Genomic DNA, 57,671 nt, shown 5'->3' with positions numbered 1-57,671 from the left:
TATACAAGTGATTTATCGTTAGGAAGTTTAGGTCTAATTAAAATTGAAGATAAAGAGTATTCAGTGAACCCGCATAAACTAAAAAGAGAAAATCTTTATGTTTATGCATTTGCGCTCCTTTCTAAATGGGAAGAGCTGTTACCAGATCAAACCGAGATTACAATTGATGACATTTTGAATACTTTAAATTTCGGTAAAGCGTTTATATGGGATGAAAAACAAATCCGAGACGTTCTGGATTTAATGCAAGATATAGGATTAGTGAAGTTAAATGCTCAATTATCACCAATCACAATTATTAAAAATCAAAGTGCAGAACATTGTATGAAAAATCTATATTCATTACTTATTTAAAATAATTTTTAATTAAGTGGAAGGAGCAACAATGTATAAATTCCAGGATGTGATTCGTTTTAAAAAAGAGCTGTATTTTAATGGTGCAGTTCAGGTAGATTGGTTTTACAATGTTCAAAAACAACTTGAAGTGGCTAGCAGTTTTGTATTCCATGGACCAGAATATTTTGGTGTATCAACAGATGAGATTACTGTGAAGAGCCATAGATTACTAGATACAGCATCATTTATGAATGTATTGGTAGATAAGGTTTACGGTGAAAGTCCTCTTTCAAATTTCTTTTTAACAATTGCACCATACGGAACAGGTAAATCGCATTTATCAGTAGCAATGGCAAGTTTTTTGAGTGGTAATGTTTATGCACAAAAAGTTGTATTAAAAAATTTACAGTCAGTAGATAGCGATATCGCCAAGCAAGTGGCAAAGCATGAGCTAAAGCCAAATTTAGTGTTGATGCTAAATGGTATGCGTGATTTTAACTTAAACTATGAAATTTTAAATGCCACGCAAAAGGCCTTAAATGTACAGAATATTGATACAGAGTTTTTAAAAGAATTAACAAAATCATATGATATAGCACGAGTATTTGTTGAAAATACATTTGATAATTATAAAGAGCAGTATGAAGTATTTGCAGGGTCACTAAGTAATTCGAGTGCAAAATTAAACTTAAAGGAATATTTAATCGGAAATATTTTAGCTGACTCTGAAGTGTTCGAAGTAATTAATAAAGTCTATAAAGAAATCAATGGTACATATATTCGTTGGGATGAAGGAATTTCCGCTGGTGATGTACTAGAAAAAATTTCAGATAGGCTTTGTGGTGATCGTGAGCCATTCAATAAAGTTATTGTATTTTTTGACGAGTTTGGTCGTTATATTGAATTTGCTTCAAATAACCCAACAAAAGCTTCAGATGCTGCATTACAACAAATTTATGAAGCAGTGCAAAATGCAGACGATAAAATCGTATTTTTAGGCTTTATTCAATCGGACTTGAAATCATATCTAACACGTGTCGACCGTACAGCGAATATTAATCGTTATGTAGGCCGTTATGAATCAAGTGAAAAAATGCACTTATCTTCAAACCTTGAGACGATTTTTGCGAATTTAATTGAACGTAAGGATACAAAAGCGTTTAGAGAATTAATTACAGCGAAACTCGAAAAAAATAATAGTGAATGGGAACTATTTCACAAAAAGCTTATCAAATGGTTGCCGGATGCAGGTAATTCAAGTGTTTGGAGCAACTACTCACATTTTAAAAAGGTTGTTCTTGAAGGGATTTATCCATTACATCCATTAACTTCTTGGATTTTATCGAATCTTTCATCTTGGTTACAGCAACGCTCAACTTTAACCTTCTTAGAAACAATGATTAATGATCTAACAGATCACCAAGTCAGTGAATTTGGAGATTTAATGTTAGTACCTGCAACACGAATTATTCGTTCAGAGTTTTTCAATGAATTGTTAGCAGCCGAGCAAGAAGGGCGTAAGCAAAGTGAATACTGTATTTTATACAACCAAATATTAACTAAACATGGTGATAAAATTGACGAACCTGCCAAAGAAATACTAGCAGCAGTTTTAATTAGTCGTATCGGTCGTTTTAAAACACAAAGTCGTACTGAAACAATAGAATTACTTTCATACATCACGAATAAAAATATGAAGGATATAGAAGCCACGATTCTATTATTAGAAGAACAGTATGGTGTTTTAAGTTATGATGAAGTGGCAAACGTATTCGACTTTATCGCTGATGCAATTGGTGTGAACGATTTCAAATTACTGCTTCGCAAGAAAAAGCGTAATTTTGAAATTGATATGTCAGCAGTATTTGATATGGGCTTAAATGATGAATTACCACTAGCTGAAGTTGAAACTGCATTCGGAATAAAGAATTTTGTCCGAACTCGGGAATGGAAATTTACACAAACAATTATGCACATCAATGATATTAACGTTAGAAGCTTAGCAAAAATTAAAATGACGCACTTAGAAGCTTTAGAACCTGATAAGCCAAAAGGACAAATTATTTGGTTATACATCCCTAGCAATAATGAATCGAAAAAGATTGCAGATATTCAAAAACTGTTGAGGAGTGAGAAGTTTGATGAGCTACCGGTTATTTTCTTTATTTTAGATGATAAAGAAAATAAGTTATATGATGCTGTAGCAGATTATCGATTATCTCAAAGTTTTCATAGGCAGGAAATTGAAAAGTATCAGCGTTTTATTAATGACTTCCAGGAGAAGGCCAAATTAGTACTTGAAGGTGCTTTCAGTCAATTGGCTGGTGAACATTTACGTGTTTCATCAACAGAAATCGTAAAGGTAACTAGTCGTTTATCAATTATTACGAATGAGTTATTTGAAAAATTGTATACGAGAGTCATTCCATTTTCATATACGGAATTTGCTAATACAACATTAAGTAAAGCTAAAAAAGGGTTATCACGTATTTGTCGAATTATTCTTTCTAACGTTATTTATCAAACGATACATGCGGAAAGCGCGGACATTAAAGGACGCATCGAATCTGTTCTGTATCAAAAATCAGTAGAATCTTGGGCTGTTTTGAATGAGGACTATAATTTAATTGCTCCTAGAAATCCTAAAATACAATCTATTTTTAGCGAGTGGGATCAATTACTTGAAACAGAGGGTTCTTTCGATGTTCAGTCAGTTTTTGACAAATATCAAAAGGTTCCGTATGGTATTAACGATTATGCGTTATCATTACTAGTTGCCGTTTATTTAGCTTCTCGTCGTGAAGAAACAAAAACTCAATTAGATGATGGACGTATTCGTTTAGATGAATGGGCACCGAAAGTATTTACAGATAAAGCTGTCAATTTAAAATTGATGTTAGACACTAGAGTAGTGCAAGTAAAACCTGATGAATCTGCAAATAAGTTTTTAAGTCTCTATAAAAAAGCTGTACAAAATGCAAATGTAAATGTTGCTAAAGATTTATATAATCAATTTGTTGAATTAAAAATTGAAGAAGACATTCCTGCAGATTTAGAAGATAAAGTTACCAATATGGAGATTATCTTAAAAGAAGGTAATCGTTTATGTGACGAAACAAATAATTTTTTTGGGAAATTAAGACAAAAATTATCGGATGCTCGCTCAAAGAATGATGATTTACTAGGTATCTTTAATGTGCTAAATGATTGTAGTCTTGTTCAAGATAATATTAGCAACTCTGATAAATACGTTTATAACAATGAACAAATTGAGGAAGCTCGGAAAATTGAAGCACTAGCACATCAATACTTTAAAAATACATTCTCTGAATTCTTGAAAAATCTAAAATGTCAGTCTCGCAGTCAAGCAACAGCATTTGAAAAATGGTGCAAAAGATTAGTAGAAGAGTTAAATAATTATAATTATCGTGATGAAGCAAAAGCACTAATTACTAAAATTGATAAAGTATTAGATAATCTAGATCCAATTCAAGATAAGGTGAATGATTTTGTTAGAAATACACCTAAGTCTTTTCAAGGGTATTCTAAATTAGTAGAAATTCATGATTTAGGCGAAAAACTCCTTCCATTAATAGGTTCAAGTAAGCTACAACCAAAAGACAAGCAGAAATGCGGAGATGAGGTTACTAAAGTAATCGAACTTGCAAAGATGGCTTTAAAAGCTTTGAATGACGAAGTTGCAGAAATTTACGATACAATTTATGATATTCAAAATTTAAGCCAATGCCAGAGCTTCTTCCAAAAGGTTAAAGCCATTTTAAATAAGGATATTAATGAGAACGATCGTGAAGGTATAGAAGAAGCTGCGAACCATGTACAAAATTTCTTAAATGACATACAAATCATTTCCGTAAAACAAGATAATCGTTTTGAGGTTGAACAAGAATTTGAAATTTTAAATCGTAAGTGGGAAGAAATTGAGTCAGAAGTTGATTTCCTTCTAATTTTAGCTAATTATAAATTAGAAATTCAAGATCGTTTAACGGTAAAAGAAACGGAATGGTTGAGGGAATATATAGTTGAGAGTAAAGCTGTAAATCAATGGTCTGCTCAAGAATGTACAGTTTGGCTAAATAGGGTAATGGACACACCGAACTATTTAACTGAAAAATCATTTGAAGTGTTAGATCATACCAAAAAAATTGTTCAAATAAGAATGCAAGAGTTAAATATTGATGCAGTTATTAGTCTGTTCAATAATCTTTCAGAGAGTGAAAAAGCTGAAGCATTAGTAAGAATGCGACAATTGGTTTAAACGAAAAAGGCAGGTATTCCCTGCCTTTTTGTTCTAATATTGTGAAAATGGTCTCTCGTTTATGATTTGAAATCGATCGCCGAATTACGCACTCTAACAAGATACTATTTGAATTCGAGAAAATATCAGCAATACATAATGTTTTTGAATTTCATTTGGGACGCTAATAATTCAAAGCATAACCTTATATCCCTAATATTTTAAAGACAAGGGCCAAATACATTAAAATTCATTACATATAAAAATATTAAAATTAAGTTGATTACCGTAAATTTACAAGTAATCTAAGAAGTTACTAGTAAAAATCCGAATGTATATTCGCTATTCAAGATATAAATTGCTATAATGTTTACTGGGGAGTCTCTCCAGTAAGAAAAGAGACATTGGAATCATTAAATATTTTATTGCTGGGTATAGTGACCAGAAAAAGAGAGGGAACAAAAGTGGCTTATGGAAGACATGAAAGTTTCTATTTAAGAAACAAATGGATTAGTAAAGGATTAAAACACGTTGATAATAACAGTACATTTTTTTATGAAAAAGATAATTTTGAAAAAATTGGGTTAGGTAAAAATATGGTCCGTTCTTTAAGGTTTTGGCTTACAGCTTTAAATCTAGTTCAAGAGGAAAATAAACATCACACTTTGACACCTCTTGGAAAAATTATTTTTGAAAAAGATCGACTGTTAGAAAAACCAGCAACAATTGCAATTTTACACTCAGAATTATTATTAAATAGGGGAGATACTGCGACGGTATTTAATTGGTTCTTTACAAAATATAAAGAAACAGTTACGACAAGAGCAGAACTGAAATCGGCTTTCAAAGTTTGGGTAGAAGCAAAAGAATCAAAGCCTGTTTCTGAAAAGTCTTTAGATCGCGATATTGATGTTCTGATTCAGTTATATACGAAAGAAGCAGATGAAAATGATCCTGAGGATTCGATCTTTAGTCCGTTTACATTGTTGCATTTAATTAAAGAGGAGCGTTCGGGGGATAAGAGTGAGTTAATACGAAAAAATGAAGTTAACTACGACACAACAAATTTAACAGCATTTTATTATCTATTACTTCGTTATTCTCAAAATGAAAAAGTAGAGTTAATTCAACTAGATGAAATCATGAGTAATGATACTTTGTGGGGAAAAGTATTTAATATTTCAAAATCAGAAGCAATCGATATTTTAAATAAATTGGCAACTGATGAAAAGTACCCATTAGAATATGTTCGTACGAGCAATTTAGATAATGTTAAAATACCTCAAATTACAGAGTTAGAATTTTTAGAATCAAGGCTATAATAAGATTAGGTGGATAATAATGACATTTAAAACTAGCGTAAATATTCGTTTTGATATCGGTAAGGAAGAATTTGTAAATCGGTATATACCAACACCATCGCATACAGAAGCATTGATCGGATTATTAGATGGGTTTTTAGGAACAGGTAATCGTTCTCATATTATTGTTGGTGCATACGGAACAGGTAAGTCTCTCTTAGCAACAGTTGTTAGCACGTTAATGTCAAATAGAACTAACAGTATTGAGAAATTAACGAATAAATTTAAATATTTCAATGATGAAATTGCTGAAAAAATTCAGCAAGCTAATAAGACAGAAATAAAATATATTCCTATTGCTTTAAGTGGTAATGAAGGTAGATTTAGAAAGTCCATTATTCAAGGTATTGTGCAAGCTGTTCATAATGAAGGGATTGAAGTCGTTTTACCAGGGATATCAGCAAAAATTATTGAATCTATTAACGTTTGGGAAAAAAACTTTCCATCGACGTTTGAACAGTTTGAAAAGCTTATGACAGAGGCAGATTATAAATTTGAAGAACTAATTAAGAAAATTGTAGGAGAAGATGAACCAACAATTCAATGGTTCTATGACGTCTATCCAAAATTAACTTCTGGTGCAACTTTTGAAGCTGATTATAGTGATGGTTTTCTTAAAAAGTTAGATTATCTTTTAAACATAGCTAATCAGAATAACTTAGGATTTATTGTTATTTATGATGAATTTGGTCGTTTCTTACAAGGGCTACCAAGTGAACTAATGAATGAAACTATGCAGGATATTCAAGATTTAGCTGAAATCGCTGATCGTGAAAAGGCGCTTCATGTAATGTTAATTACTCATAAAAACTTAAGACAGTATTTCACGAGCTTTAACGATGAAGTTGCTAAGGAATTCCAACGAGTTGAAAAGCGTTTACGACAATATAGTATTTCTAGCGACCAAGCTACATTTTTAAAAATTGCTGAGGTTATTTTGTCGGAAAACCTAGAGAACAAACCTGGTATCCATTCGGATTTAATTCCCCAAATGACGAAAGGAATTCAAACTTTTCCGCTGTTCCCGATTTTAAATGTTGAAGATCGTCAACGAGTTGTAATTGAATCATTATACCCGGTACATCCAGTAACTCTTTACTTATTACCGAAGCTTTCAGGGGTATTTGGTCAAAATGAGCGTACACTATTTACATTTTTAGAAAGTACAGAAACTGGTGGACTCCAAAATCATATCTCAAAAGGGGAAGAATATTATTTACCAAATAGGCTCTTTGAGTACTTCTTTGCAACAATAGATGATGGTGATTTAAATAATGCTACTTCTGAGCAGTTGATTTTGTATCGAAAAGCATTATCCCGCATTGATAGCAGTCAACTAGATCCTGAATTAGCGGATGCGATTTTAAAATTTATTTCGCTATGGCAAATTTGCAATCTAACAGTGCAGCAAAAAATAACAACAGATTTCATTCAATTTGCTTTGTTATTAGAAGATAAAGCGTTAATGTATGCGTTAAAACATTTATCAGATGTTAAAGCAATTCGCTTTAATCCACTTATCTCAGCATGGGAAATGCACGCAGGTAGTACAGTCAATTTACAGCATAAAATAACGAAGAAAAAAGACTCGTTTGTATTAAATCAAGAGGTTGTTCGTAAGGAGTTACTAGCAAATAATAAAGCAAAATATTTCTTCCCAAATTACTATAATGATGAAACTGAAATGACCCGCTTTGCTAAGGTGACACTAATATTAGATTCTGAATTACAAAAGCTAAATCAGTATCGACAAAAAAATAATCATTACGATATCAATATTTATTACATCATTCCAGATAACACGAACCCGAAAAAACTGTTAGAGTATGTTCGCAATATGCAGTGCTTTAAAAAAGAAATTTTTGTTATCCATCCAAATCCAGTGAAAACCATAAAAAAAGACCTTGTCAATGCTGCAATATTGGACACATTTATGGAGGATAAAGCATTACTAGCTGAGGATAAAGGAATTTTAGAAGAAATTAAAATTCTTCAAAAAGAAGCGACGTTTGCAATTTCAAAATATATTAATAAGCTTCAAAGGTTAGAAAAAGATCTTTTATGGCATCACGTTGATAAATCTACTAAACCAACATCAGACAAAGATATTTCTGAATGGTTATCTGATTTGTGCTCAAGTTTATATCCTTTAACACCTAAAATTGTTAATGATTTATTTAACCGAATGAAGTTATCTTCACAACAAAAAGCTGGGGCAAAACAATTAATTAATGGTGTTTTAGAGCAGCCAAAGGAACCGCAATTTGGTATTTCAGGTACCGGTCCAGCGTATGCAATTTATGCGGCAGTGTTTAAAAATAATAAGCACTTTGAAGAAAATATTCATACAATGGACTATGAAAAAATCGATTATGAGCCATATGCACAATTACGTCATGATATTTTAAAGCAATTAGAACGTAAGCCAATGGGCAATTTTGCTGATTTAATAAAAATCTTCACAGCATCTCCATATGGTATTAGACAACCAGTAGTACCATTACTTTTAGTAGCTTTATTGCGTGATCGTTGGAGTGAATTTATGCTTTATAGAAATGAAATTTTTATTCCTGGTTTAAATGGAGAAAAGCTTTATGAGATTTTAGAAGAAGAAGGCGCAGAAAACTATAAGTACTCATATGAAAAGATCGAGGATAACCATTTGAAGTTTTACAATCAAATTGATGAAATATTTGTTGACTTCAACGAAAATCGTTTAGAAGGACAAAATGTTTCTAGATTGATTCAAACTTGTGGAACTTTAGTTAAATGGTTACGTTCATTACCTCGTTATGTACAAATTTCACAAAATGTTACTGTGGAATTTGATAGATTCCGTATGCTTATTAAGCAAACTGAGGTAAAACCACAGCAAAGCTTGAATGAACTTTATAAATTATTTGGTTGCGATATCGATTCAATGCGCTCAATGAAAAAATATGCTGAAGAGTTAATTCAAGAAAAACGATCACAGGCAATTGAATCTTTTGAAAATATTACATCGATTGATTCACGTGAGCAATTATTAAGTTGGTTAAATCAATATGATGAATTTAAAAAGTCTAATGACTTAGTGAAAGCTTTAAACTATGCAGAATCAAACCAAGAGTGGATTGACGAGTTTATAGAATTATTTACAGGGGTTCGTCTTGAAGACTGGTCAGATAAGACATTTGAAAAGTTTGAGGGTGAGTTAACGGAAAGTTTTAAGGAATTGACTGTGAATTTGTCTGAAATGGCAGCGGAAAATCAATCAAACTCTATTATATTAATGGTTGGCGATCACAAAAAAATTATTACTAAGACAGAGTTCTCGGTAAAATCTAAAACAGTGTATACCAATATTGATCGCATATTGAAAAATGCTGGTAGAAGCATTCCGAAAAATGAGATTGAATATATGATTTATTTACTAACTAAAGATTATATTGAATAAAGAGGTGAAGGTATGGAACAGCATATTGTAATTGGTTTTGGTGGGATTTATAGTGCATATACAATTCAAGAGTTACAAAAAACGTATTCTCCAGATGTAATAAAGTTATTTTTTATAGATTTATTTAGTGATGTTTCAGATGAACCCCTTTATTTGAATAATGCGTTATTTATGAGTAACGTTGCAGAAAAACTGGGGGTAGAGTTGATTACACCAGATATAACGTTACAGACCGACAAATCGATAGATTCAAATTTTAATGAAAATATCATATCGAAGTTATGCGCAGTTTCGGAGCAAATTAAAACAATGTACGAAGATTTATCAAATATTGTATTGCATTTTCCGATAGTCCCTAAAAATTTAAATGGTCAAAATGAAATTTGTATCGAAAGTGTTGAAAATGATTGGGCAGATAATTTTGAAATAAAAAGCTTATTTGAGCAACTATTACCTGAAGTACAAGTACAATTTACAATTGAAGATTTAGCTACAAAAGTTAATATTAAGGAAATTATTCAAAATGAGTGGGGGATTGATTTACCTCGTTCAGAACGAAAACGTGTACACATCGCGATGTTTTCAGGTGGTGCTGGTAGTGCATATGTTTCCTACTACATGGTACAAGCATATCGTAAAGAGAATTGTAAGTTATTCTTTACAAACACTTTGTGGGAGGATGAAGATAACTTACGCTTTATGGACGAAGTATCAGAATATATAGGTTTAGAAATTACTGAAATATTGGATGGACGTACACCAGAAGAAGTTTTTTTTGATATGAAATATCTAGGGAACTCGCGTTTAGCAAAATGTTCGGAAGAATTAAAAGTACGTCAAACATTAATATACTTGGAAGAGCTTCGTGATAATGAAAAAGTAGAGCCAATTTTATACTTCGGTATTGCTCCACATGAAAAGCATCGTCGTGATGATAGTCATGTGAAACGTCGTGATAATATTGTTGAAGAGAACAGTAGTGATATGAATATTCGTAAAGCTGCTGGAATCCGTTCATTCTATGCCCATTTTCCATTAGAGCCGATTGAGACACGTTTTCCGTTAATTGAAACGTTACGTGAGGATATTGATGCGAAAGGAATTATTAAGTATGAATGGGGAATTGAATTACCTCGTATGTATACTGCTGCTGTAGAAGCTGCAAAACTTGAAGATAATGTTTTAGCTCAAAAGTTAGTGGCAAAAGGTATTAACGGCTTCTCGCATGCCAACTGCGGTGGTCGTTGTGTGCGTGGAGGATTTCAGCACTATGCGACACTTTATGCAATTTGGCCAGAGCAATACAAAGAACAAGAAGATATGGAAAATCGATTTCGTGACCATTTTAATAAAGATGTATCTATTTTAAAGAAAAACGGTGGTCCATATACATTAAAGCAATATCGTGAAGATATGGAATCGAGTGGAGTAGAGAAGTTTTTATTCCAACCAGATGATACTATTCCATGTGTATGTTCATTCTCTTAAAATACTTTAATTGGGATGTGAAAAATGGTAGTTTGTGAAAAATGCTTAAAGGAATCAACAACTGAATTAATTTCAACAGATCACTTTAGAGGTGAGGAGATTAAGCAATATTGTGAGGATTGTTTTTTTGAAGGTTTACAAACAGCGTTTAACGATCCAGATTTAGTATGTAATTGTGGTGTGAAAATGGTATTAGAAGTTAATGACAAGGAAGAAATAGTAGATATAGTTAGGGAAAATGAAGTTATTTTTTATGCTTGTGAAGAAATTGTCAAAGCAAGATTAGATATGGACAATAATATAATTGAAGAATTAGAACAAAATCATGATTTAGTGGGTTTTTATATAACTCAACCAGAAGCAGACTATGAATAAGCTACTTAACGCCAATAACGTTTATTGTTATTGGCGTGTTATTTATAAATAAATTGTTGAATATTAAATTTTTGGAGCGATAAACATTAAATTGATAAGAATATAGTGAAGATAAGTACTATCTAATCAAAGCCCCCAATATAAATTTTTCCGCAGTAAACATAGCTTCTTCTTTAGTGGAGAAGATACCTGTTACGCCATTTATTATTTGATCTTCTACCTCAATACTATAATCCGCAGAATACTGTTGTTCCATATACTTTTTTAAAGTGATGGAGATGGTTACGTCTTCGTAATTAAAAACTTCAACGTCATAGACTTCGGCTTCGTATGTACCTAATTCATAAATAATCGATTTTTCTAATCCAATCATGTAAATTCCTCCATTCATATTATACTTCACCTGTAATTATATGGTAAAACGTAGAAGAAGACTATTGTCTTTTTGATAATATTAATAAAATTATTAGAATATTTTACTTTTTTATCCAAATCTCAACTTTAGCGTTCTTGACAGTAACTTCTCTATATTGCTAACCAAAAAACAAAGTTGAAATATTTCACATCAAATTTTAATTCTTATTGTTGTTGGAAGATGATTATTACCTAGTTCTTTGTTATTATTAAGGCAATATTTTGGTTTAAGTAACTCATTGAACCTACAAGTACTTAGTTGTACAACGGTTAATCAAAAACGCATATATAAATTTAAAATAATGTAGGTGAAAAGATGTCAGCAATCGAAATCTTGTCTTGGTCATTCAAACAAGATAGCATCAAACAGATAAATAACGCAGAGCAGTATTTAAATTATCCTGTTATTTACGTATTGAACGGTAACAAAGAGGCTTACATTGGTGAAACCGTTTATTTCAAAAATCGTATGAAGGCCCATTTAAAGGCACGTAAAAATATCGACCAGATTAATCTCATCAAGCATGAGGAATTTAATCGATCTGCAACATTCCATTTAGAAACGAAACTCATCAATTACTTTCTTGGTGATGAAAAATATACACTTCAAAACAAAAGTAAAATGGCCAGCGATTTTACCCACAACTACTACAACAAACCGTACTATGATCAACAGTTGTTTAAAGAAATTTGGCAGAAGCTATATGAGCAAAAGCTTGTGGATCATGAGCTACATACAATTGAAAACAAAGACATTTTTAAATTATCTCCTTTTAAAGAGCTGTCCCTGGAGCAACTTGAATTAAAAGAAAAGGTACTCGAATTTTGCGAGAAACAAGTACAGGCAGCTACATCTGCATATGGCAGCCTGTTAGTTATCGAAGGTGAAGCTGGGGTAGGGAAGAGTGTTGTATTAAGTTCGATTTTCAACACGATTCAAGAGCGAGCTGAGGAAGCGTCCTCGCCGTTGTATAAAACTGAAAATTATTTAGTCGTGAATCATGAGGAAATGTTTAAAACGTATAAAGGGATTGCGAAGCAGGTGAAGCATTTAAAAGGAAAGAACTTTGCGAAGCCAACGCCTTTAGTGAATACACTTCAAAAAGAGCAGAAAAAAGCGGATATCATTTTTGTGGATGAGGCGCATTTATTACTCACTAAGTCAGATACGTATAACAACTTCCACGGGAATAATCATTTAGAGGAGCTTTTAAAGCTAGCAAAAGTAGTAGTCATTATTTATGACCAAAACCAAGTACTGAAATTGAAAAGCCTTTGGGGTGCAGCAACTGTAACCGCTAAAATAAACTTAACAGTTTTTGCTCATTTCAAATGAACACTTTTCATCTAAATAATAGTTTCCTGTAAACTGGAAATATCAGTTTATAAGGAGGCTGTCCCAATGGAGGAGAAGCTTGTGTTACATATTGAAATCCATCAATTACGAAAACGTCGTTTAAGAATTGCACAGATTGCTAAACGACTTAAAATTTCACGTAATACTGTGTATAAATATTTAGATATGTCATTTGAAGATGCAGTAATTGAATTTAGTCATACTGGTCGAAAGAAAAAGCTAGATGAATACCGGGATTGGATTGTGAATTGGTTACGTGAGTATCCTAGTTTAACGGGTGCACAAATTTTAGATTGGCTGCAGGAGCAGTTTCCATCAATTAATGTTGGAGAAAGTACTGTAAGACGCTATGTAAATGAAATACGTGAGATTTATCAAATTGAAAAGATAGACGAACCTCGAGAATACGAAGCGGTAATTGAACAACCACCAGGCAAACAATTACAGGTAGATTGGGGACAAACGATTCAAAAAACAACAGATGGCAAAGAAGTAAAATTATATTTTATCGCCTTTGTTTTAGCACATTCTCGTCATAAATATGTCCTTTGGTTAGATCGTCCTTTTACAACAAGGGACACCATTGGTTGCCATGAAAAGGCTTTTCAGTTTTACGAAGGTGTGACAGATGAAATTGTTTATGATCAAGATAATTTAATTGCGGTAAGTGAAAATGCCGGCGATCTCATTTTAACGAAGGATTTTCAGCAGTATGTCAAAGACCGTAAGTTTAAAGTATACCTCTGTCGAAAAGCAGACCCTGAGTCTAAAGGGAAAATAGAAAACGTTGTAAAATACATTAAGTATAATTTCGCTAAAAATCGCATCTATACAACACTTGAAGATTGGAACCATCGGTCTTTGAAATGGTTAGAACGTACAGGTAATTATAAAGTGCACAATACAACAAAAAAAAGACCTTTCGAAGTGTTTCTCCTGGAAAAGCAACACTTAAGAAAAGTCTCTACACCGCTTTCTATAATAGAAAGCAACCATACAGAAATTATAACAAGGAATGTGAACAAGGACAATACAGTTCGGTACGCATCAAATCGATATTCGGTTCCATTGGGGACTTATACGAAATATCCAATCATACATTTAGTGCCCCAAGGGCAGAAACTAAAAATTTTAGCACCGCATACTGGAGAAATTCTTGCGGAACACACAATTAGTTTAGAAAAAGGAAAACTTATAAAAAATTTAAATCATGGACGTGATCGCTCCACATCGCTCGATCAATTACAACGAAAAGTGCTTACATTATTTCCTTATGAAGATGCTGAGCAATATATTGAAGATGTTTGCCATACATACGGTCGTTATCGTAGAGATCAATTATTACTGTTCCAAAAGGTTGCGAAAGAGAGTCCAGAATGGATTCCAGCAGCGATTGATAAATGTATTCAAGAAAAGTTATATAGTGCAAATGAGTTTCGAGACGTTGTTGCCTATTTTAAGCGGACAAAAATCGAACCAGAGCAACCCACAACTGTTGTAAAAGAATCAAAAGAATCTCTAAAAATAGCTGTTCAAACGAGAGATTTAAAAGAATACATTCATCGTATGGGAGGTAAATAAAATGAGCAAAAGTGTGGTAGATATTCAACAAGCTTTTAAACAATTACGTTTAGCAGAAACGGCTGAGGGGCTCCCTGAGCTTCTCCGTCAAGCTGAACAAGTATCATGGACTTATTTAGAATTCCTTGAGGAATTAACAACATTAGAGCTTAGAAGACGTGAAGAAAAGAGCATAGAGAAACGCTTGGCTTGGGCGCGATTTCCTTATCATAAACCCTTGCATATGTTTCAACTAGAAGAACAAACAGCGATTACAGAGCGTCAAATGAAGCAGCTGCAAGAGTTTCAATGGTTAGAACAAAGTTATAATTTAATTCTTTTAGGACCACCTGGTGCAGGTAAAACATTACTGGCCGTAGGCTTAGGCATTGAGGCAATACAAGGAGGCTTTCAAGTCTATTTTATTACAATGGGTGAACTAATTCAGTTACTGAAAACGGAGGAGTTTACGCATCGCTCACAAATCCAATTAAAACGTTTGCGGGCGTCAGATTTAATTATTATAGATGATGTGATGTATATGGCTTTAGATCAACGCGAAGCAACGTTATTCTTTCAACTCGTGCACCAGCTGTACGAGCAAAGTTCACTCATTTTAACATCGAATCGAAGTCCAGAAGAATGGACAGAATTAGTGGACAATCAGGGAATGATGACAGCTATTTTGGATCGGCTGTTACATCGAGTCGAGGTTATTCATATGAACAACGAAAGTCATCGTTTAAAACATCAGCAAAAGATTTTTAACGAATAAAAAGTGTTCATCCTTAATGAGCAAAAAATGTTCAATTTGGGTTGACGGTTACAGCAACAGTACAGCAACTAAAAAAGCTGAGCGCGTATAACGAGGAATACCAGCTAACAAACCAGTTCCGCATGCAAGCAAATGATGAGGTTATCAACTGGATTAATGCATTTAAACGCAAGCAATTATTGCCACTTCCTCATGATGAGAACTATGAATTTGAAGTATTTGAAACATTGAAAGCTATGCATGACAAAATTAAGGGGCAAAACAAGCAATTTGGTCTGAGCCGTGTTGTGTCAACATTCGATTATTTACATAAAAAAGATGGCGGTACGTATTATGTGAACGAATCAAATGGCGAATACAAAATGCCTTGGAACACAACAAGTACGAAATACACTTGGGCAGAAAAGCCAGAAACCATTCATGAAGCTGGCTCTATTTACACAATTCAAGGCTTTGATTTAAATTACGTTGGCGTGGTGCTCGGTCCATCTGTACAATATGATGCTGCTAAAGATGAAATTGTTATTGATACGAGTAAGTATATGGATAAGGGTGCATACACAGGTACAGAAGGTATTGCCAATGTGAATGAAGCGAAAGAAAAGATCGTCCTAAATTCCATCAATATTTTAATGAAGCGTGGTATTAAAGGGCTTTATATTTATGCGAGTGATGAAGGGTTGCGTAATAAATTGCTTTCGTATCAAAAAGAAAACATGTAAGTGAATTGCGTAATTAGGGATATTAAATGGGAGTTGGACTCTTGTTTAATATCCCTTTTCTTATGGGAAAACCCTTCAGCATAAAAATATTGAATTGTGAATAGGCTACACTAAGTTGGACAGATAAAATAAGGGATTGTAAACTTAGACTATCAATTAAAGGGAGCGTGCTATTATGACACGTCAACGTCGAACATTTACACCCGAATTTAAACTGCAATTAGTGAAGCTTTATGAAAACGGTAAGTCTCGTGCAGACATTGCCCGAGAATATGATATTACGCCTTCTGCGTTAGATCGCTGGATTAAGAATCACCAGGAAACAGGTTCGTTTTCAGCGAAGGATAATCGAACAGAAGAAGAAAATGAAATGGCTCGATTACGCAAGGAAAACCAACGTTTATTAATGGAGAACGATATTTTAAAGCAAGCGGCGCTGATCATGGGACGAAAATAAATGTGATTCGTAATAACACTCACAAGTATTCGGTATCAGCAATGTGTGCCGTCCTAGATATTCCAACAAGCACGTATTATTACCATGCCGACCTTTCTGGGAAGCGTGAAAAGAAAGTTGAAGAAATAGCACTTACAAAGGAAATCGCAAGTATCTTTAAAGAAAGCCGCAATAATTACGGTACACGTAAAATCAAGAAAGAATTAATGAGATTATCTAAACCAAAACAGGTTTCCCGTCGTCGAATTGGACGGATTATGAATGAACTAGGGCTTGTTTCAAACTATACTGTAGCTCAATTTAAGCCATATAAATCAAGCTGTAACGAAGCACCTGTTAAGAACGAATTGAAACGCGAATTCAATCAAGAAGAACAGTTAGCTGTCATTGTCAGCGATTTAACATATGTCCGTGTCGGAAAAAAGTGGCACTATGTATGCCTATTTGTCGACCTGTTTAATCGTGAAATCATAGGTTACAGTGCTGGTAAAAATAAATCAGCAGAGCTTGTATATCAAGCAATCTCGAGCATTCAGGCCAACCTGCATGACGTCAAAATGTTTCATACGGATCGTGGAAAAGAGTTCGATAACAAACTAATTTCAGAGGCACTTGAAACGTTTGGAATCCAGCGATCACTGAGCATGAAGGGATGTCCTTATGATAACGCCGTGGCTGAAGCAACATTCAAGGTATTTAAAACAGAATTCGCTAATCAAGCCCACTTCACCTCTCTTGAACAGCTCGCTCTTGAACTTGGAGATTACGTCCATTGGTTTAACAACTTACGAATTCACGGAACACTTGGCTATTTAACGCCTGTGGAATTCAAGCTGCAACCCTTATAATTTTTGTCCAGTTTAGTGTTGACATTCCATTGAGATATAACTATGAGTATGTAAAAAAGCATTCTCGCATAAACCTTGTGCCAATATGGAGGCTATAAAATGAGCTCAGCTAAAGACGACTTTTTGGATTCAATTGATCCTTTGGAGAGAAGTAAATTGATAAAGATTGTTAACGGTAACTTTAAAAAGTACGATCAACAATTCGTGGATGAGTTAGCAGAAATAGAAGGATTTTTTTATGAGGAAGATGAAGAGGATATCAATTTTGAAAGTGAAAAGAATATCCTGACATTAGGTTATATTAACAATGGTTATTTACCAGATGAGTGCGATCCTGAAGAGAATGTATTTGATTTATCACGCAAAATTGTCCATTTTATCTTTAGAAACGGCATCATTGAAGATATGCATGCTGGTAAATATGGTTATGATGAGTTCTCAAAGATTCCTGAAAATACACCTCTAGAAGTCATTAGCCAGCTGTCTGATAATGATATGATGGCTTTAAATAAGTACATGATGGACCGAGTAGGTTATATTCTGCACTTACTACAAAATGCGGAGTACAGTAAGCTTCATTATATATTGGATAAGGAAAAGTATTTCGGAAATGACTGGGATCGTCCGGATATAGAAAAAATAGAAAAGGATACGGAAGACTTATTGTTAATTGAGTTTTCTCATCTAAAGAATCATGATCATAATAGTTAAGTACATCTTGGTTTATCAGGATGTGCTTTTTTTGCTTCACTTACAGTGGTTATGGCATTCTAAAGTAAACGCCATTAGAGGGGGCTTTGTAAATGATTTTAAAAAGAGGCGTAACCGGCTTTACTAAAGGGGATTTATCACTTGAACGGGATGAGGCGGCATGTACGGCTGAATTTAAGAAATATTGCTACTCGTATGTCGGGCAGTTAAATGGTAAGGTTATGGCCTTTTATGATCCGGATATTGATGTTGGCTATGCTCATGCCCATGTGAAAATCGATGGGGAAGCGTTCTATATTTTTTATAATGATCTATATGATTATGTAGCTTTCACAAGTAATTGTGAGATGGGGGACTTAGATTTTATTGACCATCCATTATTGGCGGACTTGTTTGAAAATCCTTATCAAGTATTAACCGCAGCCCAATTAACAGAGTCGTTAGCATTTCAAGCTAGTGGCAGTGGGAGGATTCTATTGAATGAAAATGACCTGAATGATGTGGAGCTTCATTTTATGAAACATTTTAGATCACAGACGGTAGGGGATTTAATATTTAATTATTGGGATTAGTATTTTCATAGTTATTTAATAAATAAGGGAAAGTTTTACCGCTATTACCGCTGATTTAAGGAATAACGTGAAAATAAGGGGAGAATGTTCCGCTATTCCGTCCTAAAGGCGTTATTTTCATGCATTTTTACTGAATAACGGAAAACTGTTCCGCTATTTTTGCTGATTTAAGAAATAATGTTAAAATAACGGAAATTTGTTCCTTTAATTAACGAGCCTTCCAAATATACGAATTGGAAGACTCATGTATTTGATATTATTCGTAATTAGATAAAACCTGATACTTTGTCTTTGGTCCGCTGCCGACCCGCATAATTTGTCCGCTTTGTATTAATTCCTCAAGAATTTTCCGCACTGTCGCTTTACTTTTTTTCAAATAATTTTCGAGGTCTCTTGCAGTAAATTCTTTACTTTGTGCTAGCCAGTTAGATAATGCTTCATTTTCATCAGTAGGCGTGAGTGAAATATATTTAGGAAGTGTTACGACGAAAGCATTCGGTCCAACCGTCCAGTACGGTTCCATTACACTGCCTTTATAGCTTTCTCTCATTCGTTGTAAGCCTGTGCCGTAACTTTCAATCCATTTTAATCGATACAAAACATTTGCAAGTTTTGGGTTGCGGCTTTGCGAGATGCCTAATTCAATATCTTCTAGCGTTAAGCCTTTCACGAGACCACCAACTGAAACAAGCTCCAGTCGATCCTGGAAGAGGTGGATGAGGATGCTTCCGCTAAAACTATAATCACGGTGTGTGAATGCGTTTATGAGTGCTTCACGTAATGCGTAGCTGGGATAGGTTTCAGTTTCAATCCTTTTAAGTCCTTCAAAATGGGCATGCTTTGCGTTATTGAGTGATAAATATTCATAGACAGCTTCCACTTGCTTTAAAATCGAGCCGCTAAATTCTTTTCGGTCTTGGAATTCTATTTTGTCATTACCTAAATAGCGTGCGCATTTTATCGTATGTTCACATTGATCGGAGAAAAGTAGACCTAAATTTGTATAATAGCCGTCTTCTGTGATTAGTCCGAGGGTGCGCATTTGTTCTGGACCGAATTTTAAGTTTTGTTCATCAAAAATTCTCTTCGCCTCAGTAAACGTCAATTCTTGTTGTAAGCTTCGCATTGTTTCAAAATTGGTACCGTCCGATTCAATAATCATTTGTCGGATATTTTCTTCGGAGGCATTTGTAACAGATGTTCCATAGCGAATAAAGACACCTGATGGTTTCATACCCTTTGCTTTTAAATGATAAGGACGACGAGTACCTCTCGCAACACTAATTTTTACAACGTTCTTACCTTCTAATTCAATAATTTCTAAAAAAGTATGCACTAAAATGTCTGGTTGGATACTATCGTGTAGCATACTCGAAACCGATTCGAGTACTTTATCTGCATTTTCTAGACCAATAATTGACCCATCATCATCAACGCCGATATAAAGCTCGCCACCTTGTGTATTTGCAAAAGCAATAATTTCCCGCTTAATAGCATCGGTTAATTCCCGCTTAAATTGTAAAGTCGGTGATTCTTTCATTTTCATTTCATTCACCTCTACCGATTATAGGTAAAAAATAATCGATTATAATCGATTAATCAATTGATAAGAATAATGCCTATTATAGAGTTATATGTAATAGCAGAATAAATGATACATTTATCATATGCTAATTAATAATAATATAAAATAGTGCATGCAGTTATTAGATAGCGTATTTGTTAAATTCAATCAGTGATCAAATGGTAGGCTTCTAAGTGTTTAATTATTGGGATTAATATTTTCAAAGTTATTTAATAAATAAGGGAAAGATTTACCGCTATTGCCGCTGATTTAAGAAATAACGTTAAAATAAGGGAAGAAAGTTCCGCTATTCCGTCCTAAAGGCATTATTTTCATGGATTTTTACTGAATAACGGAAAACTGTTCCGTTATTTTCGCTGATTTAAGAAATATTTTTAAAATAACGGAAATTTGTTCCTTTAATTAACGAGCCTTCCATATATACGAAATGGAAGACTCATGTAGAGGATCTCCTGTTGAGCAACAAACTAATTAACCAAACTCTTTTCCTTCACAGCCTCCACAGCAACCTCCCCAATATAATAAGGAAACTTTTTAATGCGCTCCTTTAGTATAAACATATAAATTTCCTCATCGGTTTCTTGATGGTAGATGCTTGTGTACTTGTGCTGGTTGTAAATGCTGTGCCACTTTGTTGGTTTGGTTCCGTAAATAGAGGCGTGGAGCATTTGGGCATCGTATGGTGTTTGGGCAAAGTATAGGGCGTACTGGGTAGGGGAAATGCTTGTTGCATACAGCTTGATGCGATTGATACCGAGTACGTCGCGTTTATTCATTTCATGGATTTCGGCAATTTCTTCTTCTGTAAACGGGACTTCGTATATACGCGATGGGTCGTCCTCCTTTTGCAAATAGCCTTTCTTTAAAGCGAGGTAAATCCAGTAAGCACCGAAGTTTTCCTCGTATTTGATCATTTCAAGTAGCAGTGTATAAACGGTTTGTTTCTCCATTTTTATCGCTCCCTTGTCCAAATATGACCTGTTTTTTTGTTGTAATGGGCCATAGCTGTACCTGTTGGACCATTGCGGTTTTTGGCAACGATGAGCTCTAATGCATCGGGGGTATTGGTCTCTTCTCGATCGTAATACGAGTTGCGGTAGAGCAAAATAATGACGTCTGCATCCTGTTCGATGGAGCCCGAATCTCGTAAATCACTCATAAGAGGACGCTTATTGCCGCGGGATTCCACATTGCGGTTGAGCTGGGATAGACAAATGACCGGGCAGTTGAACTCCTTTGCCATTTGCTTTAAGGCGCGGCTAATTTTGCTCATCGCGATGGCTGCATATTCCTCATCACGGTCTGCCTGAATAATTTGCAAGTAGTCGATTAAAATTATCGGTGTTTTGTTTTCATTTTGCCGAATAATACGACGGGCTTGGCTGCGGATTTGCGGAATTGTTAAAGAGCTGCGGTCATCAATTTCAATGCTCGATTTATTAACCCGTTCGAGTACTTGAATCCAGTTCTTTTTTTGTTCTTCTGAAAAGTATTGCTTCGGGTTGCGCATTTTTAATCGAGAGTATTGACCTGTTGTCGCAATGAGCCGATCGAGTAAAATCGTTTTACTCATTTCTAGCGAAAAAATAATCGGCAAATGACCTTGCCAGCCTGCATAAAGGGCTAAATTGTTCATCACATCGGTTTTTCCCATCGAAGGGCGGGCTGCGATAATCGTCAGCTCGCCTGGACGAAAGCCATCGATCAGTAGCTCGAGATCCTTAATATGGGGGATAATGAGTCCAGGTGTTTCTACTTCCTCCCACGGACGATTATCCATTGCGACTAAAGCTTGCGTGATTGTTGTATCTGTCCGATTTCCTTCGAGCTGTGTATGATCAAGGCGCTCAATAATTTGCGGGATCGCCCAATCTCCCTCTGCCGCCTGAAAAAGGATTTGGCCTTTTTGCCGCTCGCGCCAAATTTCCCGCAGCAGTAGGACATAATCGTCGAACTTTTCGGCATTAGCAAACCTCATAAGCTCCGTCAGATAGGAAATCCCAATTGCTTCAATCTGTTCAAACCGTGCACTCAGTGTTAAATAATCTACGGGATGTCCTTCATTTGCGAGCTGCTGCATGAGCGCAAAAAGCTGTCGGTGGTATTGGCCGTAAAACATGTCCGGCTTGAGCTGACTATCGAGTATTAAATAATTTTCCTCGAGCATCGTTGCTAAAATGCTTTGCTCTAAAAATTCCTTTTTAATCATTCATAATCACCTTCATCAAAATCAAGTACGACAGGTGCTGGGACGTAATCATTATCCTGCATTCTTGCGAGGGCATTATTTAAATAGCTTTCAAAATTACCCGAACGGAACAATGTCATCGGCCTTAAGTATTTGTACATTTGCGGGTCGTGCATCCAATTTCTCACTTGCTCATCAATGACTAAATAGCAGTCTTCCACCGTGTAGCCTTCATTTAAAATCGCTTTGATCAGGCGGTTACTCGTTTTTGAATGTTCGTTAAAATGCTTATTTGTCTTTTCGTTCAAATAGTGAATGATGGTTGCAATATCATTACTAGGGTCATTATTTGGTTTCGTTTTTTTCTTTTCCCGTAACTTTGGCTCTTCTGGAAACAGCTCTTCCTGGGTATATACTTTTTTCTGAAGCAGCTTATTAATTTTTTCATAATCAATTCGGTACCATTTCGAACGGTCGGTAAAGAAACTGTTCAATTTGTTTGAAGAAAGGATCAGTTGATAGCGTTCTAATTTCGTTATGAGTCTTTTCACTTTCGTTATGTTCCAATAGGAGCATTGCTTTGCCCACCCTTCATAAGTTTGGCGATACCAAATATGTCCTTCCTTCTCTACACCGTTCTTTTCTAATCGATAATGCAGCAGCTGCAGGAATAATGCCTCCTCAACACCGATTCGAACTGCCAAACTGTGTGATACAAGTAATTGTTTATCGTTCACTAATACTTCCATGTTCCAACCTCCCAAATTTGAATTACTGTCTTGCCTTATATATGGCATTCATAATCAAAAAAAGGGACATGAAAGTGAAAATAATTTTTTGGGGAGATCCGAATTGGCATTGCCCCAAGGAAAAAAACCATTCAGTTGCGTGTTAACGCAACAATATATATTTAAAAAAATAATTAAAAAAATAATTAATTCTTTTTGAGCGGACTTTTTTGAGCACATGATGATGGGATTTTATTGAGTTGTTGATGATGGGATTAGAATGGGTCGATGGAAGGGAGGGATTTGGCTGAGGGAATCAGAGTAAAAGCAGGTCAAAAAATGTTGGAGAAAACAGAAGAAATTCTATTTTAGAATAATAAAAGGGGTTTATTTTATTAATATAATTTTTTGTAATCAAGATTTAATGTGCAATGAGTATTTGGAAGTTATGAATAGGGTATAGAGAGTAGGTATAACAGCTTCAATAGTTGTAAGAATTTATTCGATAAGAATCTTTACTTAATAATTACGGAGAGGAGCTGGTAGCATGTTCTCAATTACATTAGAAAGTTTTATTCGAATTATCACTGTTGGCATTCTTGCTTATGTCGGTATAATCTTCTTTCTACTGATTTCTGGGAAACGGTCATTAACCCAATTAAATGCTTTCGATTTAGTGGTAACAGTAGCGCTTGGTTCTGTACTCTCTACAATTTTATTGAATAAAAATGTGAGCTTGCTAGAGGGACTGTTAGCATTTGTCCTGTTGATTTTATTGCAATTTTTATTGACATTCACATCTGTACGTTGGAAAAAATTCAATAAAATCATTAAGTCCGAGCCGAGCTTGCTCTATTTGAATGGCTCATTTCTAAGAGAAACTATGAAAAAAGAAAGAATTAGCGAGGGCGATATACTGCAGTCTGTGCGGAATGATGGAATCGGAGACTTAAAGGAAGTTAAAGCCATCGTTCTCGAAAACGATGGCAGCTTATCAGTTATTAACGGAGAACTGGGAAATACCTTGGCTAATGTAAAATTAACTAGAGAAAGCTAATGAACTTCATAGGAATTCAATGAGTGCTAAAATCCTTTATTATCAAGGGTTTTGGCACATTTTTTTATGGACTATTGATATATAATTTACTTTTTTGTTTTTCAATCCCCAATTACATAACTGTTCCAAAGCCGGTATAGTGAAATCTACAGAATACTTGTTAAAAAAATATTTTAAAATATTTTGTAACGAAATAAAGGGTCGTGGTATTAATACTACGAACAACAGGAAAGTGAGGGCAGTTATGAACAAGTTAGAGGAACAATATGAACAAATTCATCCAAAACTCTATGCGTTTTTTTTATCCAAGACAGGCAATCGGATGACTGCTCAAGATCTTTGCCACGATACCTTTTACGAGGCCTGTAAAAGCATTGGCTCCTTTAATGGACAATCCACTTTGTCGACATGGATCTTCTCGATTGCGGGAAATTTACTGAAAAAATATTATCGGAAAAATAAGTATCAGCAAAGCTTAATGCAAAAGCTCTCAGCGATACCAGAAACTGAAATGCTATCAATAGAAGAGTTAGCAGAACTCAATGAAGATACAAGAATACTTTTACATCATATTTCAAAACTAGATGATGCTTCGAGGGAAATTGTATTGCTGCGTATATATGGAGAACTGAGCTTTGCAGAAATTGGTGACTTAATTGGTAAATCAGAGAACTATGCGCGGGTAACGTTTCACCGGCTGAAATTGAAGATTCAAAAATTAATGGAGGTGACTTTATGAACAAAGAATGTCCGGTTATACAAGATCTTTTACCTTTATACGAGGAAGATTTGGTTCAGATAGGGACAAAACAATTTGTCGAGGAGCATTTGAAAAGTTGCCAAGAGTGCCGCCACATTGCAGAACAATCACAAATCCCGCTGCCTGTGGAAGTAGAACATGGCGGTGGCTCTAAAAAAATGATTCGAAAAATCACGCTGAAGCTGACAACGATACAGATTTTCTTTGTAGCGATTGCCTTTATCTTGGCGATGGGGACGACCGTGATGAATAACAATAGTGGATTTATCCTGACCTATGCCTTACTGGGCGCGGTTACATATTTGTTTTACCGCTCCATTTTTATTGCCGTTCTGCTTGCAGGGGTACCGAATTTTATATGGAACTGTCTATTGTATATGACGGATTGGTTCGGTGAATTTTATGGAGGAAGCTTTTTGGAGTCTTTTTCCCTCGCACTCACATCCGTGGTGATCCATTTAATCATAACGTTTATTGGAATTGTGATCGGCTTTAGCATTCTTAAAATAAGAGAGGAAAATTAATATGAAAAAGAAAATACTATATGGCGTAATTGCTATTACATTAATTGGTGTCCTAGTGTACGCTTACATGCAAATGAGCGGCAATACAGTGCATAAACAAAGAGCAAAAGTGAGCTTAGAAACATTTTTGCAAGAAACGTATCCAGACATGGACTATGAGATTAAACAGGTAGGGTACGGTTGGACGGATGTCACGTATGAGTTTGAAGTGGTGAAAAAGGACTCGTTGGCAGTTGAAACTACTTATACGTTTTATGTTTCTGGTATGGAGCCTTATGAAGTTTTCAGTGATACCATTCGTGGAACCAATATAGACAAAGAGGTATCTGACTGAGGTAGGGTATCACAGTCAGTTTTTCTCCTGACATTCAATGATTGAAATTAAAGCAAATTTCTGTAATAGTATCTGCCCAAAAAGCGCATAATAAGTGCGGTTGATAATTTGCCTCTAAAATAATGAAGTTGTATATTTAATTTGTTAGTAACAAAATTTATTAACGATACTGGGAACAATCACGTTAAAGTTGTGGTTTTTCTGAGAAGGAGAAATTGTATTGAAATTAAAAGACAAGGTAGTGATCATTACAGGTGGTGCTGGCGGTATTGGCGCTGGTATGGGGCGTGCAATGGTAAAAGAGGGCGCAATTGTTGTGGCAGTTGATCTTAATCCGGAAGCAGGCGCAAAAGTATTGGCGGATTTGCAGCAACACTCACCACAATCTAGCTTTATTGAATGTGATTTGACAAAGCATGATCAACTAAAAAATGTAGTGGAACAAGTTGTCGAGAAATACGGTCGTTTAGATGTGTTAGTGAATAATGCACACGCTTCTAAACAAGTGCCATTCCTTGAAACAACTCCAGAACATTTAGCATTGTCAATGGATACAGGCTTCTACCCTACATGGTACTTAATGCAGGCGGCTATTCCACATTTGAAGAAAACTCGTGGTAATATTATAAACTTTGCTTCAGGTGCCGGGTTAAAAGGACATAAAACACAAGCTGCTTATGCGGCAGCAAAAGAAGCGATTCGTGGAATTACGCGTGTCGTAGCTAATGAGTTTGGGGCAGATGGTGTGACGGCGAACTTGATCTCACCAATCGCCAATTCTGAAGGTGTACAAGCATGGGCAAAAGCTCAGCCGGAATATTATGAAGGGGTACTTGCGGGTATTCCGATGGGTAAATTCGGTGATCCGGAACAAGATATCGGGCGTGCGGCTGTCTTTTTAGCTTCAGAAGACTCGAAATATATAACAGGTCAAACATTGATGGTGGATGGCGGCTCGATTATGCTCCACTAATATCGTGAATTTAATATAACAACAAACCGGGTGCACGAACAATTGATGAATTGTTGGGCACCCGGTTTTCTTTATGTGATGGACTCACCTAATTTTATTTAAAATCCTTACCCGGTTCGTCTTAAACATGACATATACGATGATGTAAATAAGTATCGAGGAGATCACGATATTGCACGTGGCACCTGTTAGAAAGATGAATCCACTCGAATGGGCACTCACAATGCCTGTATAAGTATGTTCGAGAGCATCAATGTATCCTACTTCATCCAGTTCAGTGACTTTTGTATTTTGATTCAATAGTAAGCTCCCGACCTGATAATTTAAGAAGAAAAGAAGCGGCCAAATAAAAGTGCCCATGACACCACCGACAAGTGCGGAAACGGTATTCGCCTTTACGAGTCTGGCCATACCGATGGAAAGTACGGGGCCAAATCCGAATGTAGGCAGCCAGCTTGGGATAAAACCAATCGTTACTCCTGACGCCACTTCATGTGGACCCGATTTAAGCCGAAATAGACGGATTAAATTATATTTAACGGTTCGTGTTATTTTCATAGATGACTATCCTCTCCAAGTAATTCGTCCCAAACGTTAAATGGTCATTATAGATATATTATACCTAATTTACAACATATAGATTTATTTTTTCCGAATAATTAAATTAATGAGGGCGGGTCGGAAATTTATTATACTGATTGATGATTCATTATGTAAGAAATAGGGTAAAGATAAGAAGATGCTTCATTACAGCGTGTTAAAAGCGGGCTGCAACAGCATATTATCAAAGGGTGACAACACAGATACTACATAAAAAAGGGGACATGAACTATGCTACAATTATTTTTTAACGACGATCATTTAATTTCGATTACAGGCGATGAAGATATTTTATCGAAAATTCCTGACCGCTATGAGTATTATGATTTAATTAATATTAAAAATGAATTGGTAACAACAGAGCATTTAGTGGAGGCATTCGAGTATGCTTTACGTAAAAAAGGCGAAGATGCAGTAAATGCAGCGGCTTATTATGCTAAATTAAAAGATATGTACGAGACGAAAAAAAGATTACCGATTGAAAACTAGTGAGTTTGCAAAGTGGCATTATAAAATATAAGGCATGGTAACCTGGCACAAAATAGTTGTGCACAGGTATAGCCAGGCTTTTTTTGTGTTTGGAAATTAGTAGGAGCTAATATTGGAAGGTAGTCATCGCTTCGTCCTTTCATGAGCCGTCCCTCATGTCCCAACTAGCAAGCGTTCACCGATTTGAATGCGAGTGTCTGCATCTGAAACTATAGTTAACTGAGTTTCGTTAGCGAGCGCTGTGTAGATCATTTCTCGTCCTTGGAATTGGACGTTTTGGATTTCGACTTCAATGCCATGTCGGTTATCGGCTGTAGGTTTAAGTTGCTCTGGACGTAATGGGCATAAGCCAGCTTGTTTAAATGATGTAGAAACCTTCGGGAAATGCCACGATACATTTGGACTTAATGCTGGGGAAAATTGATCATTGTCCCATGTTCCTTCTAATAGATTGGCTTTACCTACAAAGTCTGCAACAAAAGGTGTTTCTGGGTAATAATAAATTTCCTGTGGTGTGCCGATTTGTTCGATTTTTCCAGCATTCATCACAACAATTTTATCAGCCATTGCCAATGCTTCTCCCTGATCGTGCGTAACGTAGACGATCGCTTTTTTAAACTGGCGATGAATTTTTTGAATTTCATAGCGCAATTCAATCCGCAGTTTGGCATCAAGACTACTTAACGGCTCATCCATTAAAATCAGAGCAGGTGCGGGACTTAAAGCTCGTGCAATCGCAACTCGCTGCTTTTGCCCGCCGGAAAGTTCATGGGGGTAGCGATCGGCTAAGTGACTCATGCTCATGGCGCTTAACATTTCTTCTACGCGTACATCGGGCTGTTTTTTGAAAGCTTCACTAACAAATCGATGATGCTTTAAAGGAAATGCCACTTGCTCCTTTACTTTCATATGAGGCCATAATGCAAATGATTGGAATACTAAACTAATATTGCGTTGTTCTGGTGGTACCCGGTTCATTAATGCGTCATCCATTAAAAGTTCGCCACTCGTCGGACGTTCAAATCCAGCGAGAATTTTCAGCAGTGTCGTTTTACCACAGCCTGAAGGACCAACAATCGCTACAAATTCACCTTCTTTAATTGTTAAATCGATTCCTTTCAAAACATCTGTGGAGCCGAATGATTTTTTTATATTTTTTAATTCAGTGATCATGCGAAACCCTCTTTCTACGTATTATTGCACTTATCCCATAGAGTAATCCGGCGAAAATGGACATGTATAGTAAAACAATAGCGGAAAACGCAGTTGAGTATGTCGTATACCCAGCTTGCTCAAAGTTATAAATTAGCACGCCGATTGTTTCAGCACCGCTTGACCATAGTAAGGAAGAGACCGTTAATTCTGTTAATGTATTTAAAATGACAAGAACAGAGCCGCTAATAATACCTGGTAAAAATAGTGGTAGTAAAATCGCTTTCCATTTCGCCCATACCGAAGCACCACTAATATGTGCGGCCTCCTCTAAGTCAGTAGACACTTGCAGAATGGCTGTACTGCTGCCTCGCACTTGCAAAAACATAAAGCGTGTAACATAGGCAATAAGTAAAATCCAGATGGAGCCATATATGCCAGGATTCCAGCCCGGAATTGGTTGCATCCATGCGAGGATCATCGCTAAAGCTAACACCATACCTGGTAATGTGTACGGAATCGCAACAATCAGCTCAAGTGTTTTCGAAAAAATAGAGTTCTTTCTAATTCGCATATACGCAATAATCGTACCTGCAACGACACAAATAACAGCTGTGGCAATCGCTAATATCGTGCTCGTCTGTAATGCATCTCCAACTTTATTATAGTCGTAAAGTAAAAAGTTATAATTGTATAGCGTGAATGTATCGAGCGTAAGAGGCACTCCATATGTTTTTACGAACGAAGTCTTTAGCATGGAAATTAGGGGTACGATGCTAAATAATAAAACAAGTGCCCAAACGATGATTTCGACTAAGCTACGCCACTTTCCCAAATCTACTCTTGGTGTATGATCGATATAGCTTGTTTCCATGACTTTAGAGCGACGTAAAAGCAGCCACTGAAGGCCCGTAACAATAAGGGCGATTAAAGCAAGTAGCACTGATAATGTAGCAGCTCTTGCGAAAGCATTATTTCCGTAGCCGATTACTTCCTGGAAAATGGCTGTACTTAACACCGTAATATTCGCAGGAATTCCTAAAAAAGCAGGGATGCCGAAATTATCTAAATTTGAAAGAAACGCGATCATGCCACCGCCAATAACGCCAGGCAATGATAATGGTAACGTAACGACAATGAATGTTTTGATTCGACTGCCGCCAGATGTACGAATAGCCCATTCAAGCTCTTTTGGAATTCGCTTTAACACGTTCACCGTAAACATATATACTAATGGAAAATGAGAAACACCTAATAAAAATGCGATGCCTGTTAGCGAATATAAATTAACAGTGATCGGTAAATCTTTGACGAATTGGGTCCAAGCAATCGTCACGATATAAGACGGAATAATAAATGGTAACATAATGAAAATTTGAATCCATTTCTTTCCGCGAAAATTGGTATACGCCATAATCCAAGCAAAGGTTACACCTAATACTAAAGCTAAAATTGTTGAGACGACGACAATGTAAGCCGTGTTTTTAAGCATATTCCAAGTGAAAGGCTCACTTAAAATGGTTGTATAATGTTTCAGAGATAATGCGCCATCATATTGAAAGCTTTGCCAAACAAGACGCAGAATCGGTACGATGAAAAATATAAAGATCAGTACCGAAGAAAGGGTAATGAGCCCTTTTTTCGATAGGAGTAAAGCAGTAGATTTTTGTGTAGCTTTTGTTTTACTTTGAGCTGTAAAATGCGTCATTCTTATTCCCCAAATAATGTTTTAAATTCATTTTTATCTGATTCGCGCCCATTATAAAGCTCTTCTACACTGCTTGATAATACATTTAGTTCATCCACACCTTTAAGTCCTTCTGGTGCTGCAACATCTGAACGAATTGGTGCGTAGCCTAAACTTGCTGCAAGCTCTTGACCTTCTTTAGAAAGAACGAAGTCGATGAAAGCTTGGGCTGCTTTTTTATCTTGAGCATCCTTTACTAATGCGATTGGCTCCGTAATTACCGGTACACCTTCTTCCGGGTAAGTGATGGCTATTGGTGAACCTTCTTTTGCCGCATTATTTACTAAATAGTCTACAATCATGGCGTAGTTGTTTTCACCAGCTTGCAAGCCTTTTAATGCAGCACCATTTCCTTGGACAACTGTCGCTTTGCCTTCTTTTAACGCTTTATAATAATCCCAGCCGAAGTGATCGTTGCGTGTGAAAATTCCTAAATTGTATGCAGCAGCACCTGAATAAAGAGGGCTAGGCATAATCGTTTCATTCGCCTTTTCTGTTAATACGCTCCAGGATGTCGGTGCTTCTGTAACCGCATCTGTGTTATAACCGATTACTGTTGCCATTACTTTTGTGCCGTAATATGTTAAATCTTTGTCAATAAATTCTTCGGAAATATTTTCTTTCTCCGGTGAATCATAGCTTTCTAGTAAATCTTGATTTTTCAAGTTTTCAAAGGTTACGTGATCTGCCAGTAACAATACATCTGCTTGAATATCGCCAGCTGTATTTTCTGCTAAAATTTTCCCGACAACTTCCTCGGTTCCTGAACGGAATAATTCAACTTCTATCTCTGGGTATAAATGATTAAACTCTGAAATAAATTTTGTCGCATCAGCTTCAGGCTGAGAAGTATAGAAACTAACCGTACCATCAATTGTTGCTTCAGCTTCAGTTGTTGTATTATCGTTTGCGTTGACCTCATTTGCTGTATCTTCCTCAGTCGATCCACATGCTGCTAAAATTGCTGTTGATAATAACGCAGTCGTCCATAATTTTTTCATTTTTTAAGAGCTCCTTCTATCAATAATTGTGTTTGTTGTAATAAATCTTGATTGATAAAGCTGACTGTTAAAGGGGTAATGGTTAAATAACCTTGTGTAATTAATGAAAAGTCTGCATTGCCCGCTTCACTTTCTATTGTTGTACGATAATCTTTTAGCCAATAAAAGAGCTGTCCCATCCCATCTTCAATATGAACATGTTTGTATCGTTTGACCGAAAAATCAAGCTCGGTAACGATAGGCCCTAAATAATGATTGGGCTCAACATATGGAAGATTCATGTTATAGACAGTCCCATTTTTTAAATCTTGGTGAAGAAAATTTTGTAAAAATTGATATAAATATTGTTTTGGGTACTTTAAATTTAATTTTTCCGCATCATAGGCATCTACAGAAATGGCAAATGCTTTATAACCGAGCGAAGCACCTTCAATTGCAGCACTGATCGTCCCGGAGTAGTAGACATCCCTTCCAATATTTGAGCCGAGATTAATACCGGAAATAATAAAGTCAATTGGTTCTTTGATAAGGACATCTAATGCTAGTTTTACACAGTCAGCAGGGGTCCCATCAATGCACCACGCATGAATATGCTCACCGAAAAGATCGGTTTTTTGAATGTTTAACGGCTTACGTAATGTAATTGAATGAGAAATGGCACTTCTTTCTTGGTCGGGACAGCAAACGTACACTTGACCAAAATTACTTAAAACTTCGACAAGAGCACGGACACCAGGTGCAAAAATACCATCATCATTTGTAACTAAAAAGTTCATTATTTATTATCTCCAGCTTCTTCAAATAGTTGAGATGTTGCGTAAACATCGTATCGTCATAGCATAAGCCTTCTAACACAACGGGCACGTTCTGTTCTTTAATGCGATGCCAAAGTGTGTGTGGCAGCAGCAATTGTCCCGTACCAAGCGCAACATGAAATTTCTGTTCGGTTGCATCACTTATATGAATTTTATCGATGTTGCGTAACTGACAAAGTTTTTCTTCAATATTATCTTGCAGCCCAATATGTGCAATATCGAACGTTGTTTTAAATAATGGATAGTTCTCGAGCAGTCGATTTAACGCCTCGGGCTCAACATATAATTCTTTTGGGAGTTTCTCGAGCAGCTCAAGAGAAATACTAACGCCGGTTTTTTCACTTGCTTTATATAACGTTTTTAAACTTTCATCCATCGCTTGTTCATAAAATATACTTGGATGACTGGCAATCATTTTTCGACCCGGATGAATCGTAACCGACGGGCAGTTTAATGCTTTTGCAATATAGAGCGCATCCATTATTTCATGAACGGATGCATTCCGAATTTCTTCATTGAGCGAGGCTAAATTTAAGTCCCAGCTCCGAGCATGGAGAGACACAGCTAGGTTGTATTGCTGCATAAGCTGTTCAATTTTTGGCAGCGACCAATTTTCCAATTGCATTTGCTCCATCCATAATTCAATTCCTTGTAATTCGGCAGCCTGTACTTTTTGAAAAATCGTTTCCAAAGGCTGTCCCCAAAATAGCGTAGTTGCAGCATATAATTTCATACGTTCACACCACTTTTTTGGCTTAATGCTACTAGGAAAGGAACAACATCGGCTTCTTCGTAAGGGACAGATCCTGGTAAGTAGGGGCTTCTTGAATGCACACCATGGAAGTCGCTGCCAACTGTTTTATACAGATTATATTTGTCTGCGATTTGTTTGAAATGTATAACTTGGTCCTCGCTATGAAGAGGATAAAATACTTCGATTCCATCAATTCCTTCTGCTAGTACTTTTTCTATAGAATAATCAAACTTATAAATTCCCGGATGTGCCAACACAGCCAACCCCCCAGCATGATGAATCATTTGAATTGCTTCAGCTGAGGTAGCCCCTTTTCGGACTTCAAAGGCAGGGGCACCTTTTGTTAATAGTTTTTCATAGGCGGCTTGAGCATTTTCAAAATAGCCTAATGACACAAGTTCATCGGCAATATGAGTGCGTACAATGATTCCGCCTTCAGCACGCTGTTGAACCTTTTCATAATCGATCGGATAGCCGAGTTGTTGAAGCTTAGCCACTATTTTTTGAGACCAGTGAATACGTTCTTCTCTGCGCATATTGCAATAATGGATGAGCTGTTCATTTTGTAAATCCAGACCATATCCTAAAATATGTAGTTCACCGTTTGGTCCATCTGTATTGAATTCCAATGCAGTAATTAAAGTCGATTGAGTAAATTCCGTATTTGCTAGTTGTTCATATGCTTTTGTTGTGTCATGATCAGCAATCGCAAAGTGCGTTACTTGTCGTTCGTGTATTAAAGTTACTAGTTGTTCAGGTGTCAACTCGCCATCTGAACAGTTTGTATGCATATGTAAGTCAATAAGCATTTGTATCACCTCCACCGATAACATTACGCGTTAAATGTAAAGGGAAGTATTCGGAAATTATTAATAATTAGTAAATTGTGGTTTATCGGAAATATTAGGTGAGTGGCTCATTTTCACAACTTATTTACAATTAATTAACATGCTGTCTTTACATTCTCTCAATAATGGGAGATCAAGATGATGATTGAAATTGATTGGGGTGCGGTAATAAGGAGTACGTGCAAGAGATTTTATTGAGGAAAGGGAAAAGGGATTCTATTTTAAAATAATCTAATTTATGAAGATAGTTTGCTAACTGAATTTTTAAGGTGGCAGGCAATTTTGCATATTTAGCTAGTTTACAAAGTGGCATTATAAAATATAAGGCATGGTAACCTGGCACAGAATCAATGTGCACAGGTATAGCCAGGCTTTTTTTGTGTTTGAAATTTAGTGGGAGCTAATAATGGAAGGTAGGAAACAACAACTTTAATAACAATTTTCTTGCTTGCTCGAAAGTTGTATATTCCTGATGAAAATGATGATATTTTGCTATATGGTCTTCAAAAAATTCATATTGATAGTGCTCAATAAAAGATTGAAATAGCCTATCAATTTGACCTTGTGGGATTTGATTTATGTTATCACTTAAAACATAACTTAGCGTTCCGGCAATGTTCACACAGTAAAAATAAAAATCATCATAGAAATCCACCTCATTAGGTAATTTCATAAACTCTGTTCGAAAATCTTTCGCTATTTTATTAATATCTTCGGTGGGAAATGGTTTTCTTAATGTAGGTTCAATTTCGGTTAATTGCTTTAAAATATCGTTCATAGGATCTCCCTTAATGTTGGGGCTATTTTTTCTTCGCTTTCTTCTTTTTTGAATCCGTTTTTTTCTTTTTATCTTTCTTCTTAGATTTTTTCTTTTTTTCCTTTTTTAACTCGGTCTTTTGTGAAGCAGGCTTTAATTTTGTTAAATCGATTTCAAAGGGAATTAATTCTGCTTTCCTACTTTCTTTAAGCTCTTCTCTATACTCTATTTTCCCTTTAGGATATTTAATAATATTGATTTTTCGTAAATCCTTTTTATTATTATTTAATGCACAGGTATCCTCATGTTTAAGAGCATTGGTAATGAAACGTTTATACATAACACGTGTCTTATTTTCATCATGGTAATGTAAGCTATGGGTATCACACCCACCTTGCTTCCACGTGTATTGTGGCGATTCGATATAGTGACGATCTTCTGTATCAATAAAGTAAGTGATGCTTGCAGAATTGGACGCAGGATGAAATGTAACGGTCGTGATGTTGTGCTCGTAATCTACTAAGGTATAGTGCATTAAACTACCTCCTAAGTGATAATGGGTATTCTTGTAAATTAAATGGTAAGTTAAAGGGTATTCAATGTCAATATTCTACAGTAATAACTTGAAATAGAACTGAATATCAAAAAAAATTTTCATTATATAGATCTAAAAAGGTATCTATTTTTACTTAAGAAAAGCCTTTTTTACTATTCAATGGACAAGACAGAGATTAGATCTTCCTCCAAATTTCATTTCTAATAAGCAGAAATATTATCGAAATATAACAAAAAATCTAAAAATTCGCATAACGAGTTGTTAATTATTTCTTGCTTTGTTATTCTATAAAACATTAATCAACTAGGGGGGGCGCATATATGGAAAACAAAGTAGTAAAGAAAAAATTAGTTGATAGGTTTTTAGATGGAATCGAACGAGCGGGCAATAAACTTCCGGACCCGGTTACGTTATTCGTCATTTTGGCATTTTTCGTTTTGGCGCTATCATTTATTTTATCAAAACTAGGAGTTTCGGCCGTTAAGCCAGGAACTGACGAAACGATTGAAGTTATTAACCTGTTGAATCGTGAAGGACTTATTCAAATCGTTACAAACATGGTGACGAACTTTACTAGCTTCGCTCCGCTTGGTATCGTCGTTGTAACGATGATCGGTATCGGGGTAGCTGAAAACAGTGGCTTAATATCGGCGTTAATGAAAAAGACGGTTTTAAGTGCACCGAAAAAACTTATTTTGCCTGTTATTATATTTACAGGACTTGTCGGGACTGTTGCCGCAGACGCAGCGTTCATTATTTTACCTCCAATTGCCGCGATGATTTTCATGAGTGTTGGACGAAATCCACTTGTTGGTTTAATCGCGACATATGCAGCAATTGCCGGAGGGTTTAGTGCTAATATTATTATTTCGTCTTTAGACGTTTTATTACTAGGTATTACACAAACAGCAGCACAATTGGTTGATCCTACATATACAGGACTTGCAACGATGAACTATTACTTCATGATTGTTTCGACATTTTTAATAGTGATTGTAGCAAGTTGGGTAACAGTAAAATTCGTAGAGCCACGCTTTGGTAAGTACAGCGGAGAAGTTGAGGTCGCTGAACCACTAACAGCTCTAGAAAATAAAGGGCTTCGCTGGGCAGGGATTGTCACAGTTGCCTATATCATTTTAATGGCTATTTTAGTAGTACCAGAATCAGGGTTATTACGTAATCCAGAAGATAACGGCTTTTTAAACTCACCGTTTATGACGGGTATTGTGCCGATTATGCTATTCTTCTTCTTACTACCGGGCTTAGCATATGGTATCGTGACGAAGAAGGTAAAATCAGACCGCGATGTAGCGGAGCAAATGTTTAAATCAATCGGTGACCTTTCTTCATTCATCGTATTGGCATTCGTAGCAGCACAAATGATTGCTTATTTTGGGTGGAGTAACATTGGTCCGATTTTAGCAATTAAGGGTGCAGAGTTTTTACAAAATATGAACTTTACCGGTGCGCCAATGTTTATCGGCTTCATTATTATTTGTGCATTGATCAACTTACTCGTTGCAAGTGCATCTGCAAAATGGGCTTTACTGGCACCAATCTTTGTACCGATGTTCATGTATTTAAACTATTCACCAGCTGTTACACAAATGGCCTACCGTGTAGGGGATTCCATTTCAAATCCGGTTACACCGATGCTTGCATACTTTGCGATTTTACTAGCATTTGCGAGACGCTACGATAAGAATATCGGGATTGGTACGTTAATCTCAGCGCTATTGCCTTATTCTATCTTCTTCGCGATTATGTGGATTATTTTATTCGCTGTATGGTTCATGTTTGGCCTGCCATTAGGCCCTGGCGATGGGATTTATTTAAAGTAATATTTTAGGATTTTGAAAAGTAGCCTTTAGAAGTAGGGAATTACTTGTAATGTTTATTCGAAATACAGACAACTTAGAAAATGGGGTATGAGAAATGACGAATATATTTGAAATACTAGAACAGCATTTTGATGAAATGGTTGCGATTCGTCGCTACCTGCATGAAAACCCGGAGCTTTCACATGAAGAAGTCGAAACGCCAAAATATATTGCTGAGTACCATCGTGCCCTTGGACATGAAGTGCGTGAAGGTGTAGGTGGTCGTGGGGTAGTCGCTACTTTAAGAGGCGGTAAGCCAGGTAAAACGGTTGCGCTACGTGCAGATTTCGATGCCCTATCAATTCAAGAGCAAAATGATGTGCCTTATAAATCAAAGGTAGATGGCAGAATGCATGCATGCGGTCATGATGGCCATACCGCGTCACTTCTTGTATTGGCAAAGGCACTGAACAAAATTCAGGACGAGATTCAAGGGAATGTCGTGTTCATCCATCAATTCGGTGAAGAAATTGCACCGGGTGGGGCGATCCCGATGATTGAAGATGGCTGCTTGGATGGGGTCGATGTTATTTTCGGTCAGCATTTATGGGCACCGGTTGAGCATGGGAAAATTGCTGTTTGTGAAGGTCCGTTAATGGCTGCAGCAGATGCCTTTTATATTACGATTAAAGGGAAAGGCGGACACGGAGCAAAACCACAGGAAACGAAAGACTCGATTTACATCGGCTCACAATTTGTTGTGAATGCACAGCAATTATTAGGTCGCCGTATTAATCCTGTGAAACCGGCTGTCGTTTCAATTTGCCACTTTGAAGCGCTAAATCCATTTAACGTTATTGCCGATTCAGTGAAGATTAAAGGAACGGCCCGCGTATTTGATGAAGAATCGCGCGGCATTATTGAGCGCGAGCTGGAAGATGTATTGAAGGCTTCTTGCTTAGTAATGAAGGCAGATTATGAATATAATTATGTGCGCGGGTATTCGCCTGTGATCAATGATCGTGAGACGACGAGATTCTTCATCGAGCAGGCAAAAGAAACACCAGGTGTCGAGGAAGTTGTTATTTGTGAACCGGAAATGGGCGGTGAGGACTTTGCCTACTATTTAGAAAAGGTACCGGGCACATTCTTTTTCACAGGTGCGCGTGACCCAGAGAAAGAAGAGGCGTACCCGCACCATCATCCGAAGTTCGATATCGATGAGCGTGCACTTTTAGTTGCTGCCAACACACTTGCGAAGGCAACGTTGGAGTATTTGAAGAAGCATGCTTAAATTGGAGACGCGAAAACCTGTTGAGTATAACGGTTTTCGCGTTTTCTTGTTTAAAGTCAACGTTCATCTGATTAATGATGAGTTCGAGAAGAATATAGATGAATTTTTTATCGAGAAGAATTTTAGGAAACATTTTAATATAGTATTTGGATCGACAGGTTTTTATTTAGTTTTAATGAAACAGGACCCGAAAGGATTTTATTTTTTATTCTTAATGATGGGTCTATCCATTCGGTTTGAAAAGTTTTGAAAGTAGTGGGGGTTAAACTGGAGGATTTCTTCCCTTAAAATTACTAAAGAAGAATCCATTTTTCTAAATCTCTTTTCAAAATGGATTCTTCTTATTTATCGTAAAAGGTTATAAGATGGTGAGGCTATTTGATAGCCACAGTAAACTTATGTTCTAAACTCCGCCACAATCGCTTGCAATTGTTCGGCAAGACGAGCGAGAGAAGTAGCTGCTGCATTTACTTCTGACATAGATGCCAGTTGTTCCTCAGAAGCTGAGGCAACTGATACAGCATTGTCAGCTGTTGTTTCAGAAACCTTCGCCATTTGTAGCGACTGCTCTGAAACAGATTCTATTTTAGAATGGATGCTATCGGATACAGTTGAAATCTGATTTACTTGATTTTGCACTTGACCGATAATTGACAATATCTCTTCAAATGTAGCCTTTGTATCATGGGAGATGCTGATTCCTGCATCTACTCGATCCTTAACTTGCTGAATAGAAGAAACAGTTTTCGTCGTATCTGTTTCAATTTCAACTGCAATGCGTGAAATATCGTAAACAGACTGCTTTGTCTGTTCGGAAAGCTTTTTAACTTCGTCTGCAACAACAGCAAAGCCTTTACCAGCTTCACCAGCACGAGCGGCTTCAATCGCGGCATTCAGTGCAAGTAAGTTTGTTTGATCGGAAATATCTTGAACAAGCTTTAAAATATTTACGATTTCTTTCGTACGGCTAGCAAGTAATGTTAATGAATCTGCGGTTTCCTCAACGGTAGAATGAATCAGATTCATTTGAGTTACGGTATTTTCTACATACACCGAACCTTCTTCAATTTTTTCACTTGTTGAAGCAGACAGTGCCGTCGCTTTACCCGCCTGACTAGCAATTTCTTTTGCCTCTATTAATACATCCTTTGCGAAGGCAGCAGAAGAGCCCGACATTTCTTTTTGCTTGTCTGCTGCATCTGATACATTTTGAATGGATGTGGAAATAAGTTCGGTTCCAAGCATTGTTTCGTCCGCGCTGGCCATGAGCTCCTCGGCAGATGCAGCAACTTGGTCTGAACTGTCAGACACATGTGTAATAATATCCCTTAAATTGCTTGTCATTTGACGGAAGGTAACTTGTAACTCACCTACTTCATCGTCTGTATCCTTGTCATCCAGTTCCACATTTAAATTCCCGGCTGCAATTTCCTTTGCACCGGCTGTTAATCGTCCTATGCGACTGACAATTTTGTTTGTAAAGTAAAGAGCTGACACGACACTCAAGAATAAAAGTACGACTGCGGCAATAATCGAAATCCATGTAATGGCTTTAATTTTGTTGCCAAGTTCTTGTTGCATCGCGGTATAGTTTGCACTAACCTCTCGTTTTAGCTCGATTACATCATTTACAATTCCGCGAGTACGCTGTGATTGACGCTTAATTTCTGCAACATTTGTATCTTGCAGTGAGGTAGCTGTCGCTTCTGCGATTTTTGCGAATTTCTCTTCAAAGCGGGTACTAATCTTTTGTTGGCGGCCTGATGTAAAGCTGCCTTTCAGATTTTTATAAACCTCTTCTGTTCGGGCTAAATCGGTTTCAATATTATGCTTATTGTTTTCTGATACATTAATTGAATAGACACTTAGTGACTTTTGAAGGCTTTGGACCGTGCTGTTTAATTCCTCAACTGCAACAAGGGAATCCACTACTTCTTCCGTAGAGGCGTTGAGGCTCATAAGCTGGCTAATATTATAAGCAATAATACAGACAGCTAATAGTAGTGGAATCAAGGCCAACATTAATATTTTCTGTTTTAATTTCATTGTTGTACGACCCTTTCTTCTACTTAATTATCAGTTGCCCGTCTGCAAGCTTTTGCTGAACGTCTTCCAATAGCTTTTTTTCCTCTTCAGTTAAAGACACGACACGAATTGGCGCAAGGCTAACACCATTTTCTTTAATGCCAAGCACTTTATCTTTTTCCGAAAGTACCCCTGTTTCAGCAATTTCTTCGATTGCCTGATAAACAGCTGTATCAACTCGTTTCATCATGGAAGAAACAATTGTATCTTCTGCAAGGAAAAACTGATCGCTGTCCACACCGAATGCATGTACACCTGCTTCCTGTGCAGCTAAAATAGAGCCAACACCTGTAAAGCCGGCAGCGGGATAAATATAGTCCGCCCCTTGTTCGATCATATCCCGTGCAATAGAAGCACCAAGTTGATCATCCCCGAAATCCCCGGCAAATACAGATAAAACTTCAACATCCGGATTTACTTGTTTTGCACCTGCTATAAATCCCGTTTCAAATCGTTTAATTACAGGATTATTTACGCCACCGATAAATCCAACAACATTACTTTTTGATTTCATCGCTGCCAATGCACCGATTAAATAAGATCCTTCATCATCTTTAAAAGTTACATTATGAATATTCGGCAAATCTGATTCGGCATCAATCAATAAAAATTGCTGATCCGGATAGGCTTTAGCAATCGCTTCAAGATCCTCTTGCACTGTGAAGCCAATACCAATAATTAAGTCTTGCCCCTCTGCCATCAGGTCTTCCAAACCTTGCTTATATGTACCGCTTATCTCAAGCTCTCGGTAATCGAACGTAATATCCAATTCATCACGCGCTTTTTCCAGTCCTTCAAACGCTATATCTGAAAATGACTGGTCACCGAGCCCTGCATCTGACAGCATAACACCAATTTTAAATCGTTCCTGTTTTATCTCCTCTGAACTTTCTGAGCAAGCAGAAAGTAAGACTGAAACGAGAAAGCTAAATAAAAACAACCACTTTCTTTTCATTCCATCATTCCTTTAAGTGTATTACAGAAGTATGACTTCCAACATCTCTCATATTAACGCATACTTACTATTTAATAAATAGAAATAAGGGTTGGTGGTATATTTATTAAATATTGCGATTATTCAGGCTAGTAGTAGGGGATTAATTATATTCATTAGAAGGGGATAACACCTTTTAAAAGTAGAATTTTACGATGTGATTAGTGTTACAGACAATGAGAAGGGAAATCTGCCGATGAGTCATTAAGAATGTGTTGCAAGAAAATAAGCGGGAAATTTCCCGCTATTTAGTGAGTGGCCTCTGTTTTTGGGGTAAATAAGGGGAAATCCTCCGCTTATTTCGTATAGGAATTTATATTTTTTATTAACCAAACTAAATATTTTGCAGCAAAGTATGTTAACGGGATACCTAATAACAAAATAAATAAGCCGAAATAATAACTATCAAAAAAATATTGATTTGATATATACGCAGCTATGTTAAAGAATGGAATATAAAGTATGATCATTAACGCAATAATGCCCACTTGTCTCTTCATTACTTTATTTTCTTTCTTATTCAGCTCTTCTTTACGTTTTTCATCCATAAGTAACTTCACCTTTCCCATTCATAGATTTTTGTGAATACTCGTGTTGCAGAATTGGGATTCATCTTGTTAATGTGAGTTTAACATAGTTCGGTAGCATTCATAAAAAATATTATGGAAATGGCTAGAATTACTAATGCGGCAGTTCCAACAAGTCTTCACGCAGTAAAAGGGGGATGATGTTATAGTGACTTTAGTAGTTTTAATGCTAGGTTTATTTTTAATGATTTATTTGAAGAAACCATATCTATTTAGTAAAAGAGTATTCGATTATATTTTTTTAGTCGGTTATTTATTACTTCTTACACTTTATATAATTAACACAGCTTTTGTTAGAATAATGTCTGATGCGTTATTTTTAATTGTTACAATTACTTTCCTATTACCTTTGTTTATTAGATTTATTACAGTGAAAAATAGTACCCAATAAAAGATTAGAGGAGGTTGGAAAAATGGATTATACAAAAGTCTATAATGAGGAACTGATTATTTTAGTAAAAGAGAAAATACAGTCCGTAGGTGAAGTGAAGGCAGTGAAGTTTGTAAGAGAACAAACAGGTTTGTCCTTAATACAGGCAAAAAAATTCGTGGATTTTTGTAAAGAATAGATACAGAAACTCAGACTGTAGACAAACTCGAAGAAATTCGGGATTGCCTACAGTCTTTTTTATTAAAATAAAGTTAACTAATGAAAACCGTTGATTTCCATTGCGGGACCGATGCTTTCCCCGGGCACGGCTCCAGCTAACTAAATTGTGCCTACAACGGCAGGCACAATTTAGTGGATCTTCCGCGCGTGCGGTTCCCGGTGGAGTCACGGTCCCTCCACTCCAATCAACTTATTCATCGCTTTAAATAAAGTGAGATACGATATCAACGATGACTAGTAATCAATTCTCTAAAAAAATATATAATCAAATATTTGAAACATTTGTTCCTTCCGAATCATTCGGATAATAGAGCTCTTTTCGTAGGCACACGTCTTTATGACGTAATTTTTCACCCTTAAATCGTATCCAAATTTCGTCATCTGCCATGACACCATGCGTTTTACGTACGATGCCCCAACGGTTATAGGCTTGCATGTCAAGGCTTTCAAGTAGTTCATTGGCATTGGCACGTGTTGGTGGGAACGTACGCCACTTCAGCCATTTTTCAAGTTCTTCTAGTGTAATATGCCCTTCCATCATTGGTGAAAACTGCTTGTTAAAGTCATTAATATAATTTACTACATAAGGCGATCCACCATTTGCAGGCTTTAAATCGACTGTTGCAATGATGTCATCCATCCACATGACATCAAACTTCATATAATCAATCATCTGTTTCACTACCTTCCACGAATAGATGTTTAAAAATCGGATCATTCATCTCATCTGCAGGGATATGAATGGTTTCCATAATTCTCACGTCCAATTATTTTGAGTTTTCTCTATTATATAGGGAGTTAGAAGTCTTTTCATTAGAAAGCTGCTGAGACGAATCACTAAAGCATCGAGAACCCATTAATCAGTCAAATGGGCTTATAAATTTCAAAAATTCTAGATAAATGTCTTTTACACCTTTAAATGATCGAGTTTAATGGTTTTTGTGTTTTTGTAAGTTATCAAATCATTCAAAAGTATTGGTTCTCTTTCTCGAGAGCGCTAGAATAAACAGATTTATATTAAACTTATTTTATTATTATTGTTTTGATATTAAATTTTTGCGGTTCAGACTATTTGTAGCATGCGAGCTAAGGAACAATATACTTTTGATTATGGTAAACTCCTAAGTAATCACTGTGAAGGCAATTATTTGAAGTGCATTTACTGAGGAGGGGAAAGATGGAGTTTTTAGCGAAAAGGATTTTAGGCAATACATTAATTTTCTGGATACTCTTTCTAACACTCGGGCTAACAGGTTTTTATTTAGTGTTTATGAAAAGCGATCTGAAAGGGTTTTATTTGTTATTTTTAATGGTCGGTTTATCCATTCTTTTTGAAAAAGTGTTATTTAAAAAGGATAAATAAAGGAGGCGTATTTGTTGAAAAACATATGGTGTATAGAAGAAGGGAAAGAAAAGCTAACTGATGATATGGTAAAAAACGCAGAGAAAAAATTAGGTGTGACATTACCGGATGCCTACATTGAGCTATGCAAAATTCAAAATGGCGGCTATATCACTTACGATGCTTTTCCAACGTCGGTTCCTACAGGATGGGCGGAGGATCATATTAGTGTTGACCACATTCGAGGCATTGAAGAAGAGGGGATCCTTTCCAATGATTATTACATAGAAGAGTGGGATTTACCGAAAGATATCATCCTTTTAGGCGGAGACGGGCATACGTGGACGGCAATGGATTACAGAAAGACGAAGGAAAATCCACCCATCATTTATATTGATTTGGAATGGGGCGACGACATTTTCATTTTGCAGCTGGCACCGGATTTCGCAGCGTTTGTTGATGGGTTGTTTCATTACGATGGTTGATCAAGTTGTCATTATGTATAAAGAGCTGTAGCCTCTTAAGTGCAAAGGGAGGGGAAAATTTTGAACAAAGGGTTCGTTATCTTTGTTATAGGAATAATCATGTTCATGTTAGGGATCTATTTATCTACTAGTTGGATTGTAGTTGGATCTATTATTGGGATTAGTGGAGGATTGCTCATAGGCCTTAGCTCTTATTTTATGGCAATGGAGGATTAAACAAAAAACATATGTTACAATAATGAAATTAAAAATTAAAGGAGAAAAAGTACAATGGAAGAAACAGCTATATTCAAAAGTTATTCTAGAAAATTGATGAGAGATTTAAATGATATAAAGAAAGCCCTAAAAGAAAAGGATTACGAAAGTGCAGAAAAACTTTTAGATCATCTAATTGAAGATACTCAAAAGGGTATTGAAGACTAGTATAAAAGATGCCAGCAAAAGCATCTTTTTTATTTTGTCATTTTTGCCTTTCGAAAGGAGCACCTATTGTGAAAAAGATTTGGCTGATCATTGTTAGCTTTATAGCAATTTCAATGATCATTATTATATATCAGCAACACCAATTAATTAATGACTATCGTAGTTTACTTCATTCTGAAATGGAAAAATTAAATGTTCCGATAGAACGTATTCTCGAATTTCATCAAGAGGCCGAAAATTATAATGAAAAAGAGCGTGCTGAAAAAATTGAGCGTTTAAATGAAACTTTTGCAGATTTTTCGAACTACACTGGGACTGGACTGCAATTAGAGTCTTGGATAAGGGACAGATATTTTATAACCTATAATGATACTAAATTAGCTTATTTTTATTTTATAAAAAATTATATAGCCGCACCAACCACAGAAGAAAGAAATGTAATTTATAAAAATTTAAGGGAGCGATATGACCAATATCGTGAATTTCTTAAAGTTGCTGAAGAAGAGTTAACGGAACCTTTTGAATGAGGAATATTCACTACAAGCAAAGCTTTCTACGGGACTCAAGCCCGTGGAAAATATAAAAAGGACACCATTTTTCTTTTGAGAGAAAAATGGTGTTTTTGGATTCTGTCCAGCCTTCTTTTTGATAATTCCAGGCAGCTATTATCCTACTTACTAGGGGTAAAAGATTCTAATAAAGCCTTCGTTTCTTCGAGTGTTATTTTTTGACTCACGACCTCATATATATAATCACCTTTCATACCTATAAATTTGGCGCCTAAAACATCTTTTATTTCATAGCTTTTCCACTCAATGCCGTTTAATGTAAAGGTTTCTAGTTGCGCTCCCGTTTCCTTATTAAAATCAGTCGAAGAACGAATAAAGGAATCCTCATGATAAGCGCGTACGTACACTACTCCCGTTTCATTTTTGGGAATATACGTAAGGTAAGCGTGGTTGAAGTTTTTATATTTTTCATAGCCTGCTGAGAATAGTTCAAGATCGGGATGAGTAAATTCATACAAGAAAGGCAGGTCCTTTCGAAGTAAATTTACCACAGCCTCTGTATCTTCTTTAAAAGTGTCTGCATAATCTACAACTTCTATTTCTGCTTCTCTTGGATCAAGATCAGGCTTTTTCCCGTAAGGAACAAAAGGTTTATAGCCATCTAAATTTGGTACAAAATCTTGAGGATCAATAGGTATATTCACTTCCAAACTTTCAGGATGGAGATAGCCTGTAAGTTGACCGTCCGTATCATACGTTTCGTATTGAACTAAGATTCCAGTATCTTTATCTACCCAAAAGCGAAAAGTGTCAGTCGTTCTTTTCATTTGGAATCTATTTATTACTTGCTCATCCATTTTTCCATATAAAACAATGGTATTATGACCTAACAATTCTTCGTTTTGTTTTTCTATGTCCCAAAGCTCTGTATTTCTTAAGTAACTTGCCGTGATTTCATAGGGAAACAAAGACATGCCGCCAGGGGCAATTTCCGGGCTTTCCCTAAAATTGGCCTTATCTGAATAAATGTCTTTCAATTCTAAATTAAACGCTTCCTCTGGTGTTATCGGATCTCGTGTAGGTTTAGATTGATAGTCATGAACGAAATATGTTTTATTTACACTTTCTTTATGCCAGCGCTTTTCTTCATTATAAATAAATTCGTTTATCATTTCCGCATACCCCATTAACTCTTCATCAAATTGAGAGGTACTTTTCTGATAGCCACCAATTACATTTTTTATACTTACTTTGTACTCAGTCACGCTCTTGCTATCTGAGTCGTCATAATATTTGGCATAATCTTCAAATTTACCGGCAGCTGTGTAAAAATAATCCACCGTATTTAAAAGCTTGCTAACCACATCTTCTTTTGTCATCTCTTCGTATGATTCCTCTTGTGCGGGAGGCGTATAGATGTTGGTTTCATCTTTTGATCCTGGTGGAACATCTCCCTTGTTGTTATTTAAACCTGCCGTTTGCTCCTCACGTGAAAAAATTTCCAACTCACTTGCAATATAATAACTTGTGCCTAAAAAAAACAAACACGCTACAGTTATTGGCAACAAATAATTCAATATTGGCTTGATATGGCGCTTCTTTTTTCTTTTGTATATAACTTGCCTTACGTTTTCTTTCTGTTTCGTATCGAAGTGAATGTCCTTTAACACAGTTTTGTTCATAGTCTCTACGATTTGTTTAAACATGTCATCCATGTTTGATGCTCCCTTCTAGTAACTTTTTTAACAAGAGGCGCGCCCTATGTAATCGAGACTTTATCGTTTGTATACTCAAATTTAATAAATCTGATATTTGGTTATATGACAATTCTTCATAGTAATATAAAATAATTACTTCTCGATACTTCACGGGTAAGGAAAGTATTTTTTCTGCAACTAATCGCCTTTCCTCTAGACCGACTAATTCCATTTCAGGTGATTTATTTGTACTCTTTATTTTTGTGAAAAATTCAGTAAGTACGATATTTTTAAAAGACCAGCTCCTTAACTTATCTTTACATAGATTCACCGTAATACGGTATAACCATGTTTTATAAGTAGATTCATTCCTAAAGTTGTCTAAGTTCTCGAAGCACTTAATAAATACTTCTTGCGCAATATCTTCTGATAGTTGCTTCTGCTTAGTATAAGTAAATGCTAAACGAGCTATATTTTGGCCGTATTCATTCATCAACCATTCAATTCTCTCCTCTTTATTTAACTCACTTACTTCTACTTGTTCTAGCACTCGTTCAAGCATCCTCCTCACCCTTTCAATTATTAGACGGAGCAAATCTAATTTGGTTGTAAAAAAATTACTGTTGTGAAATATTAAAACATATTGACCTCTCTGAGGGTAGGGGGCGGAAATAGAGGAAGAAATTCCGCTTTAGGGTTTCAGGTTTTTCTTTTGATTTCAGGTGCTTTCCTGGGATAAAAGGATTGCCCCTTTTTGGCTTTTTATGAAGGGCTATCAAAGTAAGATAGAGAATAACCATAAAAAGTCAGTGGGAGGTATTTATGTTGAAAAAAAGAATCCTTTTAATCTTCGCAGTAATTTTATCGGTAGCAATTGCAGGCTGTAAGGAAGAGGAGTCCATTGGAAAAAATGAAAAAGTAATTAAAAACAATTGGAATGAAAGTTCACTTTTTGAATCAGGCGGTTACACAATGATTGGAGAAGAAGGTCGATTAGGTTTTATTTACGATGATAGCGAAGTAGTAAGGTTCTATCCTGATAAAGAGCAAAAGTACATGTGGCATTTTTGGGGGGAAGAACAAGAGTTAGAAGGAGAACTAAAAGTTGTAGCCACACATGAAAATGAAGATGAAGAAATCCTTGTGACCAATGGCGGACTAGGTGGTGCTAATAATGGCGCAGACAAACACGTCCCATCTAACATGTCGTTACCTAAAAGTGGAATATGGAAGTTAGATGCTTATATAGGGGAAAGCCTATTTGGAAGTGTATATGTGAAAGTTCATGAGAAGTAATTTAGATTTGTTTGAAATTTGCTGTGAAATATAGTTAGCTAATAGAGGATATCCTTTTTTATACAAAAGGGTATCCTTTTAATTTTTATCCAAAAAATGCATACTTCAATTTTTGTATGGAAAATTTATGGTAAAATAAATTGATAGATTGTTAACAAATGTGCTTAAACAAACGAGACAAGGGGGATCGAAGTTGAAAATTATTAAAATCATCCTTGCTTTAGCTGCAATGGGAATATCAGCATATGGCTTAATTACAAAAGATTTTTCGTATGGTCCAATATCATCATTACTACTTGGTATTTTCCTTGCACTTATTGCAATAGAGGAGTTTAAAACGAAAGGTAAAAATAGCTGGGCAATATTTTTTATGCCCGTATCTTTGATCATTATCGTGATGGCTCTTTTTAGTTTCTAACTACATTTAGAAGATATTTTCTACTATTCAGTGTTAAGTCGCGAAGTGTAATGTCTTAGTACAATTAATTTAATACTACATCAAAAAACGCTCAGAAATCTGAACGTTTATACTTGCCGTCAACCGAACCTATTATCTTTTAAAAAAAGCTGTAAGACACTTTTCCAAGATTATTTTTTTTAATGATTTTAAAAAAGTAAAGGCTGCTAATTATTAAAAATAGCCAATAGATAACAGTGTAGGATAACAAGAATGAATTTATATTTCCGTTAATCCAAAACGATACTATGGATAAAGGAAATATAAGAAAAGCAATCGTAGGAGGTATGAGCTTTACCGTCTTGATCTCTAGCTTTCTCCAGTTCTTTTTCAACATCAAATAAATGGAAGCGAAAACCAATACAGCTAAACCAAGAGTGAAAAAAGCTGGTTCTATGAAACCTTTGAGGATGGGGTTCATTAAGTAAACAGCACCGATTAACCACATGGATGACACAACAGATAAGAATGTTACGGATTTCGGACTTTGTTCATATGTCTGTAAATAATCTTCTGCTAATTGTTGAGGCTTTTTAAACTTAGAGAGTACATACTTCTCCGCTTCTTGCCTGTCTTTACCATTATGGATTTCATTTTGTATTTCTCTATTCAAGTGATCTTCTATTTCATGTAATATCGGCTTTATTTCTTCTCGAGGAACACCAGTTAAGTTTTCCTTCAAGGTTTCTAGGTATTCGTTTACATTATTTTCTCTCATCATTCTCAGCATCTCCTCTCAAATTTACAGCAAAAAGTCATGAAAAATATGAAGTATTTCTGCCAAAACTCGTTGTTCTGCTTCTGATAATTGATAATATTTTCTCCGTACACCATCTTCGGGGGTACCCCAATCATATGACACTCACATATAGGAGTCAAAGATATATGTAGTTTGCGTGTTGGGCGAAAGGTATGGGTTAATATATTTGGGTAATGTTGATTTGGGAAGTTTTTACTTAATTTGTTTTTATAGAATAATAAAAAATCGGAAGGAGTGGAATATATGAACAAACGTGGAACTGGGGTTGCTTTTATAGCGATAGCTGCATTGTTATTTTCTGCCAAATATATAAGTGCAGCAATCTTTGGTTCGGGTGTTTTAAGTTGGAACGAGGAATTATTTAATGCCATGCTAACCAATGTAGGAATCCCTTTAAATGTAGGGAGCATCATTGCTTTAATAATAGGTATAGCATACTTAGCCTGGGGAGAATATGAAGAGTTTAAAAGTAAAAGCAATAATTAATAGCTAAAGAAAAGGTTGGTGGAAGAAAATGAAATCAATACTCAAAATACCGATGAAGCCAATTGCTAATCTGAAAGAAGAGCTAAAAAAAATGATGCCTCAATCAATTGCACTTGGACATGATAACGATGTATTTGTTCTACTGAGGGAAGAGCAAATCCCACTAATTGGTGGTTCCTTCCCTGCAACTGTTACGGAAAAAAGCTATAGATATCAAGTCATTCATTTAAAAGATGGACAAAAGAAAGTGCTGGATTTGCCAGAAGAGAAATGGAATTATCATTACATACAGCCGATTGATAACGGACACATTCTCCTTGTAGGTGCGCGGTCGTATTACCATGATGCTCAAAATATTGAAGAGAACGCACGAGTCTATAATGAAAATGGGCAATTTATCCGATCATTTTGTTTAGGGGATGGTATAGAGCATGTGTACGTAACAAAGAATCAAGAGATTTGGACAGGATACTTTGATGAAGGAGTTTTCGGCAATTACGGTTGGAAGGAACCAATTGGCAGCAGCGGGTTAGTTGGCTGGGACGCGTCGGGTGGTAAGATGGATTCGCTTGAAGAGGATAAGGAATATTATATTTTTGAGTGTTTGGCGTTGAATGATGTACCTAATGAAGGTATTTGGTTTTTCTTTAGCGTGGAATCGATGGTTGGTGTACGGAAAGAAGGCGTCACAAAGTATTATTCAACTGAAGATATGTTTTTTAATGCATTTGCGGTAAAAGGGGAGACAATCGTTGCGTACAAAGGGAGAGGGGAACATGCATTTTTTGAGTTACAACGTGAAGGCAATGGGTATAAGACGGTCCGTAAACTCGAACTGATGAAACCAAATGGTAAGCCTCTCGAACCGCAATTAGTGAATAACCGGGAGAATAAGCTGCTGTTTTTGGACGGCAACGAGCTATATATGTATGAATTGGAAAGTAAAGTATTGTGAGGAGGGATGATATGAAAACTATACTTGGATTAATACTGGGTTCTTTAGCGGGATGGCTTATATGGGGGTATTTTACGAATGATTTCTCTGTAGAAAGACTCTTCATGTTTTTAATGGGTATCATTTTAGGATACATATTTGGCAGAAGTAATCCAAAAAAAGAAAGAAACAAAATGATAAATTCATAACTGTACTGCAATCGGGGGCTTTCTTTGAAATAAGGAAAGGCTCTTTTTTTGGGGAACTAAATAAAATTAAAAAAGTCTACAGTAAAAGGAATTATTTAACTTTTCAACGAAATAACAAAAGGGGTGTGTTTTATGAATGCTAACTCAACGATAAAAAGGCCAAAGCGAAAAAAGATTGTTAAAATTTCATTGGTTTTTAGCTTTTTAATTATAGGGTTTATTGGATATGGAGTTTATTGGGCATTTTTCGATATGAACAGGCTGCCCACTGGTAAATATCTTACGGAAGAAACCTCCCCTGATGGTACATATACTTTAAAAGCCTATATATCGAGCCCAAGTTTAAGTGCTGATGCTGTAAGAGGTGAATTAGTATTTAATGAACGTAATGGCAAAACAAAAAATATCTACTGGAATTATCGAGAATCAACAGCCAAAATTGAGTGGTTAGATAATAAAACAGTAGTAATTAATGGGCACACTCTTGAAGTTCCTAATGGCAAATTCGATTTCCGTAAACAATAAAATCTATTAAATAGCATGTTGCGAAGTTGAAATGAAATGCACTCAAAACGTTGTTTAGTCACTTAATTCTAAAATTATTGCAATATTCAAAACATGAAGTTAAAATAGGAACATAGGTTCTCATTTGGAGGCGCTAATCATGGAATTACAATCATTCAATCAATCATACCAACATTTAATTAACGAATATCAATTAGTTGAAAGCCAGCTAAAATTTACAGGACATCCACGTGAATGTGTAAAACTAGCAAGTAATAGTAGAACGCCTATATTAGCGATCGTTGAAGGAAAGCTTGTAACATATTTTGATTTACATCAGCAGGAAGGAATAGCACCATATTCGGATAATTGTAATGCGATTTTAGTACGTGCTTTTTCAACAGAGGTTAATGAACAAGGGAAAGGCTATGCAAAGCAGGCATTGCAGTTACTACCCGCATATGTACAAGAGAATTTCCCTCATATTAATGAAATCGTACTTGCTGTTAATGTTGCAAATACTGCTGCCCAAAATCTTTATAAGAAGTGTGGTTTTAAGGATTACGGTGTGCGCCGTCAAGGGCCTAAGGGTGAATTAATTGTGATGAGCTTCTTATTCTAAGAGGATTAGTGAGATCAGCAATCAGGGCGATTCAAAAGTAACTTTAAATAGAAAAAGAGCAACGCCATAAAATGAAGTTGCTCTAATGTTTGTAAGTATTTAAAATTGAAAATCCTTGCCGTTCTTGTCTTGGATAATTAACTCATAACCTTGATTGTCTGTCTTTATTTTTACTTCTTCACTATTTAGGAATTCAGTAATTCTTTCATGAATTTTGTTTACTGCCTCTTTTGCTTCAGTATGCGATGTGTTCATGTTCAGCTTGATGGTAATAGATACTTTTTCAGGTTTGAAGGTATAACGAATGTCATCTACCCGGTACTCTTTTTTCAGGTATAATTCTTCTTCAATACTCGTAATGACGGGCATCCACTTTGTTTCAAGCTCCTCAACTGAAACATCTTTAGTTATAATGTGTACACTTTTCAATGAACCGTTTGATTCCAGAAATTCATTCGCTACCGTATTAATTTCTGCTTTCTTAGCTTCATCAGTAACCGGTATATATACTTTGATGATAGGCGAGTATGCGTTAACATCCAAAATCGTATAGCCTGCTACTTGCAACTCCGACTTCAACTTTTCGCCTATTTCGGCCCTTTGATTAAATATTTCAGCTAGCACAGGTGATATTTCATTCGTCTCAGAAATCGTTAACTCGTAGTTATCATAACCTCTTTTTTCCAAAACTCCCGACAAAATAGCTAAAACATTGTCTTCTTCTTGATTGACGTATTCTTCTGTTCCTTTTAGCTGTATGTCAAAAAGTGTCATATCCTCCCATCTGCTCATACCGACTCCTGTCGTGTTATATCCTTCTTTCTCCAATACTTCTGTAATTACTATTTGGATCGGTTTTTGGAATACTTGTCCTACATAAGGGATTTTTGAAACCATTTCCGCCATAGTTGGATTCAAAAATGCAGAAGCCGTTAGGACACTAAGGCTGATCACCGCTGCAACTGCAAACTGGAACTTCCTCCAACTTCTTTTTCTTTCTTTTGTTTTTACGAAATCCACTTTCATTACCGACTCTTCCTTAATATTTTTCGCAAATGTATATAAGGAAGATGGTGCCTGGATTGTTTCCATCTCTTCTTGAATCTCTTTCTTCATTGAGTCATCGATTTTCATGTGAATTCACCCCTATAAACTGATTTTCAATCAATCTTTTTTTCAAAGCGTTTCGTGCTCTGCGAAGGTGGGATTTGACCGTCGAAGTTTTCAGTCCCAGCAAATCTGATATTTCCTGTATAGCGTGGTCTTGGTAATAGTAGAGGATGAGGACATTTCGATAGTCCCTGTTGTCGAGGGATAGTATGCCTTTTTTAAGTTCATTTTCGGTTTCCTCTTTTAGCACGCTTTCCATGACGCCAAGTTTTTCTCTCCCTATATCAATTTCAAGCGGAGTTTCCTTCAGACGGTCATTTTTTCTCCATGCATCTATTGAGCGGAGGGAGACGAGTTTATAGAACCAAGTATTGAAATAAGTGATTTCTTTTCCACTCATGATGTTGCGGTACGCCTCAATCAGTGCATTTTGAACAACCTCTTCAGCCTGTTCTTTCGATTTGAGGATACTGAAACTGGTCCTGTATCCCTTATCGATCAAGGGGTTTACAAGTTGAGCAAAAGCTTCATCCTCACCGTTTCGAATTCGTGTCATCAGTGTTTCTTGTTCCATTAGGATAACCCCCTTTTTTGTTTTTACCTTATAGGCGATGGCGGAGGAGCTTAGGATGCAATAATATGGAAATTAAAAAGAAAAAGAGCTGGTTTATGAACAGCTCGCCTTTCGAATGAAATAAAGGTCTGTTTCAAAATTTAATTAATATTATTTTACAGCACTACTGGTTTTTATTTACAAAATATGTTTTATGTAGTAGATTTAATAAAAAGATTGATTAATCAATCAAAAGTAGGTGGGACAAAATGAAAAAGACAATTGAAGAAAAGCGAAAAGATGTTTTAGAGGTGGCGACTAAATTATTCGCAGAAAAAGGATACGAAGCTACGACAATGGCTGAAATTGCTAAGCTTGCAAACGTAGGGTTTGGGACAGTGGCTACATATTTTGAGAACAAAGAAAATTTACTATTAAAATGTGTTGAGGAACCTATGGCAGATTTTTTGGAGGAGGTATTAAGATTTAATACGCAACCGAACGATTATCAAGAGGAAATTCATCAAATGACATTGAAGCATTTCCAACTTTTTAGTGAAAAACGTTTATATTTACTGTTATTAATTCATGTGACATCCCAGTGGGAGAAGTATATGAAGCCCTATCTTATTGCGAATAAGGCTGCTCGGGAAATGTCAGATAAATTTGAGCAGTTAATTCAAAATGGTCAGCGAGAAGGGAAGCTTGCAGAGGCAAATGCAAATGTTTTAGCCATTTCATATATATCCCTTTTATTAGGCCTGTTCTTATCTAATACAGATCAATTTTCGGAGAGTGCTTTAAAATTATATGCTGAAAATGCTACGCGTTTATTTGGATTGCAATAAGCAATCCTTTTCTTAAACAATTTATTGATTGATTAATCAATCAAAATAGGGGGCTGTGTATGAATTTCCGAGATTTTAATAGAAGTGTACAAATACGTATTATATTAAAATTTGTTACCGTTATAACAAATACAGCAGTGTTACCGTTTATTGTTTTATATTTTGCGAATGAAATCGGAAGTGTAAAAATAACAATTTTAGCAATAGGAATAGGTGTAATAACTTTATTTGGTGGTTTGCTTGGCGGTCAACTAGCCGATTTAAAAGGGAGAAAATTAACGATTGTTATAGGAGAATCAATGACAGCAGTTGGTTTTATGTTGTTATTGTTAGGACAAATACTGAATGAATACATGATTCTTTTGAGTGTAGTAGCCTTTATTTTAACAAATTTTTTTACAGCCATGGCTTTACCAGGATATAGTGCACTAATATTAGATGAAACGACTAGGGAAAACCGCAAAAGTGTTTATATTTATTCGATGTGGACGTCATACTTAGGGTTTGCAATAGGAAGTTCAATAGGGGGACTTTTATTTGCGGGATATAAAATTTTGCTGTTCACCTTCATCATTATAAGCTCGATCATCACAGTTATTGTAATCATGAAGTGGATTCCCGAAACGCTTCATAAAGCGACACAAGAAACTTCTCTATCAATCAAAGAAGATGAAGGACATTCAATAAATAACTCCATCTGGAAGGTTGTATGGAATAATAAGATTTTACTTTTATTATTATTTTTAGGCTTTGTATTTAGTTTAATGGATCAACAAATTGGTTATTATTTAAGCTTGCATTATTATGATTTATTTGGTGAAGACAGCTATTCTTTATTAGGGTTTTTACGGACAGAAAATACGGTGATTGCCGTGGTATTCCTATTAGTAGTAAAAAAATTATTCGTTCGTTTTAATGAAATGAACGTGGCGTTAACAGGAGGAGTTTTGCTGTTTGTAGGTTATATTTTGCTAAGTATGCTGCAAACGCAACCACAATTATTTAGTGCTATGTTTTTAGCAGCGGTAGGAGAAATATTGCTTTTCCCCGCATTACAGGGCATTTCAGCGAACTTTATTCCAGCATCTTTTAGAGGAAGATATTCAAGTCTAGCAAATAATGTAGGGATGCTAGGAGGCATGTTCGCAGTGACGTTTATGTTACTTCATCCATTAGGATTACCACTTATAGTAACACTTAGTTATCTTATAGTAGGTATATTAACGCTTTTATCGCTATCCATTTTAAAAATAAAAGTTGAGAAAATACAGCAGGAAGAATATGCGTAATTCTTCACTTACAATAAACTCAGCATGCATTTAAATGAAACATTAACTGTTAGGTTGGCTAGAAGTCGAGCTATTTCTTGAGGGAATTCTTTTCTTCTCGTTTCTAGCCATCTTTGTATCACTCCGATAGGTGCCGATGCAAAATACGCAGCTAAATAGTGTTTGGAAACAAGCAAGCTCCCCAAAAGCCCATTATACTTACTTGCACTAGTGCAATGCTTTCTTGAATAGGCGTAAACCAAAGTAAACAAAAGCAAGGAAGCCAATTAACGCAACAAGAATATTTAAAATATTACCAAGAACTCCTCCTAGACCGATTAATTCGAAGAACTCTGAAATGAATCCTAATAATGCTAGCAGCAGCCATATCACACCTGTAAGAAATCCAAGGAAAATGCCATTCATAGAAACACCTCCTTTTCAAAGATTGTTTATTATTATAGTAAGCAGATGCAGTCAATATGATTGGGTTATCTAGATTAAGACTTAAGGCTTATTACAGTCAAAGGTGAATTTGATGAGCAAGTTTTAGTACTAGTAGATCATAGAGAAAATATGGGAAACAGCAGGAATAGAGAAGAACAAATCGCTGCTCACAACTTATATGGAGATTTAGTATACTTAGGAAAAAGTACGGGTTTTACATTAACGATTAAAAGGGTGAGTATGTTGAAATTTAATTATAAAATTATAGGCATAGGATGGGCTATATGCGAAATACAGACAGCAAATGAATCGTTTACTTTTAGAGCGAGTTATCTTTCTGATGCTTTGGGCGATTTGTTAAATGCTTTACTGTCGCTGAATTCTGATATGAATACAGAATCTTATGGCGATGAAACGAATTTTAGTTGGTATCAAGAACCAGGATTAACAGAGTGGCACATCAAAGCGTTTGATATAAAAAGTAACGTTGAAAACCTACACTTTAAAATCAACCAATATGTAGACGACACTGAAAAAGGTGATCCAGAGACTACATCAGCATTTACGTGTAATTATGATGAATTTGTATATTCAGTAGTAGAAAGTTTGGACCGTCTGATGCAAAAATTTGGCTTAGTAGGTTATCGGGCAATATGGCTTGATTCAGATTTTCCAGTGGTCGCCTATTTAAAGTTAAAGCATTACGCTATTCACAAAACAGCATTTCCATTTGTTGATGGAAAAAATGGGACTCTTAAAACAATGACAAGTAGGGACTATGAAATGAAATTGCTCA

At 35.8% G+C, this 57,671-nt stretch carries 62 protein-coding genes (2 of these 62 running past the window's edge); 37 read left to right on the top strand and 25 right to left on the bottom strand.

Annotation, left to right across the window (positions count from 1 at the left end):
- From MKY13_RS16450 to MKY13_RS16425, 6 genes are all read left to right on the top strand, one after another.
- Positions 1-354, top strand: the 3' portion of a protein-coding gene (locus tag MKY13_RS16450; RefSeq protein WP_339213954.1) for a DUF4007 family protein. The gene continues 483 nt to the left of window position 1, outside the view; only the last 354 of its 837 coding nucleotides appear in the window; its start codon lies off the left edge, out of view; the stop codon is at positions 352-354.
- A 31-nt stretch (positions 355-385) separates the two neighbouring features.
- Complete coding sequence (locus MKY13_RS16445; RefSeq protein ID WP_339213952.1) at positions 386-4,612, top strand: hypothetical protein; 4,227 nt, start codon at positions 386-388, stop codon at positions 4,610-4,612.
- 383 nt (positions 4,613-4,995) lie between these two features.
- The gene (locus MKY13_RS16440; RefSeq protein ID WP_339213950.1) at positions 4,996-5,913 is read left to right on the top strand and encodes a DUF4007 family protein; all 918 of its coding nucleotides are present in this window, start codon (positions 4,996-4,998) and stop codon (positions 5,911-5,913) included.
- Between the two features lie 19 nt (positions 5,914-5,932).
- Positions 5,933-9,388, top strand: a complete 3,456-nt coding sequence (locus MKY13_RS16435) for a hypothetical protein (protein ID WP_339213948.1) — start codon at positions 5,933-5,935, stop codon at positions 9,386-9,388.
- A gap of 12 nt (positions 9,389-9,400) precedes the next feature.
- Positions 9,401-10,876 (top strand): hypothetical protein, encoded by a 1,476-nt coding sequence (locus tag MKY13_RS16430; protein ID WP_339213946.1) that lies wholly within the window; start codon positions 9,401-9,403, stop codon positions 10,874-10,876.
- A 24-nt stretch (positions 10,877-10,900) separates the two neighbouring features.
- Complete coding sequence (locus tag MKY13_RS16425) at positions 10,901-11,251, top strand: hypothetical protein (RefSeq protein ID WP_339213944.1); 351 nt, start codon at positions 10,901-10,903, stop codon at positions 11,249-11,251.
- Positions 11,252-11,369: 118 nt separating this feature from the next.
- Here the strand turns inward: MKY13_RS16425 and MKY13_RS16420 are convergent, their stop codons facing one another.
- A complete protein-coding gene (locus MKY13_RS16420) occupies positions 11,370-11,624 on the bottom strand; it encodes a hypothetical protein (protein WP_339213942.1) in 255 nt (84 codons plus the stop codon).
- Between the two features lie 357 nt (positions 11,625-11,981).
- Here MKY13_RS16420 and MKY13_RS16415 point away from each other — a divergent pair, with 357 nt between their 5' ends.
- From MKY13_RS16415 to MKY13_RS16385, 7 genes are all read left to right on the top strand, one after another.
- Positions 11,982-13,001: a DNA/RNA helicase domain-containing protein gene (locus tag MKY13_RS16415; protein ID WP_339213940.1), complete on the top strand. Its 1,020-nt coding sequence runs from the start codon at positions 11,982-11,984 to the stop codon at positions 12,999-13,001.
- 81 nt (positions 13,002-13,082) lie between these two features.
- Positions 13,083-14,603, top strand: coding sequence for an IS21 family transposase (gene istA, locus MKY13_RS16410; RefSeq protein ID WP_318245237.1), 1,521 nt, complete (start codon positions 13,083-13,085; stop codon positions 14,601-14,603).
- Between the two features lies 1 nt (position 14,604).
- Positions 14,605-15,357, top strand: a complete 753-nt coding sequence (gene istB, locus MKY13_RS16405; RefSeq protein WP_191701900.1) for an IS21-like element helper ATPase IstB — start codon at positions 14,605-14,607, stop codon at positions 15,355-15,357.
- A gap of 41 nt (positions 15,358-15,398) precedes the next feature.
- Complete coding sequence (locus MKY13_RS16400; protein WP_339213938.1) at positions 15,399-16,079, top strand: DNA/RNA helicase domain-containing protein; 681 nt, start codon at positions 15,399-15,401, stop codon at positions 16,077-16,079.
- A gap of 175 nt (positions 16,080-16,254) precedes the next feature.
- Positions 16,255-17,384 (top strand): IS3 family transposase gene (locus MKY13_RS16395; RefSeq protein WP_339212252.1). Its coding sequence is split into 2 segments (ribosomal slippage): positions 16,255-16,501 and positions 16,501-17,384, totalling 1,131 coding nucleotides; the frame shifts between segments, so codons are not numbered across the junction.
- Positions 17,385-17,483: 99 nt separating this feature from the next.
- Complete coding sequence (locus MKY13_RS16390; protein WP_339213937.1) at positions 17,484-18,095, top strand: hypothetical protein; 612 nt, start codon at positions 17,484-17,486, stop codon at positions 18,093-18,095.
- Positions 18,096-18,187: 92 nt separating this feature from the next.
- Positions 18,188-18,667, top strand: coding sequence for a hypothetical protein (locus MKY13_RS16385; protein WP_339213936.1), 480 nt, complete (start codon positions 18,188-18,190; stop codon positions 18,665-18,667).
- 256 nt (positions 18,668-18,923) lie between these two features.
- Here the strand turns inward: MKY13_RS16385 and MKY13_RS16380 are convergent, their stop codons facing one another.
- The 4 genes from MKY13_RS16380 to MKY13_RS16365 all read right to left on the bottom strand — a co-directional run bounded on the left by MKY13_RS16380 (position 18,924) and on the right by MKY13_RS16365 (position 23,189).
- The gene (locus MKY13_RS16380; RefSeq protein WP_339213934.1) at positions 18,924-20,213 is read right to left on the bottom strand and encodes an RNA-binding domain-containing protein; all 1,290 of its coding nucleotides are present in this window, start codon (positions 20,211-20,213) and stop codon (positions 18,924-18,926) included.
- Between the two features lie 506 nt (positions 20,214-20,719).
- Positions 20,720-21,202 (bottom strand): hypothetical protein, encoded by a 483-nt coding sequence (locus MKY13_RS16375; RefSeq protein WP_339213932.1) that lies wholly within the window; start codon positions 21,200-21,202, stop codon positions 20,720-20,722.
- A 2-nt stretch (positions 21,203-21,204) separates the two neighbouring features.
- Positions 21,205-22,461, bottom strand: coding sequence for a replicative DNA helicase (locus MKY13_RS16370; protein WP_339213930.1), 1,257 nt, complete (start codon positions 22,459-22,461; stop codon positions 21,205-21,207).
- Complete coding sequence (locus tag MKY13_RS16365) at positions 22,458-23,189, bottom strand: conserved phage C-terminal domain-containing protein (RefSeq protein ID WP_339213928.1); 732 nt, start codon at positions 23,187-23,189, stop codon at positions 22,458-22,460. Before MKY13_RS16365 ends, MKY13_RS16370 begins: the two co-directional genes overlap by 4 nt.
- Positions 23,190-23,715: 526 nt before the next feature.
- Here MKY13_RS16365 and MKY13_RS16360 point away from each other — a divergent pair.
- The 5 genes from MKY13_RS16360 to MKY13_RS16340 all read left to right on the top strand — a co-directional run bounded on the left by MKY13_RS16360 (position 23,716) and on the right by MKY13_RS16340 (position 26,816).
- Positions 23,716-24,225 (top strand): YetF domain-containing protein, encoded by a 510-nt coding sequence (locus MKY13_RS16360; RefSeq protein ID WP_339213926.1) that lies wholly within the window; start codon positions 23,716-23,718, stop codon positions 24,223-24,225.
- 244 nt (positions 24,226-24,469) lie between these two features.
- Positions 24,470-24,964, top strand: a complete 495-nt coding sequence (locus tag MKY13_RS16355; RefSeq protein WP_339213924.1) for a sigma-70 family RNA polymerase sigma factor — start codon at positions 24,470-24,472, stop codon at positions 24,962-24,964.
- On the top strand, positions 24,961-25,509 hold the full coding sequence (locus MKY13_RS16350; protein ID WP_191699647.1) for a zf-HC2 domain-containing protein: 549 nt from the start codon (positions 24,961-24,963) through the stop codon (positions 25,507-25,509). The genes MKY13_RS16355 and MKY13_RS16350 overlap by 4 nt, the downstream gene beginning before the upstream one ends.
- 1 nt (position 25,510) lies before the next feature.
- The gene (locus tag MKY13_RS16345; RefSeq protein ID WP_191699648.1) at positions 25,511-25,843 is read left to right on the top strand and encodes a hypothetical protein; all 333 of its coding nucleotides are present in this window, start codon (positions 25,511-25,513) and stop codon (positions 25,841-25,843) included.
- Positions 25,844-26,063: 220 nt separating this feature from the next.
- Complete coding sequence (locus MKY13_RS16340) at positions 26,064-26,816, top strand: SDR family oxidoreductase (RefSeq protein WP_191699649.1); 753 nt, start codon at positions 26,064-26,066, stop codon at positions 26,814-26,816.
- An 84-nt stretch (positions 26,817-26,900) separates the two neighbouring features.
- Here the strand turns inward: MKY13_RS16340 and MKY13_RS16335 are convergent, their stop codons facing one another.
- On the bottom strand, positions 26,901-27,374 hold the full coding sequence (locus tag MKY13_RS16335) for a DUF2062 domain-containing protein (RefSeq protein WP_339213920.1): 474 nt from the start codon (positions 27,372-27,374) through the stop codon (positions 26,901-26,903).
- A gap of 273 nt (positions 27,375-27,647) precedes the next feature.
- On the opposite strand from MKY13_RS16335, the gene MKY13_RS16330 reads away from it, so the two are divergent.
- Positions 27,648-27,905 carry a UDP-glucose 6-dehydrogenase gene (locus MKY13_RS16330; RefSeq protein ID WP_191699651.1) on the top strand — a complete coding sequence of 86 codons (258 nt, stop codon included), beginning with the start codon at positions 27,648-27,650 and terminating at the stop codon, positions 27,903-27,905.
- Between the two features lie 153 nt (positions 27,906-28,058).
- On the opposite strand, the gene MKY13_RS16325 is transcribed toward MKY13_RS16330, so the two are convergent.
- From MKY13_RS16325 to MKY13_RS16290, 8 genes are all read right to left on the bottom strand, one after another.
- A complete protein-coding gene (locus MKY13_RS16325; protein WP_339213917.1) occupies positions 28,059-29,078 on the bottom strand; it encodes an ABC transporter ATP-binding protein in 1,020 nt (339 codons plus the stop codon).
- On the bottom strand, positions 29,068-30,765 hold the full coding sequence (locus tag MKY13_RS16320; protein ID WP_339213915.1) for an iron ABC transporter permease: 1,698 nt from the start codon (positions 30,763-30,765) through the stop codon (positions 29,068-29,070). The genes MKY13_RS16325 and MKY13_RS16320 overlap by 11 nt, the downstream gene beginning before the upstream one ends.
- A 2-nt stretch (positions 30,766-30,767) precedes the next feature.
- Positions 30,768-31,805 carry an ABC transporter substrate-binding protein gene (locus MKY13_RS16315; RefSeq protein ID WP_339213913.1) on the bottom strand — a complete coding sequence of 346 codons (1,038 nt, stop codon included), beginning with the start codon at positions 31,803-31,805 and terminating at the stop codon, positions 30,768-30,770.
- The gene (gene surE, locus MKY13_RS16310) at positions 31,802-32,581 is read right to left on the bottom strand and encodes a 5'/3'-nucleotidase SurE (RefSeq protein ID WP_339213911.1); all 780 of its coding nucleotides are present in this window, start codon (positions 32,579-32,581) and stop codon (positions 31,802-31,804) included. Before surE ends, MKY13_RS16315 begins: the two co-directional genes overlap by 4 nt.
- The gene (locus MKY13_RS16305) at positions 32,559-33,353 is read right to left on the bottom strand and encodes a sugar phosphate isomerase/epimerase family protein (RefSeq protein ID WP_339213909.1); all 795 of its coding nucleotides are present in this window, start codon (positions 33,351-33,353) and stop codon (positions 32,559-32,561) included. The genes surE and MKY13_RS16305 overlap by 23 nt, the downstream gene beginning before the upstream one ends.
- Positions 33,350-34,183, bottom strand: coding sequence for a PHP domain-containing protein (locus tag MKY13_RS16300; RefSeq protein ID WP_339213907.1), 834 nt, complete (start codon positions 34,181-34,183; stop codon positions 33,350-33,352). The genes MKY13_RS16305 and MKY13_RS16300 overlap by 4 nt, the downstream gene beginning before the upstream one ends.
- 439 nt (positions 34,184-34,622) lie before the next feature.
- Positions 34,623-35,000 carry a YxiJ family protein gene (locus MKY13_RS16295; protein WP_339213905.1) on the bottom strand — a complete coding sequence of 126 codons (378 nt, stop codon included), beginning with the start codon at positions 34,998-35,000 and terminating at the stop codon, positions 34,623-34,625.
- 22 nt (positions 35,001-35,022) lie between these two features.
- Positions 35,023-35,514 (bottom strand): hypothetical protein, encoded by a 492-nt coding sequence (locus MKY13_RS16290; protein WP_339213903.1) that lies wholly within the window; start codon positions 35,512-35,514, stop codon positions 35,023-35,025.
- A 341-nt stretch (positions 35,515-35,855) separates the two neighbouring features.
- Here MKY13_RS16290 and MKY13_RS16285 point away from each other — a divergent pair, with 341 nt between their 5' ends.
- Positions 35,856-37,376: an AbgT family transporter gene (locus MKY13_RS16285; RefSeq protein ID WP_339213901.1), complete on the top strand. Its 1,521-nt coding sequence runs from the start codon at positions 35,856-35,858 to the stop codon at positions 37,374-37,376.
- Between the two features lie 94 nt (positions 37,377-37,470).
- Complete coding sequence (locus MKY13_RS16280; RefSeq protein WP_339213899.1) at positions 37,471-38,649, top strand: amidohydrolase; 1,179 nt, start codon at positions 37,471-37,473, stop codon at positions 38,647-38,649.
- 396 nt (positions 38,650-39,045) lie between these two features.
- Here MKY13_RS16280 and MKY13_RS16275 read toward each other — a convergent pair whose 3' ends face one another.
- The 3 genes from MKY13_RS16275 to MKY13_RS16265 form a co-directional block, all read right to left on the bottom strand.
- Positions 39,046-40,695 (bottom strand): methyl-accepting chemotaxis protein, encoded by a 1,650-nt coding sequence (locus MKY13_RS16275; protein ID WP_191699656.1) that lies wholly within the window; start codon positions 40,693-40,695, stop codon positions 39,046-39,048.
- A 19-nt stretch (positions 40,696-40,714) separates the two neighbouring features.
- Entirely contained in the window at positions 40,715-41,689 is a 975-nt protein-coding gene (locus MKY13_RS16270) for a BMP family ABC transporter substrate-binding protein (protein ID WP_339213895.1), read from the bottom strand.
- 335 nt (positions 41,690-42,024) lie between these two features.
- A complete protein-coding gene (locus MKY13_RS16265) occupies positions 42,025-42,276 on the bottom strand; it encodes a hypothetical protein (protein ID WP_339213893.1) in 252 nt (83 codons plus the stop codon).
- A gap of 452 nt (positions 42,277-42,728) precedes the next feature.
- On the opposite strand from MKY13_RS16265, the gene MKY13_RS16260 reads away from it, so the two are divergent.
- The gene (locus MKY13_RS16260; protein WP_339213891.1) at positions 42,729-42,884 is read left to right on the top strand and encodes a hypothetical protein; all 156 of its coding nucleotides are present in this window, start codon (positions 42,729-42,731) and stop codon (positions 42,882-42,884) included.
- A 306-nt stretch (positions 42,885-43,190) separates the two neighbouring features.
- Here the strand turns inward: MKY13_RS16260 and MKY13_RS16255 are convergent, their stop codons facing one another.
- Positions 43,191-43,598 carry a hypothetical protein gene (locus tag MKY13_RS16255; protein WP_339213889.1) on the bottom strand — a complete coding sequence of 136 codons (408 nt, stop codon included), beginning with the start codon at positions 43,596-43,598 and terminating at the stop codon, positions 43,191-43,193.
- A 504-nt stretch (positions 43,599-44,102) separates the two neighbouring features.
- Here MKY13_RS16255 and MKY13_RS16250 point away from each other — a divergent pair.
- The 5 genes from MKY13_RS16250 to MKY13_RS16230 all read left to right on the top strand — a co-directional run bounded on the left by MKY13_RS16250 (position 44,103) and on the right by MKY13_RS16230 (position 45,702).
- Positions 44,103-44,288, top strand: a complete 186-nt coding sequence (locus MKY13_RS16250; RefSeq protein ID WP_339213887.1) for a hypothetical protein — start codon at positions 44,103-44,105, stop codon at positions 44,286-44,288.
- Between the two features lie 14 nt (positions 44,289-44,302).
- On the top strand, positions 44,303-44,752 hold the full coding sequence (locus tag MKY13_RS16245; RefSeq protein WP_339213885.1) for an SMI1/KNR4 family protein: 450 nt from the start codon (positions 44,303-44,305) through the stop codon (positions 44,750-44,752).
- A 60-nt stretch (positions 44,753-44,812) separates the two neighbouring features.
- Positions 44,813-44,968: a hypothetical protein gene (locus MKY13_RS16240; protein WP_339213883.1), complete on the top strand. Its 156-nt coding sequence runs from the start codon at positions 44,813-44,815 to the stop codon at positions 44,966-44,968.
- A 54-nt stretch (positions 44,969-45,022) separates the two neighbouring features.
- Positions 45,023-45,175 (top strand): hypothetical protein, encoded by a 153-nt coding sequence (locus MKY13_RS16235; protein ID WP_339213881.1) that lies wholly within the window; start codon positions 45,023-45,025, stop codon positions 45,173-45,175.
- Positions 45,176-45,243: 68 nt separating this feature from the next.
- A complete protein-coding gene (locus MKY13_RS16230) occupies positions 45,244-45,702 on the top strand; it encodes a hypothetical protein (protein WP_339213879.1) in 459 nt (152 codons plus the stop codon).
- A gap of 143 nt (positions 45,703-45,845) precedes the next feature.
- Here MKY13_RS16230 and MKY13_RS16225 read toward each other — a convergent pair whose 3' ends face one another.
- Positions 45,846-47,399 (bottom strand): hypothetical protein, encoded by a 1,554-nt coding sequence (locus MKY13_RS16225; RefSeq protein ID WP_339213877.1) that lies wholly within the window; start codon positions 47,397-47,399, stop codon positions 45,846-45,848.
- Positions 47,392-47,931 carry a sigma-70 family RNA polymerase sigma factor gene (locus tag MKY13_RS16220; protein ID WP_339213875.1) on the bottom strand — a complete coding sequence of 180 codons (540 nt, stop codon included), beginning with the start codon at positions 47,929-47,931 and terminating at the stop codon, positions 47,392-47,394. Before MKY13_RS16220 ends, MKY13_RS16225 begins: the two co-directional genes overlap by 8 nt.
- Positions 47,932-48,203: 272 nt before the next feature.
- On the opposite strand from MKY13_RS16220, the gene MKY13_RS16215 reads away from it, so the two are divergent.
- Together MKY13_RS16215 and MKY13_RS16210 are read left to right on the top strand one after the other, a co-directional pair.
- Positions 48,204-48,677, top strand: a complete 474-nt coding sequence (locus tag MKY13_RS16215; RefSeq protein ID WP_339213873.1) for a hypothetical protein — start codon at positions 48,204-48,206, stop codon at positions 48,675-48,677.
- A 193-nt stretch (positions 48,678-48,870) separates the two neighbouring features.
- The gene (locus tag MKY13_RS16210; RefSeq protein ID WP_191699663.1) at positions 48,871-49,095 is read left to right on the top strand and encodes a hypothetical protein; all 225 of its coding nucleotides are present in this window, start codon (positions 48,871-48,873) and stop codon (positions 49,093-49,095) included.
- Positions 49,096-49,234: 139 nt separating this feature from the next.
- On the opposite strand, the gene MKY13_RS16205 is transcribed toward MKY13_RS16210, so the two are convergent.
- Entirely contained in the window at positions 49,235-49,855 is a 621-nt protein-coding gene (locus MKY13_RS16205; RefSeq protein WP_339213871.1) for a hypothetical protein, read from the bottom strand.
- A gap of 282 nt (positions 49,856-50,137) precedes the next feature.
- Here MKY13_RS16205 and MKY13_RS16200 point away from each other — a divergent pair, with 282 nt between their 5' ends.
- The 5 genes from MKY13_RS16200 to MKY13_RS16180 all read left to right on the top strand — a co-directional run bounded on the left by MKY13_RS16200 (position 50,138) and on the right by MKY13_RS16180 (position 52,649).
- A complete protein-coding gene (locus tag MKY13_RS16200; protein WP_339213869.1) occupies positions 50,138-50,380 on the top strand; it encodes a hypothetical protein in 243 nt (80 codons plus the stop codon).
- Positions 50,381-50,408: 28 nt separating this feature from the next.
- The gene (locus MKY13_RS16195) at positions 50,409-51,335 is read left to right on the top strand and encodes a hypothetical protein (RefSeq protein WP_339213867.1); all 927 of its coding nucleotides are present in this window, start codon (positions 50,409-50,411) and stop codon (positions 51,333-51,335) included.
- Between the two features lie 11 nt (positions 51,336-51,346).
- Positions 51,347-51,523: a tRNA U-34 5-methylaminomethyl-2-thiouridine biosynthesis protein gene (locus MKY13_RS16190; protein WP_339213865.1), complete on the top strand. Its 177-nt coding sequence runs from the start codon at positions 51,347-51,349 to the stop codon at positions 51,521-51,523.
- A gap of 132 nt (positions 51,524-51,655) precedes the next feature.
- Complete coding sequence (locus MKY13_RS16185; protein WP_339213863.1) at positions 51,656-52,048, top strand: DUF5412 domain-containing protein; 393 nt, start codon at positions 51,656-51,658, stop codon at positions 52,046-52,048.
- A 139-nt stretch (positions 52,049-52,187) separates the two neighbouring features.
- Complete coding sequence (locus MKY13_RS16180) at positions 52,188-52,649, top strand: GNAT family protein (protein ID WP_339213861.1); 462 nt, start codon at positions 52,188-52,190, stop codon at positions 52,647-52,649.
- Between the two features lie 99 nt (positions 52,650-52,748).
- Here MKY13_RS16180 and MKY13_RS16175 read toward each other — a convergent pair whose 3' ends face one another.
- Positions 52,749-53,783 (bottom strand): DUF4179 domain-containing protein, encoded by a 1,035-nt coding sequence (locus MKY13_RS16175; RefSeq protein ID WP_339213859.1) that lies wholly within the window; start codon positions 53,781-53,783, stop codon positions 52,749-52,751.
- The gene (locus MKY13_RS16170; RefSeq protein ID WP_339213857.1) at positions 53,770-54,333 is read right to left on the bottom strand and encodes an RNA polymerase sigma factor; all 564 of its coding nucleotides are present in this window, start codon (positions 54,331-54,333) and stop codon (positions 53,770-53,772) included. Before MKY13_RS16170 ends, MKY13_RS16175 begins: the two co-directional genes overlap by 14 nt.
- A 248-nt stretch (positions 54,334-54,581) precedes the next feature.
- Here MKY13_RS16170 and MKY13_RS16165 point away from each other — a divergent pair, with 248 nt between their 5' ends.
- Together MKY13_RS16165 and MKY13_RS16160 are read left to right on the top strand one after the other, a co-directional pair.
- Positions 54,582-55,160 (top strand): TetR/AcrR family transcriptional regulator, encoded by a 579-nt coding sequence (locus MKY13_RS16165; protein WP_191699671.1) that lies wholly within the window; start codon positions 54,582-54,584, stop codon positions 55,158-55,160.
- A gap of 59 nt (positions 55,161-55,219) precedes the next feature.
- Positions 55,220-56,449, top strand: coding sequence for an MFS transporter (locus MKY13_RS16160; RefSeq protein ID WP_339213855.1), 1,230 nt, complete (start codon positions 55,220-55,222; stop codon positions 56,447-56,449).
- Positions 56,450-56,457: 8 nt separating this feature from the next.
- Here the strand turns inward: MKY13_RS16160 and MKY13_RS16155 are convergent, their stop codons facing one another.
- Positions 56,458-56,625, bottom strand: coding sequence for a TetR-like C-terminal domain-containing protein (locus tag MKY13_RS16155; RefSeq protein ID WP_339213853.1), 168 nt, complete (start codon positions 56,623-56,625; stop codon positions 56,458-56,460).
- A gap of 31 nt (positions 56,626-56,656) precedes the next feature.
- On the bottom strand, positions 56,657-56,854 hold the full coding sequence (locus MKY13_RS16150; protein ID WP_339213851.1) for an ABC transporter: 198 nt from the start codon (positions 56,852-56,854) through the stop codon (positions 56,657-56,659).
- A gap of 150 nt (positions 56,855-57,004) precedes the next feature.
- Here MKY13_RS16150 and MKY13_RS16145 point away from each other — a divergent pair, with 150 nt between their 5' ends.
- Positions 57,005-57,671: the 5' portion of a hypothetical protein gene (locus MKY13_RS16145; protein ID WP_339213849.1), read on the top strand. The gene runs 23 nt beyond the window's last position; only the first 667 of its 690 coding nucleotides appear in the window; its start codon is at positions 57,005-57,007; its stop codon lies off the right edge, out of view.

It is taken from the genome of Solibacillus sp. FSL W8-0372 (genome assembly GCF_037969735.1).
GTDB classification, from domain to species: domain Bacteria; phylum Bacillota; class Bacilli; order Bacillales_A; family Planococcaceae; genus Solibacillus; species Solibacillus faecavium.
This window is presented reverse-complemented; position numbering and strand designations above follow the sequence as displayed.

Bases quoted from the DNA above. Each gene is read 5' to 3' on its own strand.
- MKY13_RS16445 (WP_339213952.1), top strand. From the start codon at position 386: ATGTATAAATTCCAGGATGTGATTCGTTTTAAAAAAGAGCTGTATTTT.
- MKY13_RS16435 (WP_339213948.1), top strand. From the start codon at position 5,933: ATGACATTTAAAACTAGCGTAAATATTCGTTTTGATATCGGTAAGGAA.
- MKY13_RS16430 (WP_339213946.1), top strand. From the start codon at position 9,401: ATGGAACAGCATATTGTAATTGGTTTTGGTGGGATTTATAGTGCATAT.
- MKY13_RS16425 (WP_339213944.1), top strand. From the start codon at position 10,901: ATGGTAGTTTGTGAAAAATGCTTAAAGGAATCAACAACTGAATTAATT.
- MKY13_RS16420 (WP_339213942.1), bottom strand. From the start codon at position 11,624: ATGATTGGATTAGAAAAATCGATTATTTATGAATTAGGTACATACGAA.
- MKY13_RS16415 (WP_339213940.1), top strand. From the start codon at position 11,982: ATGTCAGCAATCGAAATCTTGTCTTGGTCATTCAAACAAGATAGCATC.
- istB (WP_191701900.1), top strand. From the start codon at position 14,605: ATGAGCAAAAGTGTGGTAGATATTCAACAAGCTTTTAAACAATTACGT.
- MKY13_RS16390 (WP_339213937.1), top strand. From the start codon at position 17,484: ATGAGCTCAGCTAAAGACGACTTTTTGGATTCAATTGATCCTTTGGAG.
- MKY13_RS16385 (WP_339213936.1), top strand. From the start codon at position 18,188: ATGATTTTAAAAAGAGGCGTAACCGGCTTTACTAAAGGGGATTTATCA.
- MKY13_RS16380 (WP_339213934.1), bottom strand. From the start codon at position 20,213: ATGAAAATGAAAGAATCACCGACTTTACAATTTAAGCGGGAATTAACC.
- MKY13_RS16375 (WP_339213932.1), bottom strand. From the start codon at position 21,202: ATGGAGAAACAAACCGTTTATACACTGCTACTTGAAATGATCAAATAC.
- MKY13_RS16370 (WP_339213930.1), bottom strand. From the start codon at position 22,461: ATGATTAAAAAGGAATTTTTAGAGCAAAGCATTTTAGCAACGATGCTC.
- MKY13_RS16365 (WP_339213928.1), bottom strand. From the start codon at position 23,189: ATGGAAGTATTAGTGAACGATAAACAATTACTTGTATCACACAGTTTG.
- MKY13_RS16360 (WP_339213926.1), top strand. From the start codon at position 23,716: ATGTTCTCAATTACATTAGAAAGTTTTATTCGAATTATCACTGTTGGC.
- MKY13_RS16355 (WP_339213924.1), top strand. From the start codon at position 24,470: ATGAACAAGTTAGAGGAACAATATGAACAAATTCATCCAAAACTCTAT.
- MKY13_RS16350 (WP_191699647.1), top strand. From the start codon at position 24,961: ATGAACAAAGAATGTCCGGTTATACAAGATCTTTTACCTTTATACGAG.
- MKY13_RS16345 (WP_191699648.1), top strand. From the start codon at position 25,511: ATGAAAAAGAAAATACTATATGGCGTAATTGCTATTACATTAATTGGT.
- MKY13_RS16335 (WP_339213920.1), bottom strand. From the start codon at position 27,374: ATGAAAATAACACGAACCGTTAAATATAATTTAATCCGTCTATTTCGG.
- MKY13_RS16330 (WP_191699651.1), top strand. From the start codon at position 27,648: ATGCTACAATTATTTTTTAACGACGATCATTTAATTTCGATTACAGGC.
- MKY13_RS16325 (WP_339213917.1), bottom strand. From the start codon at position 29,078: ATGATCACTGAATTAAAAAATATAAAAAAATCATTCGGCTCCACAGAT.
- MKY13_RS16320 (WP_339213915.1), bottom strand. From the start codon at position 30,765: ATGACGCATTTTACAGCTCAAAGTAAAACAAAAGCTACACAAAAATCT.
- MKY13_RS16315 (WP_339213913.1), bottom strand. From the start codon at position 31,805: ATGAAAAAATTATGGACGACTGCGTTATTATCAACAGCAATTTTAGCA.
- surE (WP_339213911.1), bottom strand. From the start codon at position 32,581: ATGAACTTTTTAGTTACAAATGATGATGGTATTTTTGCACCTGGTGTC.
- MKY13_RS16305 (WP_339213909.1), bottom strand. From the start codon at position 33,353: ATGAAATTATATGCTGCAACTACGCTATTTTGGGGACAGCCTTTGGAA.
- MKY13_RS16300 (WP_339213907.1), bottom strand. From the start codon at position 34,183: ATGCTTATTGACTTACATATGCATACAAACTGTTCAGATGGCGAGTTG.
- MKY13_RS16295 (WP_339213905.1), bottom strand. From the start codon at position 35,000: ATGAACGATATTTTAAAGCAATTAACCGAAATTGAACCTACATTAAGA.
- MKY13_RS16290 (WP_339213903.1), bottom strand. From the start codon at position 35,514: ATGCACTATACCTTAGTAGATTACGAGCACAACATCACGACCGTTACA.
- MKY13_RS16285 (WP_339213901.1), top strand. From the start codon at position 35,856: ATGGAAAACAAAGTAGTAAAGAAAAAATTAGTTGATAGGTTTTTAGAT.
- MKY13_RS16280 (WP_339213899.1), top strand. From the start codon at position 37,471: ATGACGAATATATTTGAAATACTAGAACAGCATTTTGATGAAATGGTT.
- MKY13_RS16275 (WP_191699656.1), bottom strand. From the start codon at position 40,695: ATGAAATTAAAACAGAAAATATTAATGTTGGCCTTGATTCCACTACTA.
- MKY13_RS16270 (WP_339213895.1), bottom strand. From the start codon at position 41,689: ATGAAAAGAAAGTGGTTGTTTTTATTTAGCTTTCTCGTTTCAGTCTTA.
- MKY13_RS16265 (WP_339213893.1), bottom strand. From the start codon at position 42,276: ATGGATGAAAAACGTAAAGAAGAGCTGAATAAGAAAGAAAATAAAGTA.
- MKY13_RS16260 (WP_339213891.1), top strand. From the start codon at position 42,729: ATGGATTATACAAAAGTCTATAATGAGGAACTGATTATTTTAGTAAAA.
- MKY13_RS16255 (WP_339213889.1), bottom strand. From the start codon at position 43,598: ATGATTGATTATATGAAGTTTGATGTCATGTGGATGGATGACATCATT.
- MKY13_RS16250 (WP_339213887.1), top strand. From the start codon at position 44,103: ATGGAGTTTTTAGCGAAAAGGATTTTAGGCAATACATTAATTTTCTGG.
- MKY13_RS16235 (WP_339213881.1), top strand. From the start codon at position 45,023: ATGGAAGAAACAGCTATATTCAAAAGTTATTCTAGAAAATTGATGAGA.
- MKY13_RS16225 (WP_339213877.1), bottom strand. From the start codon at position 47,399: ATGGATGACATGTTTAAACAAATCGTAGAGACTATGAACAAAACTGTG.
- MKY13_RS16215 (WP_339213873.1), top strand. From the start codon at position 48,204: ATGTTGAAAAAAAGAATCCTTTTAATCTTCGCAGTAATTTTATCGGTA.
- MKY13_RS16205 (WP_339213871.1), bottom strand. From the start codon at position 49,855: ATGATGAGAGAAAATAATGTAAACGAATACCTAGAAACCTTGAAGGAA.
- MKY13_RS16200 (WP_339213869.1), top strand. From the start codon at position 50,138: ATGAACAAACGTGGAACTGGGGTTGCTTTTATAGCGATAGCTGCATTG.
- MKY13_RS16195 (WP_339213867.1), top strand. From the start codon at position 50,409: ATGAAATCAATACTCAAAATACCGATGAAGCCAATTGCTAATCTGAAA.
- MKY13_RS16190 (WP_339213865.1), top strand. From the start codon at position 51,347: ATGAAAACTATACTTGGATTAATACTGGGTTCTTTAGCGGGATGGCTT.
- MKY13_RS16185 (WP_339213863.1), top strand. From the start codon at position 51,656: ATGAATGCTAACTCAACGATAAAAAGGCCAAAGCGAAAAAAGATTGTT.
- MKY13_RS16180 (WP_339213861.1), top strand. From the start codon at position 52,188: ATGGAATTACAATCATTCAATCAATCATACCAACATTTAATTAACGAA.
- MKY13_RS16175 (WP_339213859.1), bottom strand. From the start codon at position 53,783: ATGAAAATCGATGACTCAATGAAGAAAGAGATTCAAGAAGAGATGGAA.
- MKY13_RS16170 (WP_339213857.1), bottom strand. From the start codon at position 54,333: ATGGAACAAGAAACACTGATGACACGAATTCGAAACGGTGAGGATGAA.
- MKY13_RS16165 (WP_191699671.1), top strand. From the start codon at position 54,582: ATGAAAAAGACAATTGAAGAAAAGCGAAAAGATGTTTTAGAGGTGGCG.
- MKY13_RS16160 (WP_339213855.1), top strand. From the start codon at position 55,220: ATGAATTTCCGAGATTTTAATAGAAGTGTACAAATACGTATTATATTA.
- MKY13_RS16150 (WP_339213851.1), bottom strand. From the start codon at position 56,854: ATGAATGGCATTTTCCTTGGATTTCTTACAGGTGTGATATGGCTGCTG.